This is a genomic window from Streptomyces sp. NPDC127097, from assembly GCF_042724075.1.
Taxonomy (GTDB): Bacteria; Actinomycetota; Actinomycetes; order Streptomycetales; family Streptomycetaceae; genus Streptomyces.
Genome location: NZ_JBHXFI010000013.1, coordinates 1 through 56871, shown reverse-complemented (window position 1 = coordinate 56871; position 56871 = coordinate 1). Strand labels below are relative to the sequence as shown.

Sequence of the window (56871 nt, the reverse complement as noted above, 5' to 3'; positions counted from 1 at the left end):
CAGATGTCCCGGGCCCGCCGCCCCGCTTCGGTACGGCTCCTGGCCACCAGCTCCTGGGCCTCCTCCCCGCTCTCGACCATCGGGCCGGAGCCGCGCAGTGGCTTGCCGGCCGTCTCATGGAGGAAGAAGGTGGCGATGAGCCCGATGAGGCCGGCGACCATCAGGTAGTAGGCGGGGATCATGTCGTCGCCGGTCGCCTGGACCAGCCCCGAGGCGATGAGCGGGGTCGTGCCGCCGAAGAGCGAGACCGAGATGTTGAAGGAGATCGACAGCGCGCCGTAGCGCAGCCGGGTCGGGAGCAGTGCGGGCAGTGTCGATGCGGAGGTGCCCGCGAAGCACATCAGCAACAGCCCCAGGATCAGGCATCCGAAGGCCGGCAGCAGGATGCCGCCGGCGCGGATGAGGAGCACCGCGGGCGCGGCGAGGACGATCATGGCGGCGCTGCCCGCCATGAAGACGGGCCGGCGGCCCCAACGGTCGGAGGTGCGGCCCACGGTGGTGATGGTGAGCACCACGACGATCACGGTGCCGAGCACGAGCAGCTGGGCGGTGAGGGCGTCCTGGCCGAGGGTCTCGGTCATGAACGTCGGCAGATACGAGGTCACCATGTAGTTGGTGACGTTGTAGAGCAGTACCAGGCCCATGCAGATCAGCACCGCCTCCCAGTGCCGTGTGAAGATCTCCTTGAGCCGGCCCTGACCGGACTGCCGGGCCTCCTCCACCGGGTCCGCGCCGCCCGCGGCACGGGCCTCCTCCGCGTCGCGATGCGCCTGTTCGGCCTCGCGCTGGAAGGCCGGGGTCTCCTCCAGCCGTAGTCGCATGTACAGACCGATCAGCCCCAACGGGCCGGCGACGAGGAACGGCAGCCGCCACCCCCAGTCCACCAGCCCCTCGTCCCCGAGCGCGGCAGTGAGCAGGGTGACCAGGCCGGAGCCGAGCGCGTAGCCGACGAAGGTGCCGAAGTCGAGCCAGCTGCCGAGGAATCCGCGCCGGGTGTCCGGTGCGTATTCGGCGATGTATGTGGTCGCTCCCGCGTATTCCCCGCCCGTGGAGAACCCCTGTACCAGGCGGCAGATCAGCAGCAGGACCGGTGCGGCGAAGCCGATGGAGTTGTAGGTGGGCAGGAATCCGACCGCGAAGGTACTGACCGCCATCATGATCATGGTGGCGGCCAGCACCCGTTTACGGCCGATACGGTCGCCGAGCGGACCGAATACCAGGCCGCCCAGCGGCCGGACGAGAAACGCCGCAGCAAATGTGGCGAAGGTCCAGACCACCTGGGCGCCGGGGGAACTCGACGGAAAGAAGACCTTTCCCAAGGCGCCGGCCAGGTAGGCAAAGACCCCGAAGTCGAACCACTCCATGGTGTTGCCCAGGGCGGCCGCCGACACGGCCTTGTGCACGGCGGGCCGGTCGGTGACCGTCACATCCTCGGTGCTCAGCGACCGTTTGCGGCGACGCAGCAGAATGCGGAGCATACGGTCGGTCGCCGCGGTGCCGCCGCGGGCCGGCTTCGGGCCCCGGCGCGGACCCGATGGCTTTTGACATCCAGCGCTCATTCTCATCCCGTCAACAGGGCGGAATTGGGTGCCTCGTGAAAACTCATCGGCCGGGCAATGGCGGGCCGGTGGTGTGATCGGTGGCTCATTATTCCCCGGGAATTCCCTGTCGGGAGAAGGGGGCGGGGCACCGCGTGTCGCACTACCGGGCGGGCGAAATGAAGGGTCGGCGTCGAGGGGCGGAGGGGAGCACGGCATCGGCCCCGGCGCACGGCGCGAGGCGCACGGTCCACGGCGCACGGCCCCCGGCCATGACAAAGCCCAGGCCGGTCGGTGGAGCGGCGGCCTGGGCTTGTCCTGAGATGCCGGTGCGGGTCTCTGCGATGCGCAGGGAGCCCACTCAGGCGTTTCTGAACGAGGCGAGGTGGGCGAACACCACGATATTGTCGACGTAGTCCTTGACCTTCCGGTCGTATGCGCCGCCACAGGTGATCACGCGAAGCTGCGCGGTGGGGGTGTCGGCGTAGACCCGCTCATTGGGGAAGCGCGCCTTGTTGAAGGTCTCGACGGAGTCGACCTTGAAGCTGGCGATGATGCCGTCTTCACGGGTGATGTTGATCGTGGCGCCGGGCTTGAGCGATTCGAGTTGCAGGAACACCGCCGGTCCGGTCTTGGTGTCCACGTGACCGGCGATGATCGCCGATCCGCGCTCGCCCGGCGCGGCACCGTCCTTGTACCAGCCGACGAGATTCTTGTCGTTCCCGGGCGGCGCGTTGAGCTGCCCGGTCGGGCCGATGGTCAGCTGGGTGAAGGGCGCGTCTACGGCGATCTGCGGAATCGTCACCCGCTTCGGTGCGGAGCGGGGCAGGGCCAGGTCGGGGACCGCCGGGGAGGCGGAGCTGCGCGGGTTGGCGGACTCGGCCACGGCGGAGTGGGACTGCGGCTTGGGGTCCGCAGAGGTGTCCACGGAGTTGTAGACGAGGAGTGAGCCCAGCAGAAACGCTCCCGCAGACCACAGCAGACCGCGGCCGATGGGGCGCGACGTGGAGGCGGTCCGGGAGGGATTCGATTTCGGCTGAGGCGACTGCGGGGCGGTCATGTCAGGGTGCCTTTCGTGAACGAGGCGGTGGGGCGTTGAGGGGGGCATCGGTACGCAATCGCCGCGGCCACCGTCCACGTGGAACGGTGGCCGCGACAGCGCATCGGTCTCCGTGCGGCGCCTGATCAGGCAGCCGCGGTACCCGACGCATTGCGACGGCGCAGCATGTACGCACCGGCGCCGAGACCGCCGAGCATCAGCACGGAACCCGCGGCCATCCCGCCGCCGGTCGCCAGGCCGCCACCACCGGTGTGGATGCCGCCGTGCGGCCTGCGGTGGTCGCCGTAGCCGCCGTGGTCACGGTCGCCGTAGCCGCCGTGGTCACGGCCGTGGTCACGGTCGCCGCCACGGCCGTGGTCGCGGTCGCCGCCGCGGCCATGGTCACGGTCGCCGTGGCCGCCGCGCCTGTCGTGGTCGTCGCCGTAACCGCTGCCCTGGTCCCAGTCAGCGAGCACGGCCTTGGCCATGGCACCGCCACCGGTGTGCATGCCACCGCTCGGCCTGCGGTTGTCACGGCAGTGGTCATGTCCGCGGCCATCGCGGCCGTCACGGCCGTCGCGACCGAAGTCACGCCCGCCGCGGCCGTCGCGGCCGTCACGACCGTCACGGCCATCGCGGCCATCGCGACCGTTGCCCCGGCCATCGCGGCCATCGCGGCCGTCGCGGCCGTTGCCCCGGCCGTCACGGCCGTCGCGGCCATCGCGGCCATCGCGGCCGTCACGGCAGTGGTCACGCCGGCGGTCACGGTCACGGTCACGGTCCCGACCGTGGTCACGGTCACGGTCACGGTCACCGTTCGTGACCTGGTTGCTGGAGGAAGCGCTGTCCGACGCAATGTCCTCCGTGATCATGGCGTTCGCAGCCGGAGCAGAGATTGCAAGCACCGCCGTGATGGCGGCTGAAGCGAACAGGGTGCGAGCAGTGCGCATGGGGACATGTTCCTTTCGGCGCAACTGCGAAGGCTGACTCTTTGTCGGCTCATCGGATCGCAGTGGCGACGTGATCACCGTCAGCCGGATTGCGGCCGCGCACCACCGGAGAACGTCGCATTCGAGGTACGCCGTGGGCTCTTCGGGTGGCGGAAGGCAGCGGATTCACCCATTGGACGGCGCGCGTCGTCGGCGTGTCGCGTAACGAGTGGGCTAGAGGGCTCCGGCGGGCCCTCCGAGGCGCGCCATTCCTCGCGCAACGAGCACCGCGAACGGGGTCCCACGGCGACACGCCGAAGGTTCCTGACGGTCTGAACATCTCCGCTGTGTGGGGCTCCGCCGCCGGGAGTCCACGCCCCGGGACGGTCGGGCGGCCGGCAGCCCACGGCCGGCTCGACGGGGGTACGGCCCTGGGCGCGCAGGGCTCTGGCGGGCGCCGGAAACGGCTCCGGCTGCGCCTGACAACGGCGGGGTGCGGGGAGCACAGTGAAATCGTCAACTCACCTTTTGCGGGCGCCAATTCGAGGAGACGACCAGTAGATCGCCATCGAAGGCACCTCAAAGGTCTCGGGTGGCGCAGCGCCGTCACGGATCCAGCTCGGCTCCGACCGCCCCGATGCCGCATCGCCTTGCTGTCAGGGCGAGTTGGGAAGCAGCCCTTCGCCACCTGGTCGCCGGTCCACTCGGCCCGCGGGATGCGGCCGGACCGTCACGGGGAGCGGCGCCCGGCCACGACTCGGACGAAGCGACCGGACCCCGGAATGTCGGCCTGACGGACGGCGTCACCCTCTCCGCGAGCCCGCTGGTGCTCAACGGCTCCCCCGCCGTATCCGCCGTATCCCGTCCGTACGCAATGACCAGCCCCGCACGCCCCTGAGCGAGAGCCCCTCACCCGGATTGTGGAATGCATACGGCCGACAGGGTCAGCCGGAAGGCCGTCCGATGTTTCATGTGAAACATCGCAAAGCGACCTGCCCCGCCCTTCAGGTGGCGCTTTCCCGGAGCGCCTGTTCGACGATCGCCTCCAGCCGGGAGTGGTGCGCCCCTCGCCAGTAGACGCGACCGCATGCCGTGCACTGCGCGAAGACGTCATACGTCCGCTGCGTGCCGTGCTCAAGGTGCTCACGGACGGAGTCCTTGTCGGCGTCCATGAGGCGGCCGTTGCACGCGGTGCAGCGTGTCCACGGCGCGAGGGTGGGGGCGAAGCGCCCCAGCACGTCGCGGAGTTGCTCATCGGGCCGGTCGCTGTAGATGAACGCGCCCGCCCAGATCTCCCGCCGTCTCAGCAGCCCGCGGTCCCGGGAGAGGAGCACCCGTTGTTCCTTCGCCGAGAGCGCGGCCAGCGCCGCGTCGCCGGGGTCCTCATTCGTGTACGCGGCGTCCACGCCGAGCAGCCGCAACCTGCGCGCCAGGGTGCCGAGGTGTACGTCGAGCAGGAACCTCAGCGGCGCGCCGGGAAGCCGTTGCGGGCGCTCAATGGCGTGCACCTCGATGCTCTCGCCTTCCTGCGGCACATGGGAGACGGGGACCTCGGCACCGTCCACGACCAGCCGGCCGACCTCGGTGAGCGGGACGCCGAGCGACTCGACGACATGGCCGAGCGTCGATGACCCATCGGTTGCCACGGGCGTACCGGCGGTGCTGTGGGCTGAAGCGACGAAAAGGTGCAGCGCGGGGTCGAAGCTGAAGTGGATCTCGGGTCCGTTCACGCCGGACAGCATGCCATCGGGCGAACCACGACAGCGAGCGGATTCCTGCCGGTCAGAGGCATGGGGCGAGCCCTCCGGCACATGGCGGCGCCGCGGCTCGACCGTGGCGGTGGCGCATCTGGCTACATACGGACCGTAGCGGTCGGCATCCCGGATTGTTCACGATGGAGCAGGCCCCGCTCCCCCGCCGCCCCTAGCCTCACTGCCACCACATCACCACCATCACCAATGAGGGGCGGTACCGGTGAACTGGCACATCCACGACTACCGCGAGAACGATCTCGCCGAGGTGGTCCACCTGATCGACTCCACGGCAGAACTGGGGCAGGAGTCCGTCTTCTCGCTCGCCGAGTGCATCAGTGCGCTGACTTCTCGGCAGCCTGCCGTGGTGGCCGTCCACCAGGGCGCTCCCATCGGGGCGGCGCTCGCCTGTGTGGCGGGTGAGCGGGGCTGGGTGATGCGGATCGCGATCTCTTCGGCCTGGCGTGGCCGGGGCCTGGCGAGTGCGCTGCTGATGGAACTGGAGCGGCGCCTGGTCGCGGCCCGGGTGAGCCGGATCGCCTATGTGCTTCCCGAGGAAGAACTGCTTGGGGAGGGCCTGCTCAACGCGGGCTATACGCGGCAGCCCGCGGTGGCCTACTTCGAGAAGGTCGAACCGCACCACGGCCCCGCGGCCAGCCTCCTGGAAGACCTCGGCGGACGCTTCCTGCCCGCTGATCTGTGGGCCAAGGTCGCCGGTATGGAAGCGGAGAAGGACCTCATCGAGCGGCGGGTCGTGCTGCCGTTGGCGGAGCCCGAGCGAGCCGCCCGGCACGGGGTACGGCCGCCGCGGGCCATCGCCCTGTTCGGCCCGCCGGGGACCGGGAAGACCACCTTCGCCAGGGGTATCGCCGCCAGGCTCGGCTGGCCGTTCGTCGAGCTGCTTCCTTCCCGGCTGGCCGATGAGGGCAATCTGGCGGCGGCACTGCGCAGCGCGTTCGCCCGGATCGCGGAACTGGAGCGGGTCCTCGTCTTCATCGACGAGGTCGAGGAGATCGCTCCGGTCCGCCATGAGCCGGCCCAGCCGGGCGGGCTCCACGGGGTGACGAATGAGCTGCTCAAGCTCATACCGGGGTTCCGTGAGCGGGACGAGCGGCTGTTGGTGTGCGCGACCAACTCCATCCGCTCGCTCGATCCGGCCTTCCTGCGGCCGGGGCGGTTCGACTACCTGATCCCGATCGGTACGCCGGACGCGGCGGCCCGGTCGGCGATCTGGTCCCGGTACACGGACGGCCGTCCCGAGGTGGAGGTGGCGGCACTGGTGGCGGCCAGCGAGCTGTTCACCCCGGCCGATATCGAGCACGCCGCCCGGATGGCCGCCCAGACGTCTTTCGAGCGGGACCTGGAGGCGATCGGCGGCGGCGGCGCGGGCGCGCACGGGCGGCTCGGGGCGAGCACCGACGACTATCTCGCCGCCATCGACCGGTGCCGGCCGACCGTCACCCCTGCCATGGTCGACGAATTCAGCGCGGACATCACCGCTCACGCCCGCTGCTGACGGCCGGCGCGGCCCCCACACACCCGCAGGCGGGACCGATCGGCCCGGAGCCGCGCCCCCACCGCGGGCCGGCTCGGGCTCGTCCCACGAAGCCGCGGTCGGACGACAGAACTACAGCCGGAGCACTGCAACGGGAGGACATGGACCGCTACGACTCCTCCGTGGGACCGATGTTGACTCCCGGTTCGCGTACATACGGTCTGACGGGTGCCGGAACTCGTGCACCATCGGGGAACATCGAGAGGGGCGGATCACGCATGGCGGAGATTGTCGATCTGGGGGCGTACGGCAAGGACTTCACCAGGGATCCTTACCCGTACTACGCCAAGCTGCGTGCCCAAGGGCCCGTCCACCGGGTGCGCCTCCCCTACGGCAACGACGCGTGGCTGGTCGTCGGGCACCAGGCGGTCAGAGCCGCGCTCAGCGACTCCCGCCTCAACAAGGACTGGCGCATCGCCATGCCGCAGAACGACGAGGGTGAGGAGTCGGCCCTGTTCACGAACATGCTGGACGCGGACCCGCCTCAGCACACCCGGCTGCGGAAGCTGGTGGCCAAGGAGTTCACGTCTCGCCGCGTCGAGGCACTAAGGCCACGGGTCCAGCAGATCACCGACGAGCTGCTGGACGCGATGCTCGCCGTCCCGGAGGGCCGCGCCGACCTGGTGGAGGCCCTCGCCTTCCCCCTGCCCATGACCGTCATCTGCGAGCTGCTCGGCGTTCCCGCCATGGACCGGGATGCCTTCCGCTCCTGGTCGAACGAGATCGTCGCGCCGACCAGTGACGAGGCGGCACAAGAGGCGGTGGCGGCGATGTCCGGCTACCTCTCCGACCTCATCGAGACCAAGCGCAAGGCTCCCGGCGACGGCCTGCTCAGCGCCCTGATCCGCACCAGTGACGAGGGCGGCGACCAGCTCTCCCGGGACGAGCTGATCGGCACCGCCTTCCTGCTGCTGGTTGCGGGCCATGAGACCACCGTCAGCCTCCTGGCCAATGGCGTACGCGCCCTGCTCCAGCATCCGGACCAACTGGCCGCCCTGCGCGCCGACTTCTCCCTCCTCGACAACGCCGTGGAGGAGATGCTGCGCTACGACGGCCCGGTGGAGACGGCCACCTGGCGCTTCACCGGCGAGCCGGTCGAGATCGGCGGCACCCTGATCCCCACCGGCGAGACCGTAGTGATCGCCCTCGCCTCCGCCTCCCGGGACCCGGAACTCTTCGCCGTCGCCGACGACTTCGACATCACCCGCGACGCACGCGGACACACCGCCTTCGGCCACGGCATCCACTTCTGCCTCGGCGCCCCACTGGCCCGATTGGAGGCCCGTGTCGCCCTCCGCTCCCTCCTGGAACGCTGCCCCGACCTCTCCATGGACGCCGATTTCGACGACCTCACCTGGCGCGTCGGGATGCTCCGCGGACCGGCGCAACTACCGGTGCGCTGGAAGAGCTGAGCGTCTCAAGGGCGGGCGTCAGGGCGACTGAAGGTCTCTGGCCGTCACGGCCGGAAGCCGCCTGCCCACCTGCTCTGATAGAGGTCAACAGGCTTCGCCGCGCACCGTGTCAGCAGCTCAAATTGTCGCCGGGTGTAGTTCCCAGGATCTCAACGAAGCTCTTGTAGTTGTTGATCCGGCTCTGCACCTGGCCGGGGTTGCCGCCGTTGCACTCGAGGGAGCCGTTGATGCTGCGGATGGTCTCGCCGAAACCGGCGCCGCTGACCATCGCCTGGTGCGGGGTCATGGTGCCCGGCCCGGTCTGTGTGTTCCAGTACCAGAGGGCGGTCTTCCAGGCGACGGCGGCATCCTGCTCCACCAAGTAGGGGTTGTTCAGCAGATCGATGCCGAGCGCATCGCCCGCCGCCTTGTAGTTGAAGTTCCAGCTGAGCTGGATCGGCCCGCGTCCGTAGTAGGCAGCCTGTCCGGCCGGGCACCCGTACGGCTGGGTGGCGTCGCAGTAGTGGGGATAGTTCTCGGTGTTCTGCTCGACCACATGGACCAGGCCACCGGTCTCGTGGCCGACGTTCGCGAGGAAGGCCGCGGCCTCCTGACGTTTCACGGTGTCGCTTCCGGTGTTGGCGAACTCCGGATAGGCACTGAGGGCCGCGGTCAGCCCGCTGTAGGTGTAGAAGGCATTCCGGTTCGGGAACATCTGGTTGAACTGCGCCTCGCTGACGACGAATCCCTCGGCTCGCGCGTCAGCGCCGGCCGGGGCCGGGGCGCAGTGGGAACAGCCCGTCGTGGCAGCCGCCGGCATCGTCGGCACGACGAGTGCTACGCCCACGGCTACGGTCGCGGCACCCAGCAGCGCGGCAATACGTGACCTCATTGCGTGACTCCTTCTCGCGGCCGGCCTCCGGGCATGGAGGGGCCACCATGTGGGGGGATCGCCCTATCGGGAACGCCGTTGAAGCAGTCGCCTGGATGGATCAACTGGCGTACTGGAAGCGGATGTTGGCGCACGGGTGGATCGGACGGCGCAGGCCGGCCACCAGCAAACGCGGCACGAAGACGGCAACAACGGCTGCGACGACGACTGTGGCCACAACCACAAGAAGCGCTGCGGTCTAGACCAACGCCAGGTTATGGGCGCCACGTTGAGCATGTCCATACCAATGCGGTGATTCATCGACAGGCCGCTCAGCATCCGGGCCGGGGGTGGTGACACAACGGTCCGCCCTCTGTGCAAAAGTGGCCCGATGAAGACAATCGGGCTGCTCGGAGGCATGAGCTGGGAGTCCACCGCGGAGTACTACCGGCTGCTCAACGAGTTGACGCGCGAGCGTCTGGGCGGCCTGCACTCCGCGCGGTGCGTGCTCTACTCCGTGGACTTCGCGGAGATTGAACGCCTACAGGTCGAAGCGCGCTGGGAAGAGGCCGGGGAAGTTCTCGCCGACGCCGCCAGGGCGCTGGAGTCCGCCGGCGCGGACATGGTGCTGATCTGCACCAACACCATGCACAAGGTCGCCGGCCAAGTGGCGGCCGCCGTCACCGTCCCGCTGCTGCACCTCGCCGACACCACGGCCGACGCCGTCCGCGCGCGCGGCCTGCGACGTATCGGACTGCTGGGCACCGCGTTCACCATGGAGCAGGACTTCTACCGAGGCCGGCTGGAAAGCCACGGACTGGAAGTACTCGTTCCGGAGGCCGCAGGCCGCAGCACGGTCCATCGCGTGATCTACGAGGAGCTGTGCCTCGGCATCGCCCAAGAGGAATCCCGGCAGGCATTCATGGCCGTCATCAGGGACCTCGTCGCCGCCGGGGCCGAGGGCATTGTGCTGGGCTGCACCGAGATCGAGCTGCTCATCGGGCCGGAACACAGCCCGGTCCCGGTCTTCCCGACCACCCGACTGCACGCCGAAGCGGCCGTCACCCGCGCCCTCTCCGACGCCCCGTAGCAGCACAGCCGGGGAAATCCAGCAGCCCTCCGAGCCCGGGGTTGGAGAAATGGTCATCACCAACTCCACGCTCTCCACGGATTCTTGTGTCGTACCGAGGTTTGAACTGACGGCAGGTACCCTGACGTGGTGTCGCGTACCGAGTTAGAACGACTGGCCAGGATCCGGATGCAGGTCACCGGTGAGACGCTCGAACGCGCCATGGCGGTGCTCGAAGGCCATACCACCGCCCCCACGTCGCAATCCGAACCCGACGCCGACCCTGACGTCGCCGGAAACAACGATCTCGACAACGGTGAGGACGACGAATCCGGCGCGGCCGGCGAAAGCAATGAGGACACCGAGAAAGCGTCAAAGCCCGACGTCCGGCGAACGCCTCAGAAGCGCGGCCATCTGCGCGGCCTCTGATATCCCCTCCTCGACGAGGAAAATTACCCGGCGCCGACGCACGGGCCGCATCATGCCGATCAGCACACGCCGCAATGGATGAAGCACAGAAGGTTACCGAGGGCGAAATTCAACGCACCATGAGCGGGTGATTACAGAGTGTGTGCGATCGCGTGCAGGCCCAGCTGCCAGATGGGCTCCTGAAGCTCACGGGGTCAGGGGACGTGCCAGCAGCGGCGTGCGGAGCATCTGATGCCCGCCGCTGGCCAGCATCCGGACCTCGCCCCGGTCGCTGATCTCTGCGCGTACGATCCCCGACTCGTCCTCGTAGACCGGATACCCGCCCGCTCCCGCACGCTCGGTGCGGTGGACGATCACTACGTCGTCCTCCACTGCGGGGGCTTGAAATACCAGCTCATAGCATTCCGGGTAATCCATCAGGGCCTCCCGATAAAACTGGGCAGGTGCTTCCGCCGACGCTCCCCGCCGCCGCTCTCAGCGCGCCGCTGCACCTCGGCCATTCCATCGTCACCCACTCCCGCCCACGGCGCCTGAGGAGGACACCGAGGCGCGATTCCCGGGCCGGAGGAGCCCTTGCCTCCGAGGCATTGCCAAGGCGTCCGATGGGCAGCCGTCGCGCCGCCCACCCCTCGACATGAAGCGCGGAACCCACCCTCCGTAAACCTGACATTTGTCATGCGAGCTTGTGATCAAGGTCGTTCCGAGGGTTGACGTCTGGCCGCTGTCCCACCGCGAGAATCGGGACCGCGAAGGTCGAATGCTGACTCAGATGTTGAACTCCCGGAGAATCCATGCCTGTTACCACCCCTCGCCGGCACCTGCGGCTGGCCGGCACGGCTACCGCCGCCTTACTCACACTGGCGATTCCCACCACCGCCTCAGCCGCCACGGCGCCGATCACGAGCCAAAGCAACGCCACCGCCGCCTCGACCGCCCACCGGTCCGGCATCGACCGGGCGGCCCTGAAGGCGACACTCAATGCCTTCCATGACGCAGGGATGTACGGCGCTTACTCTGCGGTGCGGGACGGCGCCGCGGAATGGCAGGGTGCTTCGGGGGTCGCCGACGTCGACACCGGGCGCCCCACCACTCCACAGATGCGACACCGGATCGGCAGCATCACCAAGACCTTCACCGCGGTCGCCGTCCTCCAGGAAGTCAGTAAGGGACACATCGAGCTCGACGCTCCTATAGGCCGCTATCTGCCCGGCCTCGTCCCCGGGGAGCGCGGGCAGGCGATCACCGTCCGGATGCTGCTGAACCACACCAGCGGCATCGGCGACTATGCCGGGGCGATCTTCCCCACGGCGGACAGCATCGAAGCCAACCGCTTCCACCAGTTCGATCCCCGGGAATTGGCCCGGCTGGGGCTGAAGGCAGAGCCGCTGGGTAAACCGGGCCAGGCTCATCACTACTCCAACACCAACTTCGTCCTCGCGGGTCTCCTGCTCCAGAAGAGCACCGGCAAGTCTCCGGAGGCGTACATCACCGAGCACGTCATCCGGAAGGCAGGACTGCGGCACACCTACTTTCCGCGATCGGCCCACCTCACCGGGCCGCACGCCAAGATGTACGAGGCCGCGTATGGCGGGTACAACCCCCCGCGGGACTTCAGCGTCTACAACGCGTCCTGGGCCGGAACGGCGGGAGCACTCGTCTCGACCATGACCGATCTGAACCGCTTCTACCGTGCGCTGCTGGGTGGTGAACTGCTCGCCCCGGCCCAGCTGCGGCAGATGAAGACCACGGTGCCCATCGAGGGCAGCCCGTTCCGCTACGGCCTGGGCCTGTTCACCAGGCACCTGCCCTGCGGAGAGTTCTGGGGACACAACGGCCTGGTGCTGGGGGCCATGACCTGGTCCATGTCCAGTGCGGACGGCCAACGACAAATGTCGCTCGGTTTCAACTTGACGCGCTATCAGAAGCTCGATGGAAACGGCGCTCCCCAGACGGGCCCGATAGACATCGCCATGAACGCTCATGTCGCGCAGGCGTTGTGCGGGTCCAGTGCCGGCCGGCCCCCGGGGGCGACCAACACGGACCCCTTCCACTCACTCCTGGTCGCTCCGCAGGAGCCTCCCCTCCCGGTACGCCACCAATGAGCTTGCCCGGCCACTGGGATGGTGCTCCGCTCCCGTGCGCTGTCACGGGAGCGGAGCGGGTCCGAGGAGCGCCAGCAGCTCGGATAGTTACGGAAACCACGGTACGGGGCACCACTGACAACGCGGGTCGGAGGAATGCGACGGGGTACGGTCACGGGCCGGCCCCCCGGAGCGCCGCCGCCCGAGTGCGACGTGGGGATAGCGGCTCTCCCAAGGGGCATTCCTTGAGGTGACGCCGGCGGTGCGGCCCCTCCGCACCGCTGCCAACGGGGGATGCGGGACGTCACCCGATCGGGATCTCATCCTGGACCGCGGCAGCCCGGCCTTCGCCCGCTTTCGCGGGCCCGATGGCAGGAATGGTGAACGGCGGGAGTGATGGGAGGCGTGGAGCCGATGATGCCTGAACGACCTCGGGTGTCGCTTGCGACGGTGGTCCTGGACTGCCCGGATGCTCATGCGCTTGCGGACTTCTACCGGCAACTGCTCGGCTGGGAGGTGAAATGCAGTGAACCGGACTGGGTCCTGCTCCGCTGCCCGGACGGCGGTACCGGGCTCTCGTTCCAGTCCGAGCCCGGGTATCAGGCCCCCGTGTGGCCCGAACGAGCCGAGGAGCAGCAGAAGATGCTCCATCTCGATCTCCGGGTCGACGATCTTGACCAGGCCGAGGCGTTCGCGGTCGCGGCGGGGGCACGGCGCGCCACATTCCAACCGCAGGACGATGTCCGGGTGTTCCTTGATCCGGCGGGGCACCCGTTCTGCCTCTTCCTGCACTGAGGGGCAGCGGTGACGCGGGCTTCGGTTCGTACTCCGGGTGACCGCGGAGCGTGTGGGAATGGACACATGCAGGCAGCGGTAGTGGATCGGAGGGCCGACGGTCTGTCCTGGTCAGGAAGTTGAGGGACCGTCGGCGTGGCAGCGTGGGCAGCAGCTGCCGACCGCGGGCCGGTGCGCGCGGGGCCGCGTTGTCAGTGTCTGCCCCTAGCATTGCTCATATGTCCCCAACTCCTTCTGCCCCTACAGGTGTGCCCGTTCCTGCTTCCGAGGCGAACGAATCGATCCGGCGCTTTGTGCGCGCCCGGCGCGGGATGGCGTGGTCGGCTCAGGACATGGCGGAGTATGCGGTGCTGCTGGAGATATGGACGTTGGCGGTGCGCTCTGAGGTAGCGGAGGTTGTCGAGGCTGCCTAAGGACTGTCCCGTGGGCGGCCAGGTCACAGCGGCAGGGCAGCCCGTACACAAGGGGGATCTGTGTCCTGAAACAAGGCCGCCACAGCCGATGTCGATGCCGTCAGCGCCACGTCGGCTACCAGGGGCGGTCTCGCCACCACAGACCACCAGCCAGCCGCAGCAAGCAAGCAAGCAAGCAACCGTGACGTCCGATTTCCGCCAGCCGACGCGGCCCCGGCCCCGCAGACTCGAAGAGTGAAAGCAGCGGATACGAACGAGGACGCGTCATGATCTCCCCCGAGACGACCACGGACACCACCACGGCCACCACCAGCTACACCACCTTCGACAGCCCGCTCGGTGAGCTGCTGCTCGTCGGAGAGGAGTCGGCCACCGCACCCGGCGGCACCGCCCTGACCGCCCTCTCCCTGCCGCAGCAGCGGGGCGTCACCGTACAGCCGCACTGGCGGCGCGACCCTGCCCCCTTCGCCGAGGCCGTCCGCCGGCTCCGCGCCTACTTCGCCGGCGAGCTCACCCGCTTCGAGCTGGAGTTCCGCACTGCCGGTACGGACTTCCAGGAGCGGGTCTGGCGAGCCCTGGAGGCGATTCCGTACGGCACCACGACCTCCTACGGGCGACTCGCCGACGTTCTCGGAGTGCCGCGGGGCGAGGTACGTGCCCTGGGCGCCGCGATCGGCGCGAACCCTCTGCTGATCGTGCGCCCGTGCCACCGCGTGATCGGCGCGGACGGCACGATGCGCGGCTACGCGGCAGGCGTCGAAGCCAAAATTGCGCTCCTCACGCACGAGGGCGCTCTCCAGCCCACCCTCATCTGAGGCCGGCGCGCCGGTACCCCTCCTGATGACCTCACCGCTCATTCCCCCAGCCGAGGTGGCCGCCTATGGCGGCCTCCCCTCCCCCGCCCCGCACACCGAGGCAGAACTCGCCGCGCTGCTCGCCCTGTTGACCGCGCCCCGTATGCGCATCGCGACGGTGGTCGTCGGGCACAGCAGGGACGCGGCGTCGCGCGCGTCCACGGCGGCGTTCGCCGAAGCATGGCGCGCGGCCGGCCGGCAGCCGGTCCTCGCCGTGGTCGACTGGCCGGAATCCGCCGCATCCTGGCTCCGTGCGGCCCACCGCTTCACCGCCGGGCAACCGGACGCCTGGGTGGTGGCCGCCGCGCCCGTCGGCTGGGCCCAGATGAGCCGCCGGCTGCGGCACAGCACCGACTGGGACCCCGCCCGCACCTTCGGCTTTGCGGCACTGGGTGACTCCCGGGTCCCCGCCCTGGCGGGCCCGGCAACGCTGCACGGCATGCGCGGTGCCACGGCGGACGGTGGCACATGGGCCATCGACCGTGGTTGGGTCACCCAGCAGCTACCGGCCCGTAGGACGCCGGTTGATCCCCGTGGCACGCTGTAGGCAGGTAGCGATGAGGCAGGAGCAGATGAGCACGCCACTTCCCGGCTTCGAGGGATTCGGGGGCTTCGAGGCGCCCGCGGGCGCCAAAGGGCCTGGTCGGCCGGGTGTCTCCGGAGGCCAGGGAGGTGCGGACGGCTCTGGTGGGGCGGGAGATTCCGGCGAATCCGGAGGACGCCACTCCGCCCTGGCCGACCAGAGCCCTGCCCGTCACGACAGCCGACGGGAAATCGCCCCCGGCGCCGTACATGTCCCCGGCTGGCTGACGATGGCCCAGCAGCGCGAGCTGGTCACCGCGTGCCGTGGCTGGGCGCGCGGCCCGGCCCCGATCCGGCACACCAAGCTTCCGCGCGGCGGGGTGATGTCCGTCCAGACGGTGTGCATCGGCTGGCACTGGCAGCCGTACGCGTACACCCGGACCGCCGACGATGTGAACGGCGCCCGGGTGGCCGAATTCCCCCGGTGGATGGTCGAGTTGGGCCGCCGCGCGCTGGTCGAGGCGTATCAGGACGCCACTGCGGGTGACGGCTACACACCGGACACCGCACTGATCAACTTCTACGACGACCAGGCGAAACTCGGCATGCATCAGGACAAGGAAGAGCGCTCCGGCGCGCCGGTCGTCTCCCTCAGCATCGGGGACACCTGTGTCTTCCGGTTCGGCAACACCGAGACGCGGACCAAGCCGTACACCGATGTCGAGCTGGCCTCCGGCGACCTCTTCGTCTTCGGTGGACCGTCCCGCTTCGCCTATCACGGCGTTCCCAAGGTCCGGCCGGGCACCGGCGACCCGGCGTCCGGTCTGGCTGGCGGCCGCCTCAACATCACCATGCGGGTGACCGGACTCGACGGCTGACGCCGGCACCGCGAGGCACGCTGGGTACCGCGAGGCACACTGGACTCATGTGCCGCAGCATCAAGACGCTCCGTCCGCCCACCACCCCCGAGGTCTCCGACGAGGACATCCGGGCCGCGGCCTTGCAGTACGTCCGCAAGGTCTCCGGATTCCGCGCCCCGGCCGCCCACAATCGCGAGGTGTTCGACCAGGCCGTGGAGGCCGTGGCCGCCGCGACCCAGGACCTTCTCGACGGCCTCCAGATCCGCGGCTCCGCCGCCCGCCGGCCCACACACACCTGAGCAGCGGCCGCGTCCTCGCCACCGGCTCGCGATCACCAATCGAGCAGCGCCTGCACCGGTAGGTGATCGCTCGGAAACTGCCCGTGCGCGGAGTACGTATTGATCGTGGCGCGGCGCGTACGCACCCCCGGTGACGTGAGGATCCAATCGACGCGGTCCCCGTCCGGCACCAGCGGCCGGTAGCCATGAAAGGTGGCGTACTGCCGGCTGCGCTCGTCGGCCGTGTCCCAGCTGTCGACGAGCGAACCGCCGTCGAGCAGCATCTCGTACACGGAATTCTTGTGCGCCGCGACATTGAAGTCGCCCGTGACTATTCGGGGCAGCGAAGGGTCCAGCCCACCCAGTCGTTCGTTGATCAGACCGGCCGAACGCTCACGCGAGTACTGATGCGCATGATCGAGATGCGTATTCAGGACATAGCACTCGCCGCCGGCTCGCAGATCCCGGAACCGGACCCAGGTCACCATCCGGATGACGGTGTTTCCCCAGGTCGCCGAGCCGATCAGATACGGCGTATCGGACAGCCAGAAATGGTCGTACTCGACCGGTGCGAGCCGCCGGGCATCATAGAAAACGGCCGCGAACTCATCCTTGCTCCCGCCGCCCCGCCCGGTCCCCACCCAGGCGTAATGCGGTCCGAGATCCTCGGCGATATCGCGCAGCTGCCCGTACAGCCCTTCCTGCGTCCCGAGCAGATGCGGGGCCTCCTGCCGCAGCAAGTCCCGCATCACGGGCCGGCGCTCGGCCCAGGAGTGCGGCCGGACATCCGAGGCGTACCGCAGGTTGAAGGTCATCACCCGCAGTCCCCGCCGGCCGTCGGCGGCGTACGCGGTCCCCGGCCCGCACACCGCCGCCACCGGCCCGGCGACCGCCGCCGCGGCCACCACCCGAAAGGAAAACCGCCGACTGACCGACGCCATCGCGCCACCGGAACCAGATCCCGGCAAACCGGTCCCCGGGGAACCAGAGGAATCAGTCGAATCAGCGGAAGTCAGGGATGCCGGGGAAGCAGCGGCATCAGTGAGTTCATAGGGACTGTCGAAAGGAGAGGGACCAGAGAATTCAACGGAATCGGATGAAGCTTTCCACCCGGGAACGAGAGCAGTCACAGCAACTCCAGTCATCCGTCGTACAGGCAGACACCGGCCCAGAGACAGACACGGGTGCCGGCACCCGAACCGGAACCGGCACCGGAACCCGCACCACCGTCGCCACAACAACCATCATGCGGAAGTCTCGAACCCCGGCATAGGCGATAAGTTGCCTACGGATAAATCGACGTGGAACGCTCACGGAACCCGGGGGTGATCCCTTCCCCCGGCCCCCGTGCCCTCTCCCTCCCCGTCTCCCTCTCCCCTACCGGTCGCCCGCCGGCCCCTGCCAGTCCGCGTGACGGATACGGGAGATCTCCCGGACCTCGCCGACCGTCCCCCACTCGTCCTTTCCGAGCCGTGACAGAGGCTTCATCCGGGTGATTTCCGGGTGCCCGTCGACCAGCACCTCCTGCGACACCACCGCGTGCACGACGCGCCCGAACACCACGGTCGCGTCCCCGATTCCCAGCGTGGTGTGCACCTCGCACTCCAACGCCACCGGCGAGCCCGCCACCCGCGGCGGCTTGACCCGCAGACTGGGCTCGGACCCGATCCCGGCCGCCTCGAACTCACTCACCCCGTGCGGGAAATCCGTACCCGTGTCATTGATCTGCTCGAAGAGCCCCTCCGGCGCGAGGTTCACCACGAATTGTCCGGTCGCCTCCACGTTCCGCAGGGTGTCCTTGCGCCCGACGGAACTGAACTGCACCACGGGCGGCGCGACGCTGGCGATCGTGAAGAAGGAGTGCGGCGCCAGGTTGTGTGTTCCGTCCGCCGAGGTGGTCGACACCCAGGCGATGGGCCGCGGCACCACGGTGGCGGTCAGCAGCCGGTAGAACTCGTTGCGGGACATGGCAGCGGGATCGAAGTCAATGCGCATGGGGATCAGTATCCACACCGGCAGCCGCGGAACGTACAGCGGATCTACGGCACCACCAAACCCCTGAGCTCGGCGGCAAGTGCCCGGTATCGGAGCCACCGGCGGCCGCATGAACCTCATCAACGACAGCGACCGCCACATGGCTCGCATGATGTGCGTGATGGCGCTCAAGTCCTCCGAGGACACCGCCCGCCGCGTAGCCCGCCAACACCTCTCCGCCGCCCAGAACGGACTCGCCCAGGCCGCATCGCATATGGCTGGGTCCGTAAAGGCGCGCGCCAGGGCAGCTTGTCCCAGGGGAGGCCGATGTGGTCGTCGAGATCTTCCAGGGTTTCATTTCGTCGAAACGAGGAACTCCGCGCCCCTGTACCGCGCGTCGGCTTCGCCGACAGTTCGGCGCTGATGCGTATGACGCGTCTCGATGGATCCGGGCCACAGCGAGCTGGACAGCAGCGGGCGTAGCTCTCACGGTCGAAAGCGGGGACGCTCAAGCGAGGCATCACCGTGTGAAAGCCGGTGCGGCGCCGTCCTGCCCGGCGCTCACGACGGGAGCGGACCGACTCAACTACGGCGATCCGGGAGGGTGTCGGCCCACCCGAGGGGATGTGCTTCCAAGGCATCCACAGGCGGCTCGCCGCCCGCGTCGTTGAAAGCGGTGAGCGCTTCGATGAGCGCGGAGCGCTGCGCGGGGGCGAGACGTTCAGGCCCTCGTCGGTCAGCAGTGCGCGTACCTGCGCCAGGCCGATGTCGCCTTCGGGCAGTAGGGTGGCGTCCTCCAGCGCGCGGAGGCGATCAGCTCGTCCAGTGCGCCGGCGCGGGCCTCCAACTGCTCGGCCTTGTCCTGGGCGCGCTGCATGGCCATGCCGACATCGCCATCTCCTCGGAGATGCCGGTGACGGCCTCCCGATGTGGGTCTCGGCCTCAGCAGCGGTGTAGTTGGCCTTGATCGTCTCCTTGCGGGTACGGAACGCGTCCACCTTCGCCTGTAGCCGTTGCGAGGCCGGTGTGAGCTTCTCCTCTTCGGCCCACAGCGACGCTTCCTGTGCCTTCAGGTCGGCGAGCTGCGAGGCTATCGCCGTGCGCTGCTCGGGCGGCTGCTGGAGGCGAAAGCCAAAGCGGGCACCGGCGAGGCCGTTCGCGCACTACTGGGCCTGCAGGCCCGTACCGCCCGGGTGGTGCACGACGATGCCGAGACCGAGATCCCGGTGCAGGACGTGATCGTCGACGACGAGGTCGTGATCCGCCCGGGCGAGAAGGTTCCGGCGGACGCGGAGGTGCGGTCCGGAGCGTCGGCGGTGGACGAGTCGATGGTCACCGGCGAGGCGATGTTGCCACTGCTGCGCGACCTGGGAGTGGTGGCCGACTGGAAGACGATCACGGCGGGGGGCGGCTTCCTCCCACCACCGCACCACCGGCCTGTACACCTGTGCCGAAGGCACCGGCAGCCACGAAGTCGTCATCGAATCCCCCGACCATGACTGGGACCTGCCCGACGGCGACGACACCGCCGCCGCCGGTGTGCTGCGCGCCTACCGCGCCCGCTCCCTCGCGCTGCGCACACGCCGCCCCGGCCTGGTCCTGCCCTTCCGCAACCACGGCCCGGCGGCCGGCACCTCCCTGCCGCACCCGCACTCCCAAATCGTGGCCACCCCGATCGTGCCGCTGCGCCACCACCAGGCTTCCTTCGCCGACGCTCCCGACGACGTCCTCGACGGGACCGCCGCACTGCTGCGGCGTCTGCTCGCCGCTCTGCGCAGCCTGCTCGGCGACATCCCCTACAACTACGTCCTCATCAGCGCCCCCAACGGTGAGGAGGCCACCGCCTACTCCGCCTGGCACCTCCAACTGGTGCCCCGACTGTCCGCCACCGCCGGCTTCGAACTCGGCAGCGGCATCGCCGTCAACCCCGTCCCGCCCGAACAGGCCGCCGTCCAGCTACGCCAGGCGGTGCCGTCGGCATGTACGAGGGAGGTGCGCTCCCGTGACACCCGTCTCCGGCAACCCCGGCGCCCACCATCCGGTGCCGCCCGGCTATGCCGAACGCAAGTCCGACCACCTGGACCGGCTGCACAAGGTGGAGGGCCAGGTGCGCGGGGTGCCGCGCATGGTCGACGACGACCGGTGCTGCGTCGATGCGCTCACCCAGATCAGCGCCGTCACCCGGGCGCTGCAGGAGGTCGCGCTGGGTCTGCTCGACGACCACGTGCGGCATGCGCAATCCTGCCGGGAAGGTGCGTGCCCCCGACCGCCGCGGACCCAGGACGTCCGGCGCGCGCCCGGACTCCGGCCGGCAAGGCGCAGCGGCGGCCATATCGGCACCGGCCGTGCTGCGACCGGGTCCACAGGGCGCAATCGCCGACGAGATCTTTGGGCTCGTGGACCAAGTGTGGCGGGTGGGAACTGCGATTGGCTCGGGGTGTGGGCGGCCGACGCCGTCCCGCGGCCCGGCCCGCCGGGTGCCGCTCCGAGGCGCCCTGTGCGCCCGGTCCGGTCGGGCCCTCCCGGACGAGAGCTGTGAGGCGTGGGTGGATGAGGACGAGATCGTCGGTGGCTGGAGCCTGGTGCACTGTTCGGTGGAGCGGGCCGGGGAAGAGACCCGGCCGCTGGGGGACCGGCCCGGCGGGATGCTGTTGTACACCCCCGACGGCTGGATGAGCGCGCTGCTGACGACCGACCCGGCCATGGCCGGCGCGGAAGTGGCTGCCGAGGCGGGGGTGTCCGGCGGGACCGTGGCGTATGCCGGGCGCTGGGAGCGGACGCCGGACGGGTCGCTGTGCCATCACGTCGCCGCGAGCCACTACGGGCCCTGGGTGGGGGTCACCCTGGAGCGCGCCGTCCACAGCGGTCCGGACGAATTGCTGCTGACGGCCACCACGGATGAGGGAGCCCGTCAGCGCCTGCGGTGGCGCAGAGCCCGGGTGTGAGCTCCACGGGCGCGCACCCGTGGCCCCCTTCCCTCGTGTGGTGCGCGCGCGGCCGGCACACGTCCCTCCCCCCTTTCCCCGTCCCCCTCCCCTCTTTCCCCTTTTCTTCCCCTCCGGAGGTGGTGCGCCATGCGCACAGCAAATCTCGGTAACCGTCTAGTACTTGTTCACGAGGACGGGGTGGTGGACGTCGAGAGGGCCAGCGACGGCCGCTTCTCGTCCGACCCGCAGGCGGTCTTCGACCGCTGGGCGGAGTTCACCGCCTGGGCGCGGACGCCCGCCGCCCGGGAAGCCGAGCGCTCCCCGCTGGAGGAGCACCGGCTGGGCGCCCCCGTGCCGCGGCCGCGTCAGGTGTTCGCGGTCGGGCTGAACTACGCCGACCACATCGCGGAGTCGGGCCTGGACACCCCGGCTGAGCCGGCCGTCTTCACCAAGTACCCGACGTCGCTGGCCGGTCCGTACGACACCGTGGAGCTGCCCAGCACGATGGTGGACTGGGAGGTCGAGCTGGTGGCGGTGATCGGCGCACGGGCCCACCGGGTGGCCGCCGAGGACGCCTGGCGGCACGTCGCCGGTCTCACCGTGGGCCAGGACCTTTCCGAGCGCCGCGTCCAACTCCAGGGCCCCGCACCGCAGTTCGCGCTCGGCAAGTCGTTCCCGGGATTCAGCCCGACCGGCCCGGTCCTGGTCACGCCCGATGAGTTCGCCGACCCCGACGACCTGGTACTCGGCTGCGCCGTCGACGGCGAAACAGTGCAGGACTCCCGCACCGGCCGGATGGTCTTCCCCGTCGCCGAGCAGATCGCCCGGCTCTCCGCCGTCTGCCCCCTGCTGCCGGGCGACCTGGTCTTCACCGGAACCCCGGCCGGTGTCGGCGGCGCCCGTGACCCGCGCCGCTTCCTCGCCCCCGGCGAGGAACTGCACAGCTGGATCGACAGCATCGGCGCACTGCGCAACCAGCTGGCCGCCGGCCCCGGACACCCCGACGCCCCCGGCGCCTGACCGCGATCTCCCCGCCTCCCCCTTCTTTCGAGGAGCTGCCATGCCCTTGCACCGTCTCGCCCGGATCACCATGGGTGTGCCCGACGTCGACGCCACACACGACTACTACGCCGACTTCGGGCTCGCCACCCTGGGCCGCGGCCGGTTCGCCTCCGCCGACGGCGGCGAGCAGTTGCGGATCGTGCACGCCCCCCGCCGCCGACTGGACGAATTGGTCGTGGGCGTCGACGACGCCGACGACCTCGGCCGGATGGGCGCTGCCCTGGACCGCCTGGAGGTGCCGCATGTCCTGGACGGTCACTGTCTGCGGGCGGTCGATCCAGGGACGGAGGTCACCGTCACCGCCGAGGTCCAACCCCGTCGGGTGCAGCCGGCCGCCGCGCCGGTGCCGTACAACGGGCCCGGCCGAGCCGAGCGGCCCGACGGCCGGGCACCGGCGGTGGTGCGCGAGGCCCCGGTCCGGCCGCGCCGCCTGGGGCATGTGGTGCTCGGCTCGACCGATCAGCCCGCCTCGCAGCGGTTCTTCACCGAGGGCCTGGGCTTCAAGGTCAGCGACCTGGTCCCGGGGGCAGCCTTCCTGCGGTGCTCCACCGACCACCACAACGTCCTGGTGCAGCAGGCCCCGATCCCGTTCCTGCACCACTCCTCCTGGCAGGTCGACGACGTCGACGAGGTCGGTCGCGCGGCGACGCGGATGCTGGAGGGCCACCCCGAACGGCATGTCTGGGGCCTGGGCCGCCACCACGTGGGCTCGAACTTCTTCTGGTACCTCAAGGACCCGGCGGGCAACTTCTCCGAGTACTTCGCTGACATGGACTGCATCGTCGACGACCAGCTGTGGACCCCTCGCATATGGGAGGACGCCCGCTCGCTCTACAACTGGGGCCCGCCGGTGCCTCCTTCCTTCCTCCGGCCCGAGGACCTCGCCGCGCTGATGACCGGCGCCCACGACGCGAGCTGACCACCACTACGGCAGGAGGACCGCATGAACAACAACCGCAGGGACACCGGAGCGGACCGCTCCACGGCCACCGCCGGGGACCCCGTCCCGGCCGCCGGAGCCACCGACGAGGACGTGTACGACGTCCTTGTCGTCGGCGCCGGGCCGGTCGGGCTGACCACGGCGATCCAGCTCGGCGCACGGGGCCGGCGAGTCGGCCTCGTCGAGCGCTGGCCGCATCCCTACCCGCTGCCCCGGGCGGTGGTCTTCGACCACGAGGTCGCCCGCATCCTGGCCTCCCTGGGCCTCGCGGACGACCTGGCCGCCTTCAGCGAACCGGCCGCGGACTACGAATGGCGCAACGGCCAGGGCGAGACCCTGCTGCGGCTGGCGTTCGAGGACACCGGCCACTCCGGCTGGCCGGCCATGAACATCTTCACCCAGCCGCAGCTGGAGGCCGCCCTGGAGGCGCGGGCCCGGCGCACCCCGGGGGTCGAGGTGCTGCGCGGCTGGGAGGCCGTGGACCTCATCGAGGACACGGACGGGGTCCGGCTGACCGTCGCGGAGAGCGCCGGGGACGAGCCGGTGATCCGCGACGGGATGCGCGGGCGCCGCACCCTGCGCGCGCACTACGCCGTCGGCTGCGACGGCGCCAACAGCTTCGTCCGCTCCCGGATGACGACGGGGGTGACCGACCGCGGCTTCCAGCACGACTGGCTGGTCCTGGACGTGATCCCGCACGACCGGGACCGGGTCTTCGCCCCGCGCAACCTCCAGGTCTGCGACCCGTCCCGACCCACCACCGCGGTCTCCGGCGGACCCGGCCGCCGCCGCTGGGAGTTCATGCTGCTGCCCGGCAAATCGGCCGCGGAGTTCGGCAGTGAGCAGCACGCCTGGCGGCTGCTGGCCGACTGGGACCTGCACCCGGGCAACGCGACCCTGGAGCGGCACACCGTCTACACCTTCCGGGCCCGCTGGGCCGAGAACTGGCGCGAGGGCCGGCTGCTGCTGGCCGGTGACGCCGCCCACCAGATGCCGCCGTTCGCCGGGCAGGGCATGTGTTCGGGCATCCGGGACGCCGCCAACCTCACCTGGAAGCTGGATCTCGTGCTCTCCGGCGACGCCGACGAGACCCTGCTGGACACCTACACCACGGAACGCTCCCAGCATCTGCGGCACGCTCTTGAACTCTCCGTCTTCCTGGGCGGCATCATCTGCGAACCCGACCCCGCCGCGGCCGCGGTACGCGATGCGCGGATGCTCGCCGACCGGCGGGCCGGCCGGGACCCACTGGCAGACCTGCCCCCGCAGACCCTCACCGGAGGGCTGCTGCGGCAGGGGGCGGACGGCGCGCCACAGGCCCCGGCCGGACAGCTCGGCTGCCAGGGCCGGGTGCGCTTCCGCGGCCGCACCGGACTCTTCGACCAGATCGTCGGCGTCGGCTCGTTCACCCTGCTCGCCACCGAGGACCCGCGCACCCTGCTCCACGACGGGACCTCCGGCTGGTGCGAGCGGCTCGGCATCCGCCTCGTGCGGGTCACCGGCGACACCACGGCGGACGGGCCGGACGACGTCATCGACCTCGACGGCACCTACCGCGCCCACCTGGAGCGCTGCGGCCAACAAGCCCTGCTGCTGCGTCCGGACCACTACGTTTTCGGCGGCACGCCGCGCACGGAGGAGGTATCCGGCCTGCTTTCGGCACTGCGACGGGGGCTCGGCACGTCGTCCGGCGCTGCGGTGCCCGCCCGGTGAGGTGACGCCCTCCCTCCCGTCCGTACCGGGAGGGAGGGCCTGCACCGCGGACAGCAGGTACCGGTGATAGGGGTGGGGCAGGCGCGAGGACACGGTGCGGTCACCGGGCTCCCGCCCCACGCACCCGAAGGGCGACACCCATGACACATCAGTGGCTCCGGCAGCTCCGCCCGGACCCGGACCTCCCGTCCCAGGATCCGGCGATTCCCCCGGCCGTCGTGAGCGCCGCGGCCGAGGTCCTCGGGCCCGAGCCGGTCCGGTGGGCGCTGCAAACCGCCGATGCCATGGCCGCGGAGGTCCTGGAACAGGTCCCCGAACACGGCGGCGGCCCGGCGCCCCTGGCCACCCTGCGGCGCTCGACCGAATCAACGGTGCTGGCCGCCCTGCGCCTCCTGCTCACCGAAAGCTCCGGCGACGGCGACCACCTGCCCGGGGAAGCCCTGGAAAGCTGCCGCGAGTTCGCGCGCCGGGGCATCCGGCTCGACCGGGTCCTGCGCGGGGTGCGGCTCGGCCACGCCAGACTCACCCAGGAACTCGCCTCGGCCGTCGAACAGTACGTCCCGGCCGGCGAACGCGTCACCGAGCTGCGCGGGATCACCGAGGAACTCTTCACCCACGCCGACGCCCACGCCGGCCTGATCGCCGAGTCCTATATCGCCGAGCGGGACCGCTGGCGCGGCAGCGACGAAGCAGCCCGCCGCGCGACGGTCGACGACCTGCTGGCCGCCCGCCCGGTGGACCCGGAAGCCGCGAACCGACGGCTGCGCTACGACGTCACCCGTACCCATCTGGCCGCCGTGCTGTGGTGCGACCGCACCGAGGACCCGGTGCCCGCAGCGGAACGGCTCCAGCACACAGCGACCGCGCTGGCCCGCACGCTCGGCACCGGCCACCCGCTGACGATCCCCGCCACGACGGACACCGCCTGGCTGTGGCTGCACGCACCCGACAACCTCACCGGCCTGACCGACCGCCTGCGGACCGGAACCGACCGCGCCCCGGGTGTCCGCCTCGCCCTCGGCCCGCCCGCCCATGGCACGGCCGGGATGCGCCGCAGCCACCACGGCGCACGCGAGGCAGAGCGCATCGCCCGGCTCGCTCCCGGCGACTGGCTGACCGACTACCGCGAGGTGCGCCTCGCCGCCCTGGCCACCGCCGACCCCGAACACGCCCGCTGGTTCGTCCACGACCTCCTCGGCCCGCTGGCCTCCGACGGCGCCCGGGTATGCGAACTGCGCGAGACGCTGCGCGTATACCTCGCCGAGGAACACAGCCTGCGAGCCGCCGCCAGCGCCCTGCATGTGGCCCGCAACACCGTCACCTACCGGGTCAAACGCGCCGAGGAACTCCTGCCCCCGTCCACCGCCGCAGGCAGCACACTGGAACTGCGCCTCGCCCTGGAGATCGCCCGAGCCGTACTCGGCTTGAAGCACACCGGCCTCGCGGAACAACGGCTGGCGCCAGGTTGAGCGCGGCGCCGGTTGCCGGCCCCGGCCCGTCACACCATGGCCGTACCCACCGGTCGGCATCGACGGCGCGGCGCTCACCCTGCCGACCCCTATATGCAGCTCGATGCGGCCTGAACTCTCGAGTACTGACACGACGTGGCTGACGGGAGCTCATCGTGCTGCGGACGGCTGTCAGATCAGGCTGGCCTGTCGCAGTGTGATGTCGAGTGCGGTGGTGTCGGCGGCGGCGCCGCGGCGGTGCCGGACGGCAGTATCGCTGGTCACCTCGGCGAGTGCCCGGGAGCGGGCAAGGGCCTCGTTGTGGTGCGAGAGGCTGTAGACGAATATCTGGAAGCCGCGGGTTCCGTCGGGGGCGACCGTGGGGATGTGGACCTCCCACCTGGTCATGATGCTCACCTGATTTCCGTGGGGGCGGGCCGGGCTCCTCACCTGTCGGGCGACCGGCGAGAACGGTCCATGGATCGGGACGCCGTTCAACGGCTGCTTTCAGACTGGAGCAGTGGTGCACGCCGGGCGCGAAAACAGGGGATTCCGGTCACAATGTGCGGCTGCAATCAGGATTCGTTCAGGAGCGGCGAGCCGTGGTGTCGTGCTCCCCCTCGGTAGCCCCGGCGAGGATTTCCGGGCGGAGCAGCCGGTCGAGTTCGGCGCGGGTCAGGAGTTTGCGCGCCAGGACCACGTCGGCGACGGAGCTGTGGGTGGCGAGTGCTTCTTGCGCGGCGGCGCTGGCCTGGGCGTAGCCGATGCGTGGGGTGAGGGCGGTGATGATGCCGATGGAGCGGTGGGCCACGGCTCGCAAGTGGTCGCGGTTGGCGGTGATCCCCGCGACACAACGCTCCGCCAGCGTCAGACATCCGGCGCGCAGCTGGCCGATGCTTTCGAACAGGCAGTGGGCGAGGACCGGCTCGAAGGCGTTGAGCTGGAGCTGTCCGGCCTCCGCGGCCAGGGTGATGGTCAGGTCGTTGCCGATGACCCGGAACGCGATCTGGTTGACCACTTCGGGGATGACCGGGTTCACCTTGCCCGGCATGATGCTGGAACCGGCCTGTACCGGCGGCAGATTTATCTCGCCGAAGCCGGCACGGGGCCCGGAGGACAGCAGACGCAGGTCGTTGCAGGTCTTGGAGAGCTTGACGGCGATACGCTTGAGGACTCCGGAGAGCTGTACGAACGCGCCCGCGTCCTGGGTAGCCTCGACCAAGTCGGGGGCGGTGGACAGCGGCAGACCGGTGATCGCACCGAGGTGTTCACAGGCCAGTGCGGCATAGCGGGGGTGGGAGTTGAGGCGGGTGCCGATCGCGGTGCCACCCAGGTTGATTTCGCAGATGAGACCGCAGGCCTCCGCCAGTCGCTGCTCGTCTTCTCCGAGCATCACCGCATAGGCCCGGAACTCCTGACCGAGCGTCATCGGCACCGCGTCCTGGAGCTGCGTGCGGCCCGTCTTGACGACGTCGGCGAACTCATCCGCCTTCTCCTCGAAGGCACGGCGCAGCACGGACATGGCCTCGGCGAGCCGTCGAGCGGCCGCATGGAGGGCCACTTTGACGGCGGTGGGGTAAGCGTCGTTGGTGCTCTGGCCGGCGTTCACATCGTCCAAAGGGTGCAGATGGTGGTAGTCGCCGCGCCGGTTACCGAGGTGCTCCAGCGCGCGATTGGCGATGACCTCATTGGCGTTCATGTTGGTGGAGGTACCCGCGCCGCCCTGGATGACGTCGACGACGAACTGGTCATGCAGCTCCCCCCGGCGGATCTCCGTGCACGCGGCGACGATGGCACCTGCCTTGCGGTCATCGAGGAGCCCAAGATCGCGGTTGGCAAGCGCGGCCGCCTGCTTGACGGCGGCCAGTCCGCGGATCAGGTCGGGGTAGACGGAGATGCCGGTGCCGGTGACGGGAAAGTTGTGCACCGCCCTGAGCGTGTGAATGCCGAAGTAGGCGTCCTGGGGTACAGGTTGGTCGCCGAGAAGGTCGTGCTCGATACGGAATCGGTCATCCGCCATCGGTAAGGCTCCAGTCTGTGGTGGTGGCGTGGGCAGTGGTGCGGCAGGGCACGGCCAGCAGGCCGGACGTCGGTGGTCCGGCCTGCGGGCCATACGGAAGAGCGTGCGGAGGAGGGCGGCTCAGGGGCCGGCGCGGCTCAGTCGAGGGACTTGCCGCGCGTCTCGGGCGTGGTGAGCACCACCAGCACGCCGAGCAGGAGGAGGGCGATGGCGTAGCCGGTGAAGTAACCCTGGGCGTGGTGACCGGCGAGCCATGTCGTGAGGTACGGCGCGGTGCCGCCGCACAGGGCCACGGCGATGGCGTATGGCACGCCGGTGCCGGTGGCACGTACCCGGGTGGGGAACAGCTCGGCGAAGAGCGCGGGCAGGATGGACACAGCCAGCGCAATGAAGATCAGAGCGACCGTCATGGCGAGGCCGAGCTGCCAGGCCGAGCCCCCTCGGGCCAGGTACGTCAGCGGATAGGAGAGCACCGCCATGCTCAGCCCGAAGATCAGCATGTTGGGCCGGCGCCCGATGCGGTCCGACAGCGCGCCGCACAGCGGCAGGACGGCGATGAAGACGACGATCGCGACGACTTCTGCGGCCAGCACGGCGGTGGCGTCGAGCCCCTGCACACCGATGGCGTAGGCGGGCGCGGCGACGGTCCAGGACTGGTAGACGACGGTGACGCCGACGGTCAGGCCGATCACTCGCGCGGCCGCCGCACGGTTCTGCCAGATGCCGCGCAGTACGGAGGGACGAGGTCCGGTCGTGTCGTCGGCCCGCTCCTTTTCGAAGGCATGAGTTTCCGTCAGCCGACGACGCAGGAACAGGGCGTACACGCCGAGGAGCCCACCGACGAGGAAGGGCACGCGCCAGGCCCACGCCGCCATTCCGTGCGCTCCATAGAGAGCGGCCAGGCCGGCGCCGAGCAGTGTGGCGAGGAGAATTCCGCAGGCCCCGGAAACGTAGATGGCGCTGGTCCAGCGGCCGCGGCGGGCGGGTGGGGCGGTCTCGGCGAGATAGGTCTGTGCGGAGGGTAGTTCCCCGCCGTGTGCCAGGCCCTGGGCGAGCCGGGCGAGCAGGAGGAAGAGCGACGCGCCCACGCCGGCGCTTGCGTATGTGGGCGCTACGCCGATCGCCAGACTTCCGGCCGCGGCCAGACCGATCGAGGTCAGCATCGAGAAGCGGCGGCCCTTGCGGTCGGCGAGCCAGCCGAACAGGAATCCGCCCACCGGCCGCATCAGGAAGCCGACGGCGAAGATGGCCAGTGCCGACAGGAGCGCGGAGAGCTCGTTGCCCGGATCGAAGAACTGCTGGGCGAAGAACGGCGCGAAGATGCCGTAGATGTGCCAGTCGTACCACTCGAGGGCGTTGCCGATCCCGGTACCGAGGAAGGCACGTCGTCTCTCCCGGAAGGACGGGCTGGCGGGCTGCGCGGGCATCGGCGGCTCTGACGGGTCCGGGGACGGCTCGGGCGCCGGGCGGGACGAGGTCGGGATGGGCATCGTAACTCCAGGACGGGAGGGAAGGCGTACTACGGCCGGGGCGGGGCGGGGGCGTCGATGGGCTCGGCGGCGAGACGGCGGGTGGCGAGCGCGGCATAGAGTGCGGCACCCTCGGGCAGCACCGCCTCGTCGAAGACGACATGCGGCGAGTGGTTGTTGGCGACCGTGGCGGGGTCCGCGCCCGGGAGCGAGGCGCCCAGCATGACCAGACTCCCGGGCACCTCCTCGAGAATCCGGGAGAAGTCCTCCCCGCCGGTGAGGGGATGCGGCAGCGGCCGGAAGCGGTGCCCGCCGAATTCCTCCTGCACGGTCGACTCGACGAAGGCGGTCTCGTGTGTGTCGTTGACCGTCACCGGGTACCGGGGGGTGAACTCCACCTCGGCCCGTAGTCCGTGGGCGGCCGCGATCGAGCGGATGAGGGTGACCGAGGCGTCCTGGATGCGGTTCCGCGCCGCCGCGGAGAACGTCCGCACGGTGGCCTCGAAGCGGGCGGCATCGGGGATGACATTGCGGCGGGTGCCGGCGTGGAACGATCCGACGGTGATCACCACCGGGTCGAACGGATCGGAGACCCGGCTGACCATGGTCTGCAGCGCGGTCACCATTTCGCATGCCGCGGGCACCGGATCCTTGGCCCGGTACGGGGCCGAGCCATGGCCGCCGGCACCGACGACGCGCACGTCCAGGTCGCTGGTGGCCGCCATGGTCGGGCCGCTCCGGGCCGCGAACACGCCGTTCTCGAAGCCGGTGGTGAACACATGCAGCGCGTAGGCGGCGGTGGGCAAACGGCCCGCGGCATCGAGTACGCCCTCGGCGAGCATCGCGCCGGCGCCGTCGCACCCCTCTTCCCCCGGCTGGAACATGAAGACCACGTCCCCGGCGAGCGAGGCGCGCCGGGCGGCGAGCAGCTGCGCCGCGCCGACCAGCATCGCCGTATGCAGATCGTGCCCGCAGGCATGCATGGCGTCGTCCGTGCGGGAAGCGAAGACGAGGCCGGTGCGCTCCGTCAGCGGCAGTGCGTCCATGTCGGCCCGCAGCAGCACGGCCGGGCCCGGGCGGCCGCCGCGCAGCACAGCCGTCACCGAGGACAGCCGGGCGCCCGTGGCGATCTCCAGCGGCAGGCCGTCCAGCGCCGCCAGGACCTTGTCCTGGGTGCGCGGGAGGTCCAGTCCGACCTCGGGTTCGGCGTGCAGGCTGCGTCGCAGCCGCACCAGGTCATCGCGCAAGGTAGTTGTGTCTACGCAGATCGTCATTGCGGGGGAGATACCTCCAGCTCTCACGCATCCGCCGGGTCGGCGGCTGTCCTCAGGCTGGACGCACCCGCAACGCCGGTGCTGGAATGAGAAGAAAACACCAGGTGGTGAGGTCCCATGCAGGATTCGTTCAACCTCGATGAGGCGGATCTGGCCCTCATCCACGTGCTGCAGATCGCTCCCCGCGCCACCTGGACCGAGATCGGCAAGGTGCTCGACATCAATCCGGTCACGGCCGCCAGGCGCTGGGAACGAATCCGCGCCGAGGGACTCGCCTGGGTGACCGCCTACCCCAAGCTGTCGGTGTGGGCCGAGCACCACTGCCTGGCATTCGTCGAGGTGGACTGCGAACCAAGCGCGCGCCACCACGTGGTGAACGCTCTGATGCGCGTCCCCCAGGTCGCTTCGGTGTCCCAGGTCGGCAGCGGACGCGACCTTTTCCTCATCGTCGTGTTCACCGATCTGCAGGCGCTGTCCCGCTTCGTCCTGGACCACCTCAGCCGGCTGTCCGGAGTCCGCGGTACGCGCACCCACACCGCCACGCACTTCTACAGCGAAGCCAGCAAATGGCGCCTCCAGGCGCTCAGTGCCGACCAGCGCACCCACCTCGCCCGGCACGCCCCGCCCCGTACCGTCGGTGACGGCCTGCTGCCCGACTCCTGCCGCGATTTGGTGCTCGCCCTCGGCGACGACGGCCGCCGAACGGCCACCGAGCTCGCCGACCTCACCTCCATGAGCGTGTCCACCGCCCGGCGCCGTCTGGAAAGGATCATCCAGAACGGCCTGGTGTCCTTCCGGTGTGAAGTGGCCGAGATCATCAGCGGCTGGCCGGTCATCGCCCACTTCTGGGCGAGCGTCCCGCCCGGCGAACTGGAAATGACGGCACGGACGCTGGTCACCCTGCCGGAGATCCGCATGTGCGCGGCGATGACCGGCACCGACAATCTCCTCGTGATCGTCTGGCTGCGCTCCCTCGGCGACAGCCACCGCCTGGAGGAAAAGCTCGCCGAACGCTTCCCGGCCCTCAAGCTGACGGAGCGGGCCGTCGTGCTGCGCATGACGAAGCGCATGGGCTGGCTGCTGGACGACTTCGGCCGCGGCGTCGGCACGGTGCCCATCAACCCGTGGGCCGGGATGCCGGACGCACTGCGTCAGTGACCGCTCTCCCGGCGTCGCAAGAAGTCGGACCTCGGGGTGCCGCGTACGCCCCTCGACAGCGGCAGCCCGGCCTCCACCGGCCGTCCGCCGGCTCGTGCCTGTCCGATCCTCTCCGACGCTAGACGGACGAGCAGCCGGAAGACGCAGACGGAAACAGGTACGGCCGGGACGGCTGGTGACGGCGACCTCGCCTTGGTGTGCGGCGACGACGCCTTCGACGATGGCCAGCCCCAGGCCGGTGCTGCCGGCGGTGCGGCTGCGGCTGTGGTCTCCGCGGGTGAAGCGCTGGGACGATCCGGTCAGCGCCTGCGCACTGGGGGGTGGCCGTGGCCGCCGCGTCGGTGCTCACCCCCGGCACCGAGCCCTTCGACCGTGGGGTGTCCGAGTCTCTCTGCCCCGACGTGGGGATCACGTTCCGAACCAGCTCGTGATGTCGAGGCGGGTTTGCTCGTACAGACGGGCGTCATCGATGAGATGTCATCGACGCGCAGTGCTCCAGGATGGGTTCTCGTGGCCTCGCGGTCCTCAAACACCTTGCCGCGGGCCGACTGGTACGGACTGGGTGGATCACGAAGGGCACCGGGCGTGGGAGAAGAACGCCGCACGATTGGTTCGTTACGCTCCGAGCGCGTCCGAGGAACACAGACCGCCAAAACGGGGACAGCAGAGGTCAGCGTCGTGATGAACGAACCACCCTCCAACGGTCCCGTCGTTGCGCACCGGTGGGTTTCGCTGACCGCGATTTGCACGGCTGCGGGGATGGTCTGGCTCGCTTTCGGCGATCTCGGTGTGGCGATTCCCCAGATCGCGAACGAATTCAACACCAGCCTGTCGAACCTGCAGTGGGTGAACAACGCCTTCAGCCTCGTCACCGGTGCGTTCGTGATCGCCCTGGGCAAGTTCGGCGATCTCTTCGGCCGCCGCCGGATGCTGCAGCTGGGCATCGTGCTGCTGGCCGTGTTCTCCCTGCCGGCCGCGCTCGCGTCGGACGTCAAATGGCTGGTCATCGGCCGTGCGCTCATGGGTATCGGTGCCGCGCTGATCCTGCCCGCCTCGCTCGCCCTCATCCCTCCCGAGTTCTCCGGGAAGGCTGAGACAGCGGCGTTCGGAATCTGGCAGGCGGTGGCCTGGGGCGGGCTGTCCATCGGGCCCGCACTCAGCGGCGTGATCACCGTCGGCCTCGGCTGGCGCTGGCTGTTCTGGATCAACCTGCCGCTGGCCGCGCTCACGTTCGTGGTCGTCCAGGCCACGACGCCGGAGTCCCGCGATGAGAAGGCCGCACGCACGATCGACTGGCTGGGGCTGGTGGCCATCGTCCTGGCGGCCTTCGCCCTCCTGTACGCGCTCACCGAAGGGCCGAGCGTGGGCTGGGGAGACCCGCTGATCGTGGCGTTGTTCGTGGCGACGGCGGTGCTCTCGGTCGGGTGGTGGTTCATCGAACGGCGGGCGCGGACGCCGCTCGTGGACCTGCGGCTGTTCCGGATCCGGGCCTACAACGGTGCCCTCACAGCCAACCTCACGATGAACTTCACCTTCGCCGGGCTCAGCTTCCTGCTCGTGCTCTGGCTGGAGAACGCCCGCGGCTACAGCCCGGTGGAGGCCGGAGTGCTCATGCTGCCCGCCACTGTCGGGGTCTTCCTGTGCATTCCTCTTGGAGGCAGGCTCGACAACCGATGGGGTGGGCGGCTGCCCTCGGTGGTGGGGCTCGTGGTCGCCAGCGCGGGCCTGGGCCTCCTGGGTTCTCTCGGTACGCGCAGCTCGACGGAGTACCTCGCCGTCGCCCTCATCGTCATCGGGCTCGGCCTGGGCCTGGTGAGCACTCCCGTCGCCAACACGGCCGTCGGTGAGGTCCCCATCGAGCTCGCGGGCGCCGCCGCAGGTGTGTTCAAGATGTCCAGCATGCTCGGCGGCGCGCTCGGAGTTGCCGTCCTCACCGCGATCGCCAGGGCATTCACCACACAGGAAGCCGCCGGCGTCGTCGAGGCGTCGGGTCTGACACAGGCGCAGATCTCTCAGGTCCGGCGGGCGCTGGTGAACTCCTCGTCCTTCCGGGATGCGATCGCGTCGCTCCCGCCCGATCTCCGGCACACCGTCGTACAGGCTGCCACCGAGGCGTTCTCGTCCGGCGTCGCCGACACCATGGCCATCACAGCCTTCTTGGCTCTCGCCTCGACGGTGGTCGTCTTCTTCCTGTGGCCGCGGCGCAGGAAGGCCACACCTGCCACGCCTGAATGACGTTCAGAGTCGGGAAGAGGGATTCGTCGCCGCCTCGGACGCGGACGGTGGTGAACAGCCGTTGAGTGTCGAGGGGCAGCCTCTCCGGTCCTGGGTGACTGCGAACGCCGCCTGGTCCCATTCGGTCCGTCCCACCGCCCCGCTGTCGTCGGTCTTGCCTGCCGTGAGGACCAGACCGGTTCCGGTGATCGTGATTTCCAGGCGCCCGCCGAGCTGGAGCGCGGCGAGCCGGCCCGCGGTTTCCCACGCCATCGCCATACGGTTCTGCTTCCAGGGTCATGGACACCGGGCCTGCGCGCATGCGCCGAAGGGCCTGAGGCCGAGGGCGGGTGGGCCGTACCGTCAGTGTGAGCCGTCGTAATGGACGAAGAGGCGCGGCACCGCGAGCCCTGGCAGCGAGCCGGGGGCGGTCACGGCCAGCCTGCTGTCCGGGAATCCCCGAGTGCAGGGCCACGAACACCCCCACACGCTGGCCGCCCGAAACGGCCTCGCCCGGTGGCAGGGGAAGGCGGGGGATGGCCGTTGATGAAAACGATGTCAGAAAGTCGGCGTGCTCGCGCCCTGATCAGGGAAGACACCCGGGTCAGGGCCATCGGTCACCCCCTCGGACTTCCTCCCGCACCCGAGCTTTCCGCGCCAGGGACAGAGCTCGATCTCGTGGCAGCTCAGCAGCAGGCCGTACGCCGACGCCGGGCGCGCCGTCGGGGAAGGTGGGACGATCGCGAGAGGGGCACGAGCGCGCCCGGCGCAGACGTGTGGGGCCGCGGGGCCCGGCACGATGCCGCCGGACGAGCGGAGATCTCATTGCGCGTGCTGATTGTCGGTGACCGCTTCATCCCTGCCGAGTACTACATCGACGCCCTGGCAGCGGGCTGCGGTCCGCGCTTCGGGCCTGTCCACAGCGTCGATTGGTCAGGAAGCAAGGCGGAACAGCACGCGGCTCAGCAGGCCATGGAGCGGATGGGGCCCGAGGCCGTGGCGGTGCCCCACGAGATCGTGGCGGCGGTGGGCGGGGCCGAGGTGCTGGCCGTGCACTTCGCCCCGGTTCCCCCTGCGGTGCTCCGGGCCGCCCCGGAGCTGCGGGCGGTCTGCGTGGCGCGTACGGGGCTGGAGAACGTCGATGTCGCCGCTGCCTCCGCCCGCGGCGTGGCCGTCATACCGGTCTTCGGCCGCAATGCCTCGGCTGTGGCCGAGCTCGCCGTCGGTCTGATGCTTGCGGAAGCGCGGGACATCGTCCGTGCGGATGCCTCAGTGAAGGCCGGTGGGTGGCGGAAGGACTTCGGTGGTCCCGGCCGCGAGATCGGCGAAAGCACCGTCGGCATGGTCGGTTTCGGTCACGTGGGGCGGGCGTTCGCTGCACGGTTGCGTGGTTTCGGTTCCCGTCTGCTCGCCTACGACCCGTACGTGCCCGACGACGTTCTGGCGCAGCTCTCGGTCGAGCGCGTCGACAGTCTGGACACGGTCTTCCGCGAGTCCGACTTCGTCCAGCTCTTCGCCCGGCTGACGGCCGAGACCGAACGATTCATCGGCGTGCGGCACTTCGCCCTGATGAGACCGACCGCCTGCTTCGTCAACACCGCGCGCAGCCGTCTGGTCGACACCCGTGCCCTGTACGACGCCCTGGTGACCCACCGCATCGCCGGCGCCGGGCTCGATGTGCACGACCAGGAACCGCTGCCGGCGGACAGCCCCTGGCGCCGGCTGGACAACGTCACGCTCACCACCCACTACGCCGGTGACACGACGACCACGACGGTGCGCTCGGCACGGCTCGTCGCCGAGGCCGTCGCCGAACTGGCGGCGACCGGCCGTTGCGCGGCCGCGGTCAACGCCCGTGAGCTGGGGTGGGTGTGAGCGTTGCCCCGTGATCTGGTGCTCGGCGTCGACGCGGGACACACCGCGACGAAGGCGGTGCTGTTCGACGCCGCCGGGCGGCAGGTGGCGCGGGGCATCGGGACGGTGCCGCTGAGCACCCCGCATCCCCGCTGGGTCGAGCGGGACATGGACGACGTGTGGCGGACCGCGCACAGGGCCATCAGGTCCTGCCTCGCCGCGGCGGGCCCGGAGGGGCGGGCCGTCGCCTCGGTGGGGCTGACCGGACACGGCGACGGCCTCTACGCCGTCGATGAGCGGGGCCGACCGGTGCGGCCCGCGATCGTCGCGATGGACACCCGTGCCGAGCCGGTACTGGCCGCCTGGCGGGAGACACCGGTCTGGCCACGTGCCCTCGCGCTGTCGGGCACCGTTCCCTTCGCGGGTTCCCCGGCCGCCCTGCTGGCCTGGCTGGCGCGCCACGAGCCGGGCGTGCTGGAGCGTGCCCGCTGGCTGCTGTCCTGCAAGGACTGGCTGCGGCTGAATCTGACGGGCGTGGTGGCCACTGACCCCACGGACTCCAGTGCTTCGTTCACAGACCTGCATCCGGGCACCTACTCGCAGGAGCTTCTCGACCTGTATGGGCTCGGCGGGCTCGCTGCCAAGCTGCCGCCCGTACGGGCCTGCGACGCGGTGTGCGGAACGATCACCCCCGAGGCAGCGGTAGCCACCGGGCTCCCTGCCGGTACACCCGTGGTCACGGGCGCACACGACGTCGACGCGGCCGCGCTCGGGATCGGCGGCACGGGCCCCGGTGAACTCTGCCTGATCGCCGGGTCGTTCAGCATCAACCAGCTGATCAGTGACCTCCCCGTCGTCGATCCCCGGTGGCAGGTCCGCAGATTCGTCCGCCAGGGACGGTGGATGATCATGTCCACCTCTCCCGCGTCCGTGGCCAATCTGGAATGGTTCCTGCGGGTCATGGGCGCACCGGCTGAGCACCGTGACGACCTCTACGACCGGATCGGCCAGGAAGCCGCGGCGCATCTGGAGGGCCGGTCGGAGGTGTTGTTCCACCCGTTTGTCTACGGATCCCCGTATCGGCAGCCCGCGTCCGGGACGTTCCTCGGCCTGCGCGGCTGGCATGATCGTGGTGATCTGCTGCGGGCCCTGATGGAAGGCGTCGTCCTCAACCACCGATGGCACGTCGACGCGCTCTGTTCGAGGCTGCGCGTCACCGGGCCGGCCCGGCTGACCGGCGGTGCAGCGCGCAGCGAGGTCTGGAGCCAGATGTTCGCCGATGCGCTGCAGCGGCCGGTCGTGGTGACGGATGTCGAGGAGAGCGCCGCCCGGGGAGCGGCCCTGCTCGCCGCCACCGCCGTCGGGCTGCTCGACGGTGTGGAGGATCCGCGCGCCGGCACTTCCGTTCTCAGGCGCCATGAACCGGGCACCGATCGGGTCGCGGTGCTGGAGGAGGCGTACCAGGCGTACCAGGAGGCGCTTCAGGCTCTCCAACCGCTCTGGGCCCGCATGGATGCGGCCGGGACGGCGGAGTGAGCACACAGTCAGCCAGCGCCGAAACCTCAAGAAATACGATGGCACCTGATCACTTATCGCATTTTCTGAGATTTCCTCCGCAAATCTATTGCAAATAGCGGTGTGGGGGCGTAGACAAGCCTCAAGGCAAACCCTGCGGCCTCCCGCTCTCTGCGGCTCGGTCACCCGCCACGCGATGTGGCATCGACTCCGCCCGCAAGCTCGAAAGCTACTGCCATGCCTCCCGACACCGCCCCCTCGAACCTCCCCGGACCTTCGCGCGTCGCGCCGTGGACCGATGCCGCTTTCCCGGCCCCGCGGACCCGGACCCCGCCCCGTTCCGCAAAGGCCCAGTTCACGCTTCCGGCGCAGGAGGTGCTGGTCGGCTGCCTTCGTCGTATCGCAGCCGATCTGCTCAGCCGCTGGCACCTGTCGGACGCCGAGCGTGACGCGGCTGTCCTGATCGTGGGAGAGCTCGCCGCGAACGCGGCCCTACACGGGCGGAGCGAGATGTCGCTGTGCTTGACCCTCGGCCCGGGTGCGCTGCGCATCGCGGTGGGCGATCACGGTGACCCCGCCCCGCCCCGCGAGCCCTGCGCGACGGATGATCCGGACGAGCACGGCCGTGGCCTCACTCTCGTTCACGCCCTCTCCACCAGGGTTGACCTGCACCACGACGACCACGGGACCTGGATCCTGGCCTGCCTGGCCGTCGCGGCCGCGCGTCCGTGGGCGGACTGACACCGGCAGCCTTCCCAGCGACCCCTCAGGGGTCGAGGTGAGGGGTTCCCCGTGTTTTGGTCCGGCGCCCGTGCGGGATTCCTTGGGGATGACGGTGGCAGGGGCCGGGGCCGTCCGGCACTCCGCCCGGAGGTCTTGCCGTTCAGTGGTGCCGGAGGTGGGCGGAGGTGTCCGACCCCTGAGCGGAGACAGTTGGGTGAGAGATCCAAAGAGAATTTCTCGCAAGATGTGTTAACAGCAGAGCATTAGCCTGATACTAATTCCGCCATAGATGCCGTGCCCACCACCCCAGGGAGGCATCCACATGCCCCTCCTCAGCCCTGCCTCAGCCGGGCTGCCCGCGCGACTCCACCCCGCTGAGCCGCTGTACCCACGAGCGGCGCCGCCGTGAGAGTCCCCCAGGCCGTTTCCCCGCCCACCCGCACGAGAGGTCCCCCGTCATGCGATCGACCGGATCGACCAGATATATCCTCCTCGCCGGCGCCACCGCCATCGCCCTGCTCGCCACCGCCTGTTCCGGAGCCGGAACCGGCGCGTCCCCGGAGGGCGGGAAGAGCATCAATGTGCTGATGGTTGGCAACCCTCAGATGGAGGACATCGCCAAGCTGACGAAGAGCACCTTCACGAAGGACACCGGCATCAAGGTGAACTTCACCGTCCTCCCCGAGAATGAGCTGCGCGACAAGGCCACCCAGGACATCGCGACCGGCGCCGGCCAGTACGACGTCGCCACCATCGGCGCCTACGAGGTGCCCATCTGGCACAAGAACGGGTGGCTGCACGACCTGAACGGCTACGTCGACAAGGCCAGGGACTTCGACAAGAGCGACCTCCTCACGCCGATGGTGCAGTCGCTGTCCGGCGATGACGGCAGGCTCTACGCGCTGCCGTTCTACGGCGAGTCGTCCTTCCTCATGTACCGCAAGGACGTCTTCGCCGAGAAGGGCCTGAAGATGCCCAAGCATCCGAGCTGGCAGCAGGTGGCCGACCTCGCCGCGAAGGCCGACGGCGCCGAACCGGGGATGAAGGGCATCTGCCTGCGCGGCCTGCCCGGCTGGGGCGAGCTCGGGGCCCCGCTGACCAGCGTGGTCAACACCTTCGGCGGCACCTGGTTCACCAAGGACTGGAAGGCACAGGTCAACGGCGAGGGCTTCAAGAAGGCCACCCAGTTCTACGTCGACCTGGTCCGCAAACACGGTCAGGCGGGCGCGGCACAGTCCGGGTTCACCGAGTGCCTGAACGCCATGAGCCAGGGCAAGGTCGCCATGTGGTACGACGCCACCAGCGCGGCCGGCTCGCTGGAGGACCCCCGCACCAGCAAGGCGGCCGGCAAGATCGGCTACGCGTACGCCCCCGTGGAGCGGACCAAGAACAGCGGCTGGCTGTGGGCCTGGGCGTGGGCGATGCCGAAGACCACCAAGAACGCCGACGCCGCCTCGAAGTTCATGCTCTGGGCGTCCAGCAAGAAGTACGAGAAGCTCGTCGGCGCGAAGCTCGGCTGGGCACGGGTGCCCGCCGGGAAGCGGGCCAGCACCTACGCGATCCCCCAGTACAAGAAGGCGGCCGCCTCGTTCGGCGACATCACCCTGCGGTCCATCCAGCAGGCCGACCCGGTCAACCCAGGCGTCCAGCCGCGGCCCACGGTGGGCATCCAGTTCGTCGCCATCCCCGAGTTCCAGGACCTCGGGACCAAGGTGACGCAGGAGATCTCCGCCGCCATCGCCGGCAAGAACAGCGTGGACAAGGCGCTCAACGACGGCCAGAAGCAGGCGGAAGACGTTGCCGAGAAGCACCGGTAGCCCGCTTCGCCCCGGCCGGCACCGCGTCCGGCCGGGGCACCAGTCCACCGATCCCCGGCCGCCGACGGCGGAAGAAAGTCAGCCCATGAGCACGCACACCCGTCCATCCGAGAAGACCGGGCGGCCACCTGCCCGCCGCGTCAAGCCCGCGGGCAATCGCAGGTGGCGGCGGCGCTTCCCGCTGCTGCCGGCGCTGATCTTCACGATCATCGTCACACAGCTGCCGTTCGTGGCCACACTCGTCATCTCCACCTTCCAGTGGAACATCCTGCAGCCTGGCGACCGGCACTTCACCGGCCTGTCCAACTACACCGTCGTCTTCACCGACGAGAGGCTGCGCTCCGCGGTCGTCAACACCGTCGTGCTCACCGCGTCCGTGGTCATCATCAGTGTGATCCTCGGGCTGGGCCTGGCCCTGCTGCTCGACCGCCGCTTCCTCGGCCGGGGCCTCGCGCGGACCCTGCTCATCGCCCCGTTCCTGGTCATGCCGGTCGCCGCCGCACTGCTGTGGAAGCACGCCATATACAACCCCGACTATGGTCTCCTCAACGGCACCCTGAACGCCGTCTACCGGCTCTTCGGCGCGGACAACGGCCCCACCGTCGACTGGGTGTCGTCCTTCCCCATGCCGGCCCTGGTGATCGCGCTGGTGTGGCAGTGGACCCCGTTCATGATGCTCATCCTGCTGGCCGGTCTCCAGGCCCAGCCCGGTGACGTACTGGAGGCTGCCAGGGTCGACGGGGCCTCGGCGCTCCAGACCTTCCGCCTCATCACGCTGCCGCACCTGCGGCAGTACATCGAGCTGGGCACTGTGCTCGGCAGCATCTTCGTCGTGCAGACCTTCGACGCGGTCTACACCATCACCCAGGGCGGGCCCGGCTCCCGAACCACCAACCTGCCCTACGAGATCTACCTGACCATGTTCCGCAAGTTCGAGTACGGCCAGGCCGCGGCCGCAGGCGTCGTCGTGGTGATCGGCTCGATCGTCATCGCGACGTTCGCCCTGCGGGTCGTCGCCTCCCTTTTCCGTGAGGAGGTGTCCCGATGACCGCCACGACGACCCCGGCAGCGTCCGGCACCGTCGTCCAGAGACTCCGCCGTCGGCGCCGTGACGACCACGGGCAGACGACGCGTCTGTCACCGCTGTGGACCTTCGTCGCCTGGCTGGCCACCCTGGCCTTCTTCGTGCCGGTGGCCTGGCTGGTGCTCACATCCTTCCACCAGGAGTCCGACGCGGCGACCAACCCGCCCAGCCCGTTCGCGCCGCTCACCTTCGACCAGTACGCGCTGCTGCTGGACCGGGACATCACCCCGTACCTGCTCAACTCGGCCATGGCCAGCGTCTTCTCGACCCTGCTGGTCCTCGTCCTGGCGGTGCCGGCGGCCTACGCGCTGTCCATCAAGCCGGTCGAGAAGTGGACCGATGTGATGTTCTTCTTCCTGTCCACGAAGTTCCTTCCGCTCATCGCGGCCCTGCTGCCTGTCTACATGATCGTCAAGAACACCGGGATGCTGGACAACATCTGGACCCTCGTCATCCTCTACACCTCGATGAACCTGCCGATCGCGGTATGGATGATGCGGTCGTTCCTCGCCGAGGTGCCCAAAGAGATCCTTGAGGCAGCCGAGGTCGACGGCGCCGGACTGCCCACCGTGCTGCTGCGGATCGTCGCACCGGTCGCCATGCCGGGACTCGCCGCCACCTCGCTGATCTGTTTCATCTTCAGCTGGAACGAGTTCATGTTCGCCGTGAACCTCACCGCGACGAAGGCGTCCACCGCACCCGTGTTCCTGGTGGGCTTCATCACCAACGAGGGCCTGTTCCTGGCCCGGCTGTGCGCGGCGGCCACGCTGGTGTCGCTGCCGGTCCTCATCGCCGGTTTCGCCGCCCAGGACAAGCTGGTGCGCGGCCTGTCCCTGGGAGCGGTCAAATGAGGGCCGCCGCCCTCGCCTCGCCGGGCAGGGGGGAGCCCACCACAGTGGGTGCCCCGGTGCCCGGCGGCGGCTCCCTGCCGTTCGGCCGCAAGATCCAGATCCAGCCAGACCTCGCCACCGGCGTGAACGCCCGAACCGAACGGAACCCCTCACCATGACCGAGCAGATCCGCCGCGTCCTCGTCCGCTCCCTCGCCGACATCACCATCGAGCAGGTGCCCGCCCCCGTCCCCGGGGACGACGAACTCCTGGTGCGCACCACGGTCGTCGGCGTGTGCGGCTCCGACACCCATGCCGCAGCCGGCCACCACCCGTTCATCGACCTGCCCTACCACCCCGGCCACGAGGCGGTGGGCACGGTGGCCGCCACGGGGAGCGGAGCCAACGACTTCGCGCCCGGCGACCGGGTGATCGTCGAACCCAACCTGCACTGCGGCCAGTGCGCCCAGTGCCGCTCCGGCCGCTACAACATCTGCCAGGAACTGAAGGTCTTCGGCTGCCAGACGCCCGGCGCCATGGCCGACCTGTTCACCATCCCCGCCGCCCGCGTTCACCGCGTACCCGACGGCATGACCGACTTCCAGGCCGCCCTCGTGGAGCCGCTGGCCACCCCCGTGCACGCGGTGGCCAAGGCCGGCGACCTCACCGGCCGCACCGTCGCCATCCTCGGCGCCGGCCCCATCGGTCTGCTCACCCTGATCTCCGCCCGGCACGCCGGCGCCGCACGGATCGCTGTCACGGACCTGCTGCCGGGCAAGCGGGAGCGGGCGCTGCGGCTCGGCGCCGACGCGGCGCTGCCTGCCGGCGCCCCCGATCTGGTCACTCAGGCCCACACGGCCGTCGGCGGGCCCTTCGACGTCGTCTTCGACTGCGTGGCGCGCGAGCAGTCCATGGCCCAGGCCACCGGCCTGGTGGCCAAGGGCGGCCACGTCGTCGTCGTGGGCGTGGGGGCCGCTGGCGCCACACCGATCCGCCTGGATCTGGTCCAGGACCGGGAGATCCGCATCGAGGGCACCCTGATGTACACCACCGAGGACTACCGCGCGGCCCTGTCCCTCCTCGCGTCCGGAGCCGTCCGCACCGACGATTTCGTCACCGCCACCTACCCGTTGGAGGACGCCGCCAAGGCATTCACCGCATCCCTCGACCCCGAGCAGGTCAAGGTGCTGGTCATGGTGCACGGACCGTAGCGACCCGTGTGCGAGACTGCGAAACTGGAGGCACCGGACCACCGCCCTTCGACCTCCAGAAGCGTCGGCGGCGCCAGGACCGCAGTGCTAGGTGTGAGGTTCGGTCCGTCCCGCACCGTGGGACGGCCCGGGACACGAAGGGGAAGGAGAGGTGCTGTGCCCGCCCGTACGCGACCGTCGCATGCCGTTGTCGAGGAGCGGCGGCAGGCCATCTTGCGCTACGTCGCCGAACACGGTGAGACCCGCATCGACGCCCTCGCCCGGCACTTCGGTGTGAGCCTCATGACGATGCACCGGGACCTGGACCACCTCGCAGGGCGCCATCTGCTGCGCAAGGAGCGCGGACGGGCCGTCGCCTTCCCCGCCCTCACCATGGAGACCGCCACCCGCTTCCGGGAGAACAGCAGTCTCGCGGCCAAGAACGCGCTGTGTGCGGCCGTCGCCGACCGGATCAAGCCGGGCAGCACGGTACTCATGGACGACTCGACCACCCTGTTCCCTCTGGTCCCTGCCCTGGCCGAGCTGGACCAGATCCACGTCGTCACCAACTCGGTCGGCCTGGCACAGCGCCTGGGATCCGCGCCCCGAGCGGCCGTCACCCTGCTGGGCGGCCGCTACCGCGGTGACTTCAACTCCTGCACCGGTCCCGCCGTCACCCGCGCCCTGTCCCGGATCCATGCCGACCTGGCCCTGATGTCCGCCACCGCCATCCTGGAGGGCCGGCTCTTCCACCCCCTGAACGACTACGTCGAGGTGAAGCTGGCCATGCTCGCGTCCGCGGAGCAGGCCCTGCTCCTGGTGGACCATGCGAAATTCGGCAAGACCGCCACGTACGCCTACGGCACCGTGGCCGACTATGACGCGGTCATCGCCGACACCGGCACCCCCGCAGCGGAACTCGCGGCCATTCGCGACCTCGGAGTCCTCGTGGAGACGGTCGCGCCCGAAGAGCCCTCCTCGTGATACGGACCCTGTTCGAAACACCGAGCACCTATCGCCTCACCGACACCGAAATGGCCGCACCCGTGCCACGGGTGGAGGCCGTGCTGTTCGACTTCAGCAACACGATCTTCCAGATGATCTCCCTGCCCGCCTGGCTGCGCCGGGTGGGCGCCGCCTCCGGCCGGCTCGCCCTGCTCGACGAGCCCGGTGCCGAGGCCGAGGTGTCGCACCAGCTGCGAACTGCGTTCCAGATGCCCGCCGTTGTCGCTCTCCAAGAGAGTCGGGACCTCTCCCCCGAACGGCATCGCCGGGCCATGCGCGGGTGGTGGAGCCATGTGGACTTCCTACGCGGCGCGGAGGACGCGGCCTACCGGGAACTCGCCGCCCCGGACGCCTGGATCCCTTATCCCGACACCGAGCCCGTCCTGCGCGCACTCCGCGCCCATGGACTGCGCATCGGCATCGTGAGCGACTTCCCGTGGGACCTGCGCAGCCACCTTGCCCACCACGGCCTGGACGCCCTGATAGACAGCTGTGTCATCTCCTACGAGCAGGGCCGCGAGAAGCCCGATCCCCAGCTGTTCCTCCAGGCGTGTGCCAGTCTCGGCGCCGAGCCGCGCGCAACACTCATGGTCGGCGACAACCCGGTCCGCGACGGCGGAGCAAGCGCCTGCGGCCTGCGAACCTACATCCTGCCGGCCGAAAACCGCACCGGAGAACGCGGCTTGGCGGATGTCCTGCGCCTCGTGACCTGACGCGTGCGGCGTCCGCCCCGGCAATCCCCGCGACGACGTCCAGGTCATCAGCGGTCACCTTTCCTCGAAACTTCGCAGGCGCCAGGTTGTGTGTTCCGTCCGCCGACGTGGTCGGCACCCAGGCGATGGGCCGCGGCACCACGGTGGCGGTCAGCAGCCGGTAGAACTCGTTGCGGGACATGGCAGCGGGATCGAATTCAGTGCGCATGGGGATCAGTATCCAGCAGGGCGACCGCAGACCTACAGCCGATCCACGACGGCACCCAACCCCTGGTCGGCAAGGCCAAAAGAGGAGGGCCAGCGGTGCCCGAGGACGGGACCGAAGCCGGAGCACACCACCCGCGAAGAGGCCCGCGCCCGCGGCGGCCTCGCGAGGTCCGGCCGGTGCCGCCTGGACGGATTCCAGCTCGTCCGGGCGGCGCCGGCCGCACTCATCATCAACCAGTCGTGCGGCGGCCTGCCGGCCCGGCTCGACCGGGCCGACGCCGACCAGGGCGTCGGCACCGCTCATGCCGTAGCGGGAGGCGATTCACGCGATGTCGACGAGGAGGTCGCCTCCCTCCACCTGCTGGATCTGGTTGATCGCCAGCCTGGCCACCCGCCCGGCCTTCGGGGCGGTGATCGCGGCTTCCATCTTCATCGCCTCGATGGTGGCCACGGTGGTGCCGGCCGCCACCTCGTCGCCCTCGGCCACCGCGAGCGTCACCACTCCGGCGAACGGCGCGGCGACATGGCCCGGGTTGGTCCGGTCGGCCTTCTCCGTCACCGGTACGTCGGCGGCCGCTGCGGCATCGCGTACCTGGATCGGCCGCAGCTGGCCGTTCAGGGTGGACACCACGGTGCGCATACCGCGTTCGTCGGCCTCTCCGACGGCTTCCAGCTCGATCAGGAGCCGTACCCCCGGTTCGAGATCGACCGCGTACTCCGTCCCGGAACGCAGTCCGTAGAAGAAGTCCTTGCTGTCCAGCACGCTGGTGTCGCCGTATGCCTGACGGTGTGTCTCGAAGTCGCGGGCCGGCCCGGGGAACAGCAGCCGGTTGAGCGTCGCGCGCCGGTCCTGCTCCAGTCCGCTACGGTCGTCCGCGGTCAGTTCCTGCACGGGCCTGGGTTCGGCGCGGCCCTCCAGCGCCTTGGCGCGGAACGGCTCCGGCCACCCGCCGGGCGGGTTGCCCAACTCGCCGCGGAGGAAGCCGATGACGGAATCGGGGATGTCGAACTCGTTGGGCGCCGCCTCGAAGTCCGCCGGCTTCACCCCGGCGCCCACCAGGTGCAGGGCCAGGTCGCCGACCACCTTGGACGACGGGGTCACCTTCACCAGGCGACCGAGAATCCGGTCGGCGGCGGCGTACATCGCCTCGATGTCCTCGAAGCGGTCGCCCAGGCCGAGCGCGACTGCCTGCGTGCGCAGGTTGGACAGCTGCCCGCCGGGGATCTCGTGGTGGTACACGCGGCCGGTCGGCGAGGCCAGGCCCGCCTCGAACGGCGCGTAGATCCTGCGGACGCTCTCCCAGTACGGCTCCAGGTCCCCGATCGCCTTCAGATCCAGCCCGGAGGGCCGTGCGGAGTGGTCGGTCGCGGCCACGATCGCCGACAGCGAAGGCTGCGAGGTGGTGCCGGCCATGGACGCGACCGCGCCGTCCACGGCGTCCGCGCCGGCCCGGATCGCGGCGAGGTAGGTGGCCAGCTGACCGCCCGCGGTGTCATGGGTGTGGAGGTGCACCGGCAGATCGAACTCCCGGCGCAGGGCGGAGACGAGTGTCTCGGCGGCCGGGGCCCGGAGCAGCCCCGCCATGTCCTTGATGGCCAGGACATGGGCGCCGGCTGCCACGATCTGCTCGGCCAGCCGGAGGTAGTAGTCCAGGGTGTAGAGCCGCTCGGACGGATCGGACAGGTCGGAGGTGTAGCACAGGGCGACCTCGGCCACGGCCGTTCCGGTCTCCCGTACGGCGTCGATGGCGGGCCGCATCTGGCCGACGTCGTTGAGCGCGTCGAAGATCCGGAAGATGTCGATACCGGTGGCCGCGGCCTCCTGGACGAAGGCGTCGGTCACCTCGGTCGGGTACGGCGTGTAGCCCACGGTGTTGCGGCCACGGAGCAGCATCTGGAGGCAGATGTTCGGCACGGCTTCACGGAGTGCGGCCAGGCGCTCCCAGGGGTCCTCGGCGAGGAAGCGGAGGGCGACGTCGTAGGTGGCGCCGCCCCAGCACTCCAGGGACAGCAGTTGCGGCACGGTCCGCGCCACCACCGGGGCGACGGCGAGCATGTCCTTGGTACGGACCCGGGTGGCGAGCAGTGACTGGTGGGCGTCCCGGAAGGTGGTGTCGGTGACTCCGATGGCCGGTGACTCGCGCAGCCACCGGGCGAACCCTTCCGGGCCGAGCTCGGCGAGCCGCTGCCGGGAGCCGGCGGGCGGTTCGGTGGCCGGCAGGGGTGGCAGTTTGGTGCTCGGATCGATCAGCTGGGGCCGTGCGCCGTGCGGCTTGTTCACCGTGACGTCCGCGAGGTAGGTGAGCAGCTTTGTGCCGCGGTCGGCGGAGTGGCGCGCGGTGAGCAGGTGCGGGCGCTCTTCGATGAAGGAGGTGGTGACCCGGCCGGCCCGGAAGTCCGGGTCGTCGAGCACGGCTTGCAGGAACGGGATGTTGGTGGCCACGCCGCGGATGCGGAACTCGGCCACCGCGCGCCGGGCCCGGCCGATGGCGGTGCTGAAGTCCCGGCCGCGGCAGCTGAGCTTGACCAGCATCGAGTCGAAGTGCGCGCTGATCTCCGTACCGGCGTGTGTGGTGCCGCCGTCCAGGCGGATTCCCGAGCCGCCCGGCGACCGGTAGGCGCTGATCCGGCCGGTGTCCGGGCGGAAGCCGTTGGCGGGGTCCTCGGTGGTGATGCGGCATTGCAGCGCGGCGCCGTGCAGGACGACCGTGTCCTGTGTGAGGCCGAGATCGGCGAGTGTCTCCCCCGCGGCGATACGCAGCTGCGCCTGCACCAGGTCGACGTCGGTGACCTCCTCGGTCACCGTGTGCTCGACCTGGATGCGCGGGTTCATCTCGATGAAGACGTGGTTCCCGTCGCGGTCGAGCAGGAACTCCACGGTGCCCGCGTTGCGGTAGCCGATCTCCCGGGCGAACCGCACGGCGTCGGCGCAGATCCGCTCGCGCAGCTCGGGGTCGAGGTTCGGCGCGGGCGCGAGTTCGATCACCTTCTGGTGCCGGCGCTGGAGCGAGCAGTCACGCTCGAAGAGGTGGATGACCTCGCCGTTCCCGTCGGCGAGGATCTGCACCTCGATGTGGCGGGGGTCGACGACGGCCTTCTCCAGGAAGACGGTGGGGTCGCCGAACGCGGACGCGGCCTCGCGGGCCGCCGCCTCGATGGCCTCGCGCAGCGCGCCGGGGTCCTCGACGCGGCGCATACCGCGGCCTCCGCCGCCGGCGACCGCCTTGACGAACACCGGGAAACCGATGTCCTCGGCGGCCCGGACCAGTTCGTCCACGTCGCTGGAGGGCTCCGAGGAACCGAGCACCGGTACGCCGGCGGCACGCGCGGCAGCCACTGCGCGCGCCTTGTTCCCGGTCAGTTCGAGCGTGCCCGCGCTCGGCCCGACGAACGTGATGCCCGCCTCCTCGCAGGCCCGCGCGAGGTCGGGGTTCTCGGACAGGAACCCGTAGCCCGGGTACACCGCGTCCGCGCCCGCCCGGCGCGCGGCACGGACGATCTCCTCCACGGAGAGGTAGGCACGCACCGGGTGCCCCGGCTCGCCGATCTCATGCGCCTCGTCGGCCTTCAGCCGGTGCAGTGAGTTGCGGTCCTCGTACGGGAAGACGGCAACGGTTTTCGCGCCCAGCTCATAGCCGGCGCGGAAGGCGCGAATCGCGATCTCACCGCGATTGGCGACCAGTACCTTGCGGAACATTCTTGATCCCTTCAGGCTGCCATGAGGGACACCATGGTGTACGCCACGGGCAGATTGGACTCCGGACCCGCAGTGACTTGTTTCCGGACCACGCCTGATCATTCAGTTGGCCGACGTCAAGATCCGGATCCTCGCTCCGAACCCTTGAGCCCCTGGTGAGATGAGCGCGCCAGACGCGAACAGGACAGCAAGCGGAACGGCAGACCCTGCGGCAGACTGTGCCGCGCGGCCCCAGCCGGCGGGTCGGCCAGGGAAGGGGCGTATCTCTTGCGTGTCGTAGGTGTGGACATCGGCTCGGTGAAAGCACCGTCCAAGTTCGCCTGGGCCGCCGTCGACTCCTTGGAGCCTGCCGCGGTCACCTACGGCGACGACCCGGAAGGCGCCGTGCAGGCTCTGTCGCAGTCTCTGGCCCACGAGGGACGCGCGGTCCTGGCCGTGGAAGCACCCATGGCCATCCCTGTCCCCGCTCCGAACAGCGACGCGTGGCGTGTGCTGGGCCGTGCCCGCAGCGGGGAGGGCAACCGGCCGTGGTCGGCCGCTGCCGGCGCCGGAGCGCTGGCCACCGGGGTCGCCCAGACCGCATGGCTGCTCTCCCGCCTGCATGCCCTCGCGCCGGAATCGAGCGCGACCACCCAGCCCGCGCGGTTCGCCACCGGGCAGGCCCGCCTCCTGCTCGCCGAAGCCTTCGTCTCCGGCACCGGCAAACCTGTCCCGGTGGCGGCCGGTCAGCATGCCGCCGACGCCGAAGCCGCCGCCCGCGCGACGCTGACCTACCTGACCGCCGGCCCAGACAGCTTTCCGCACGTCACGTGCGCACCGCAGCGCGCTCTCAATCTCCTCGCCGTACTCGCCTCTTGGGCCGGCATGCCGGTGCCCGGTGATGAACTGCACCTGGACGTGACGGTCGTTCGTACGAAGCCGGTCGTCTGAACCGCCGTAGTGCGGCTTCGCCTTGGTACAAGGCCAAGGACCCTCCGTCACACGTCGACGTACTGACTGACACCCCCGGCCGTCGGCCCGCTATCTGCCGTCGCCGGATGGCCGGGGCGGCGATGCGGGTACCCGGGTGAGGTGGAAGAAGAAGTCCGTGGGGGAATCCTTCTTGTCCATCACGCACAGCAGGGCGTTGTCGGTCAGCCGGCGGAAATGGTCGATGATGGGCAGCTGGTCATAGACCATCGCCGTGGACTGCTTGCCGCGGTGGACGACCTCACGCAACGTGGCGAGGCCCATCTCCTCGTACGAGAAGACCGTCCCGTTCTCGTCGCGGCACAGCAGCGGCTCCACGTGATCGGCGTCGACGAACCGCTTGCCGTACCACCGCATCTTCGTCAGCAGCGCGGCGTTCTCGCTGGTGTGCTCGAACCCGCCGCCCTGCCAGGTGCCGAGGAGGAGGTCGGTGTCGACCGGATCGAGGCGGTCGAACAGCTCCGCCAGCTTCGCGTTGTCGCACTGCCCTCCGGACGCGATGACGTCCAGAACCTCCTGCTCGATGGTCATGGCCGGGGCCTCCCTCGGTTGGGGGACGACCGGTGTGTGCCGGAAGTGCGCGGCGCTGCCCGGCCCGCCCGGCAGGGTTGAGGTGGCCGCCCGGCCGGGGCGTACGGGGTCGAAGCGGTGGTACATCCGCGCATGCCAGAGCGCCACCCGCTCCAGCGCCACCGCGGAACCGTACCCGGCCGCGGTGAGCGGAGCCAGTGCCCGCCGGCAGTTTTCGAGCCCTGCCTCGGCGCGTTGGTACACCTCCTGCTCGGTCAGGCCGAGGGCGAGTGCGTCGGTCTTCCCCTCGGACTGTTCCCGTTGGTGGCCGCGCAGGTCGTTGAGCAGACGGATGGCCGTTGCGGCCTCGCGCAGCGCGCCGAGCAGCACGGGAAGGCGCCGGGGCAGACCTGGCTCGTCCATGAGGGTCCACAGGGCGGTGACCTGTTGTTCGACGCCGATGGTCCAGGCGCCGTGCCGAAGATAGTCCGTCAGCCCGGTTACGCCGCCACCCGCGACCGCTGTCCGGGCCGCCTCCCGTTCCCACTGCATGCCGATGAGCGTCTGATGCATGCTTTTCCGCCAGACGGCGGTGAGTTCGGGTCGGCCCTCGCGGTCCAGGTCCCGGGCGACCTCCGCCAGAGCGTGCGCTATGGGGTCGTCGTTGCCGTCATCGTTGTCACCGTCGCGGCCGGCGTCGCCGTCGGCGTCGTTGTCGTGCCCCGCGAGGACCCGGCGCCAGGCCCGGACGCGGGTCGGGATCCCGTCCGGGTCCGGGCAAGTCGCTGCGTCCGCTGCGCCCGGTGCGTCCAGGACGTTGTCGATCGCCATCAGCCAGACCGTGAGCCGGGCCATCTGGTAGCAGGTCTCCGCAGGCAGCCAAGGGGTGAAGAACGCCGTCTGGAGGCACATGAGGGGAACCAGCGCGGGATCCACGGGCAGCCCGAGCTCTTTGAGCCAGATCTCCAGTCGCGGCATGCTCCGCAACGCGGTGGAGCATGTGTCCGCTATGGAGACGATCTCCCGGGGTGGGTGGCCGTGCGGCCGCGAAGTGTCCACGGCGTCAGGCTACGGCCCGCGCTCGTGCGGGTTCCGGCGCTGCGAGCCTTTTCGGCCCGCACCCGGGCCGGTGCGCCTGCCCGCGGCCGCGGCTCCTCGCCGGCCCGGTGGGCCGGCCGCACCTCAGGCCGTCCTCCACGCGGTGCCTCACAGCTCCGCATGAGTCACGCCCACGCATGAGTTACGTCCATGCATGAGTCACGTCCACGAAGCGGAAGCGGAACCAGGGAAGACAGGGGTCAGATGTCAACAGGACCTGCGTTACCGTCCACCCCGGACGCGCGTCTCTCGCCCACTCTCGCCACACGGGTGAGCCGGGCGCTTACCCTCGCCACCCGGCACACCCTCTCCACCCGGCAGGACAACGGCTCATGGCTGGCCACCCCCGCCCCTCGCATCACTGAGACCGCACTATGCACGCTGGCCCTGGCGCGCTCTCCGCACCCTGACGCCGACCGGGCCGCCGAGCGGGGCAGGGCGTGGCTCGCCCACGGCGCCGCCCCGCAGAACCACCATCCGGTGGCCCACGCCGTGGAGACCGCGCTGCTGTCCCTGGCCCTGGACACCGGCGGCCCCATCGACGTGAGCCACCCCTCCTTCGCCGACCGGGCCCTGTCGGCCCGCGCCCGGCTCCTCCAGGCCGTCGCCCTCTACACCGGCCGAGCGACCAACAGCGGTACCAGTCCCGCCGCACTGCGCACCCTGCTCGCCACCGCGGTCGCCGCTCAGGGGCCGCTCAAGCGCTGGACCCGGGTGGAACTCTGGTCCGCGCACGCACTGGTGGAGACCCACTTCGGCGACCGGGTATCCGCCCGGCACGCCGCCCGAATGATCGCCGACCAGCAATCCCCCTCGGGCGACTTCTTCGCCAATCCGGTCACCACCGCTCTCGCGGCGCTCGCGCTCCAGGCCGCCGCCCCCGGCACGGCTGCCGCCCGCCGCTGCGCGGAGTACCTTCTCACCAGCCAACTCGCCGACGGGACCTGGCGCTTTTCCCACAGCGACGTCTGGGACACCGCGCTGACCGTGCGCGCCTTCCACGGCGCAGCGGCCTTCGACCGCCACGGACTGCCGGCCGCCGTCGCGTTCCTGGTCGCGGCACAGAACCCGGACGGCGGCTGGCCGTACCGCTTGGGCGTCGAGTCCGACAACGACACCACCGCGGCCGTCCTGATCGCTCTGGGCGGCGCGAGCGGTGCGCCCGGCGCTACGATCCGGGCCGGGCTGCGTCACCTGGTCCGGCAGCAGAGGGCCGATGGTCTCTGGCGGACCTGGCAGTCCGCCGGGGACCCTCCGGTGGACGACGTGGTGGCGCATGTCGTCACCGCACTGGACCGCCACTCCGGCCGCCATCGCGTGCAACTGGCCGCGGCGCGTGGCTGGCTTGCCGAGCGCTTCGACGAACAGGGACGCTGGCACGCCGGGTGGTACCGGGGGCTCCCGTACGCCGTCGCCGAGGTGCTTCCCGCCCTCGACGCGGCAGTACCTGAGGGAGGCCACCCCGCCGCCCGGGCCCTGGCCGAATGCCGTAATCCCGATGGCGGCTGGCCCGTCGAAGGGGCCGGCCCCAGCACTCCTGCCGCCACCGGACTGGCGCTCGCGGCCCTGGAACACGGCGGCCTGCTCAACGAGGAGTACTGGGCACCGGGACTCGGCTACCTTGTGGAGACCCAGCGCGACGACGGCACCTGGCCGGGCGTACCGCTCATGTACGGTCCGCGACCGCTCCTCACGCACTACCCCACCCACACCCAGGCGTTCGCCGTCGGCGGCCTCATTGCCGGGCAGCGCCGTCTGCGAACCGCTGTGGCGGCCACCGACGCCGCTCACGAGGAGGGCTGACATGCGGCCGGGCACGAGAAGGACCGGCAGGAGCGGAAGGGGTGCACGGCTGACCGGCGGACCAGAACACACCGTCGCCGATGCCCCCACCGGAGCCCCCGTCGCCCCCGGCCGCGTGCCGCTGGCCGGGCACGCCCCCTGGATCCACCGTGACGCGCTGCGCTTCGTCCGGGAACTGCGGCACCACGGGCCGGTGACGAAGATCTACATCGGCCCACGGCAGGTGCACACCGTCAACTCCCCTGAGGTCGTCCGGGAGTTGTTGACCGTGCAGGCCCGCGCCTTCGACAAGGGCGCGATGTTCGACGCGCTGCGCGAGCCTCTCGGCGACGGGCTGATCACCGCCGCCGGCGACCGCCACCTCCGCCACCGCCGGCTGATGCAACCAGCCTTCCACCACGACCGGATCGCCGGCTACGCCCACATCATGTCCGAACGGTCCCTGGCACGGGCCGCCGTCTGGGAACCCGGTACCACTCTCGACCTGGTGCCGGAGATCCACCGCCTGACGCTCGACATCCTGCTGCGCACCCTCTTCGCGGATCCCCAGGACCCTGAGCTGCGCACCGCTGTCCGGGACTGGCTGTCCGTCAAGTACCACTCCATGCGCCTTGCCCTCTCCCCGCTGCACGCCTGGGCGGAACGCCTCCGGCTGCCGGTCGGCTGGCGGCCACCGCACGCCGGCCCGCTGCGCCGGCTGGTGGCCGTCCAGCACCGCGTCATCGAGAGCTACCGTGCCGACGGCCGGGACCGCGGCGATCTGCTCTCGATGCTCCTGGCCACGGGCTGCCCGGACGGTGCCCTGACCGACGCCGAGGTGACCGACGAACTGATCACCCTGTTCCTGGCCGGTACCGGCACCGTCAGCGCGTCCCTGGCCTGGGCGCTGCACGAGATCTCCCGCCGTCCCGACGTCCAACGGCGGATCCACGACGAACTCGACACCGTTCTCGCCGGACGGCCCCCCGGCATCGAGGACCTTCCCGCACTGGTCCACACACGAAGGGTGCTGACCGAAGTGCTGCGGCTGCATCCACCGTCGTGGCTGCTGATGCGCCGCGCGGTGCGGCCGGTCACCCTCGGCGGCGTACGGCTCTCCCCGGGCGCCGAGGTGTTCTTCAGCCCGTACGCCCTGCATCGCGATCCGCAGCTGTACGAGAACCCGGACGACTTCGACCCCGAGCGCTGGTCGCACGACGCCGCCGCGAAGGCGCCGCGTCATACCTATCTGCCCTTCGGAGCAGGCAGCCGGCTGTGCATCGGGGAAGACTTCGCCTGGACCGAGCTGATGCTGGCGCTGGCCGCGTTCACCGCTCACCGGCGCCTGACACCTGCCGGCTCCACCCCCCTACGGACCCTGGTCGGCACCGTCCTGCGCCCGGACCGGCTGCCGCTCACCGCGCATGCCCGCCCGGCCTGATCCGCACGGCACGGCGTCTCCCGCCTGCCCTTCCCCTTGCCAGGAGTCACCCATGCCGGTGCCCGCACGGATGTCAGAACGCGGACCGCGGCCCGGCCGGCTGCGGGACCGGGTCGCCCTGGTCACGGGCGGCGCCTCCGGGATCGGCGCCTCGTGTGCCCGGCGACTGGCCACGGACGGCGCTGTGGTGGTGGTCGCGGACCTCGACGAGGACGGGGCCACCCGCGTGGCCCGGCAGATCACCGCGGCCGGTGGCACCGCCCTGGCCCGCCGCATCGACGTCACCGACCCGGACAGCGTCACCCGCGTCGTCACGGAGGCCGCCACCTTGCGCGACGGCCTGCGGATCGCGGTCAACAGCGCCGGAGTCAACGGGCCCCTGAGCCCCCTGGCCGAACTCCCGCCCGCCGACTTCGACACCGTGCTGAGGGTGAACCTGTACGGCGTCTTCCACGCGATGCGCAGCCAGCTTCCCGCGATGGCCGCCACGGGTGGCGTCATCGTCAACCTTGCCTCCATCGCAGCACATTCGGGCTTTCGAGGGCACGCCGCCTACGCGGCCGCCAAACAGGGTGTCCTCGCCCTGACCCGGACCGCGGCGCGCGAATACGCCGGCCACGGCATCCGGGTCGTGTCGGTGTCACCAGGCATCGTCGACACCCCTATGGTCACGTCGCTGCCGCCCGGAGCCACCGACGGTCTCCTCACCGCCGTCCCCCTGCGGCGCACCGCGCAGCCGGCCGAAGTCGCCGCACTCATCGCGTTCCTGGTGTCCGACGACGCCTCGTACATGACGGGCAGCGACCATGTGGTCGACGGCGGTTACCTGGCCAAGTAGCCGACGGAAACCGCGCCTGGCCATTGCCGGCTGCTCCGGTGGCCTGCACCGACGGGCTGGGGAGAGCAGAGGGCCGGCCGTTACGGTGCGGCTGTCCCGCAATCCGACGGCTCAGCATGCCAAGGTGTTCGACGAGACCTGCATCCGTCACCTGCTGCCCGTCCCCGCCCGCGCCACGAACCGGGAGATCCCACCGTGACCACACCCGAAGAGCTCGCCGGCGTCCGCTACATCGTCGATGATGTGGCCGCCGCGGTCCACTTCTACACCACCCACCTCGGCTTCACTCTGCGCACCAACCCCGCGCCCGCCTTCGCCGACGTGGTCCGCGGCCCGTTGCGGCTGCTGCTGTCCGGGCCGGAAAGCTCCGGCGCCAGGGCCACGCCCGATGACGCCACCGCGCCGGGCCGCAACCGCATCCATCTCCTCGTCGACGACCTCGACACCGAGATCGACCAGCTGCGTGCCGCCGGGCTGTCCTTCCGCAGCGACGTCATCGCGGGCCCTGGTGGACGCCAGATCCTGCTCACCGACCCGGCCGGCAACCTCATCGAACTGTTCGAACCTGCCCCGCGCTGAGCTGTTTCCCAGAACCGCGGCTGCGGCCCGCCACCGGCCCAGATCCCTCCTCAGGGAGCGAGCCGCTTGTCGCCCGGACGCGTGAATTCTTGCGTTTTCCCGGTCCCAGACAGGTGGCGACGAGGGAGGCGCAGGCGACTGCGGCGATGCCGAGCCACTGGGACCGGTCGAGGCGCCGGCCGAGGACGAGCAGGCCGAACAGGGCGCCCGCGGCCGGCTCCAGGCTTGTCAGTACGCCGAAGACGCGCGGCGGAACCCGGCGCAAGGCGGCCAGGTTGAGCGAGTACGGCAGCACGCTGGATACCACTGCCACGACGGCCGCCACCCACTGGACGTGGGGGGGGGGGCGGGCGGGGGCGGCGGGGGGGGGGGGCCCGGCCCCCCCCCCCCCCCCCGCGCCCCCCCCCCCCCCCCCGCCCGACACCGCGGAGTAGAGAAAAAAAAAA

The 56871-nt window shown here is 70.2% G+C and carries 50 protein-coding genes and 4 pseudogenes (1 of these 54 only partly in view); 35 read left to right on the top strand and 19 right to left on the bottom strand.

The genetic code is table 11. The features are described from left to right. The 3 genes from proP to ACFWJW_RS13270 all read right to left on the bottom strand — a co-directional run. On the bottom strand, positions 1-1478 hold the 5' portion of the coding sequence (gene proP / locus ACFWJW_RS13280) for a glycine betaine/L-proline transporter ProP (protein WP_387239143.1). Its footprint begins 34 nt before the window's first position; 1478 of the gene's 1512 nt are visible here — the first part of the coding sequence; its start codon is at positions 1476-1478; its stop codon lies beyond the left edge, outside the window. Between the two features lie 421 nt (positions 1479-1899). Continuing rightward, complete coding sequence (locus ACFWJW_RS13275; protein ID WP_387239140.1) at positions 1900-2598, bottom strand: class F sortase; 699 nt, start codon at positions 2596-2598, stop codon at positions 1900-1902. Between the two features lie 125 nt (positions 2599-2723). Next, positions 2724-3086: a hypothetical protein gene (locus ACFWJW_RS13270; RefSeq protein ID WP_387239137.1), complete on the bottom strand. Its 363-nt coding sequence runs from the start codon at positions 3084-3086 to the stop codon at positions 2724-2726. Positions 3087-3122: 36 nt separating this feature from the next. Between ACFWJW_RS13270 and ACFWJW_RS13265 the strand changes: the two genes are divergently transcribed. Further along, positions 3123-3500, top strand: coding sequence for a hypothetical protein (locus tag ACFWJW_RS13265; protein ID WP_387239134.1), 378 nt, complete (start codon positions 3123-3125; stop codon positions 3498-3500). A gap of 1010 nt (positions 3501-4510) precedes the next feature. On the opposite strand, the gene ACFWJW_RS13260 is transcribed toward ACFWJW_RS13265, so the two are convergent. Then, positions 4511-5236: a Mut7-C RNAse domain-containing protein gene (locus ACFWJW_RS13260; RefSeq protein ID WP_387239131.1), complete on the bottom strand. Its 726-nt coding sequence runs from the start codon at positions 5234-5236 to the stop codon at positions 4511-4513. Positions 5237-5480: 244 nt separating this feature from the next. On the opposite strand from ACFWJW_RS13260, the gene ACFWJW_RS13255 reads away from it, so the two are divergent. After that, complete coding sequence (locus tag ACFWJW_RS13255; protein ID WP_387239128.1) at positions 5481-6773, top strand: ATP-binding protein; 1293 nt, start codon at positions 5481-5483, stop codon at positions 6771-6773. A 257-nt stretch (positions 6774-7030) separates the two neighbouring features. Beyond that, positions 7031-8224, top strand: coding sequence for a cytochrome P450 (locus ACFWJW_RS13250; protein ID WP_387239125.1), 1194 nt, complete (start codon positions 7031-7033; stop codon positions 8222-8224). Positions 8225-8333: 109 nt separating this feature from the next. Here ACFWJW_RS13250 and ACFWJW_RS13245 read toward each other — a convergent pair whose 3' ends face one another. Next, positions 8334-9095: a chitinase gene (locus ACFWJW_RS13245; RefSeq protein WP_387239122.1), complete on the bottom strand. Its 762-nt coding sequence runs from the start codon at positions 9093-9095 to the stop codon at positions 8334-8336. 370 nt (positions 9096-9465) lie between these two features. Here ACFWJW_RS13245 and ACFWJW_RS13240 point away from each other — a divergent pair, with 370 nt between their 5' ends. Next, positions 9466-10164: an aspartate/glutamate racemase family protein gene (locus tag ACFWJW_RS13240; protein WP_387239119.1), complete on the top strand. Its 699-nt coding sequence runs from the start codon at positions 9466-9468 to the stop codon at positions 10162-10164. A 129-nt stretch (positions 10165-10293) separates the two neighbouring features. Continuing rightward, on the top strand, positions 10294-10572 hold the full coding sequence (locus tag ACFWJW_RS13235) for a hypothetical protein (protein ID WP_387239116.1): 279 nt from the start codon (positions 10294-10296) through the stop codon (positions 10570-10572). Between the two features lie 186 nt (positions 10573-10758). On the opposite strand, the gene ACFWJW_RS13230 is transcribed toward ACFWJW_RS13235, so the two are convergent. Then, positions 10759-10989, bottom strand: a complete 231-nt coding sequence (locus ACFWJW_RS13230) for a DUF6296 family protein (RefSeq protein ID WP_042153157.1) — start codon at positions 10987-10989, stop codon at positions 10759-10761. Positions 10990-11363: 374 nt separating this feature from the next. Between ACFWJW_RS13230 and ACFWJW_RS13225 the strand changes: the two genes are divergently transcribed. From ACFWJW_RS13225 to ACFWJW_RS13200, 6 genes are all read left to right on the top strand, one after another. After that, the gene (locus ACFWJW_RS13225) at positions 11364-12674 is read left to right on the top strand and encodes a serine hydrolase domain-containing protein (RefSeq protein ID WP_387239113.1); all 1311 of its coding nucleotides are present in this window, start codon (positions 11364-11366) and stop codon (positions 12672-12674) included. Positions 12675-13070: 396 nt separating this feature from the next. Further along, positions 13071-13448, top strand: a complete 378-nt coding sequence (locus ACFWJW_RS13220; protein ID WP_387239110.1) for a VOC family protein — start codon at positions 13071-13073, stop codon at positions 13446-13448. Between the two features lie 679 nt (positions 13449-14127). Further along, positions 14128-14676, top strand: a complete 549-nt coding sequence (locus ACFWJW_RS13215) for a methylated-DNA--[protein]-cysteine S-methyltransferase (protein ID WP_387239107.1) — start codon at positions 14128-14130, stop codon at positions 14674-14676. Positions 14677-14701: 25 nt separating this feature from the next. Then, entirely contained in the window at positions 14702-15262 is a 561-nt protein-coding gene (locus tag ACFWJW_RS13210) for a hypothetical protein (RefSeq protein WP_387239104.1), read from the top strand. 25 nt (positions 15263-15287) lie between these two features. Beyond that, entirely contained in the window at positions 15288-16115 is an 828-nt protein-coding gene (locus ACFWJW_RS13205) for an alpha-ketoglutarate-dependent dioxygenase AlkB family protein (protein ID WP_387239100.1), read from the top strand. 47 nt (positions 16116-16162) lie between these two features. Beyond that, positions 16163-16396 (top strand): DUF2277 domain-containing protein, encoded by a 234-nt coding sequence (locus ACFWJW_RS13200; RefSeq protein WP_387239097.1) that lies wholly within the window; start codon positions 16163-16165, stop codon positions 16394-16396. 32 nt (positions 16397-16428) lie between these two features. Here ACFWJW_RS13200 and ACFWJW_RS13195 read toward each other — a convergent pair whose 3' ends face one another. The 3 genes and pseudogenes from ACFWJW_RS13195 to ACFWJW_RS13185 form a co-directional block, all read right to left on the bottom strand. Beyond that, complete coding sequence (locus ACFWJW_RS13195) at positions 16429-17316, bottom strand: endonuclease/exonuclease/phosphatase family protein (RefSeq protein ID WP_387239094.1); 888 nt, start codon at positions 17314-17316, stop codon at positions 16429-16431. 436 nt (positions 17317-17752) lie between these two features. Beyond that, positions 17753-18370, bottom strand: a complete 618-nt coding sequence (locus ACFWJW_RS13190; RefSeq protein ID WP_387239091.1) for a flavin reductase family protein — start codon at positions 18368-18370, stop codon at positions 17753-17755. Positions 18371-19136: 766 nt separating this feature from the next. Next, positions 19137-19434, bottom strand: a pseudogene (locus tag ACFWJW_RS13185) (PspA/IM30 family protein); the annotation flags it as partial. On the opposite strand from ACFWJW_RS13185, the gene ACFWJW_RS13180 reads away from it, so the two are divergent. The 8 genes and pseudogenes from ACFWJW_RS13180 (at position 19363) to ACFWJW_RS13145 (ending at position 26460) form a co-directional block, all read left to right on the top strand. After that, the gene (locus ACFWJW_RS13180; RefSeq protein ID WP_387239088.1) at positions 19363-19848 is read left to right on the top strand and encodes a hypothetical protein; all 486 of its coding nucleotides are present in this window, start codon (positions 19363-19365) and stop codon (positions 19846-19848) included. The pseudogene ACFWJW_RS13185 and the gene ACFWJW_RS13180 sit on opposite strands and share 72 nt — an antisense overlap. Next, positions 19787-19972, top strand: a pseudogene (locus ACFWJW_RS13175) (hypothetical protein); the annotation flags it as partial. The gene ACFWJW_RS13180 and the pseudogene ACFWJW_RS13175, both read left to right, overlap by 62 nt. Beyond that, positions 19887-20888 (top strand): metal-sensing transcriptional repressor, encoded by a 1002-nt coding sequence (locus ACFWJW_RS13170; RefSeq protein ID WP_387239383.1) that lies wholly within the window; start codon positions 19887-19889, stop codon positions 20886-20888. The pseudogene ACFWJW_RS13175 and the gene ACFWJW_RS13170, both read left to right, overlap by 86 nt. A gap of 7 nt (positions 20889-20895) precedes the next feature. Then, the gene (locus tag ACFWJW_RS13165; RefSeq protein WP_387239085.1) at positions 20896-21294 is read left to right on the top strand and encodes a lipocalin-like domain-containing protein; all 399 of its coding nucleotides are present in this window, start codon (positions 20896-20898) and stop codon (positions 21292-21294) included. A 129-nt stretch (positions 21295-21423) separates the two neighbouring features. After that, complete coding sequence (locus tag ACFWJW_RS13160) at positions 21424-22296, top strand: fumarylacetoacetate hydrolase family protein (protein ID WP_387239082.1); 873 nt, start codon at positions 21424-21426, stop codon at positions 22294-22296. A gap of 40 nt (positions 22297-22336) precedes the next feature. Then, a complete protein-coding gene (locus ACFWJW_RS13155; protein ID WP_387239079.1) occupies positions 22337-23257 on the top strand; it encodes a VOC family protein in 921 nt (306 codons plus the stop codon). A 24-nt stretch (positions 23258-23281) separates the two neighbouring features. Next, entirely contained in the window at positions 23282-24991 is a 1710-nt protein-coding gene (locus ACFWJW_RS13150; RefSeq protein ID WP_387239076.1) for a bifunctional 3-(3-hydroxy-phenyl)propionate/3-hydroxycinnamic acid hydroxylase, read from the top strand. A 140-nt stretch (positions 24992-25131) separates the two neighbouring features. After that, positions 25132-26460 carry a PucR family transcriptional regulator gene (locus ACFWJW_RS13145; RefSeq protein WP_387239073.1) on the top strand — a complete coding sequence of 443 codons (1329 nt, stop codon included), beginning with the start codon at positions 25132-25134 and terminating at the stop codon, positions 26458-26460. Between the two features lie 171 nt (positions 26461-26631). On the opposite strand, the gene ACFWJW_RS13140 is transcribed toward ACFWJW_RS13145, so the two are convergent. From ACFWJW_RS13140 to ACFWJW_RS13125, 4 genes are all read right to left on the bottom strand, one after another. After that, positions 26632-26847 (bottom strand): hypothetical protein, encoded by a 216-nt coding sequence (locus ACFWJW_RS13140; RefSeq protein WP_387239070.1) that lies wholly within the window; start codon positions 26845-26847, stop codon positions 26632-26634. A gap of 178 nt (positions 26848-27025) precedes the next feature. Further along, complete coding sequence (locus ACFWJW_RS13135; protein ID WP_387239067.1) at positions 27026-28459, bottom strand: aspartate ammonia-lyase; 1434 nt, start codon at positions 28457-28459, stop codon at positions 27026-27028. A gap of 137 nt (positions 28460-28596) precedes the next feature. Then, positions 28597-29949, bottom strand: coding sequence for an MFS transporter (locus tag ACFWJW_RS13130; protein ID WP_387239064.1), 1353 nt, complete (start codon positions 29947-29949; stop codon positions 28597-28599). A 29-nt stretch (positions 29950-29978) separates the two neighbouring features. Then, positions 29979-31202, bottom strand: a complete 1224-nt coding sequence (locus ACFWJW_RS13125; protein WP_387239061.1) for a M20 family metallopeptidase — start codon at positions 31200-31202, stop codon at positions 29979-29981. 117 nt (positions 31203-31319) lie between these two features. Here ACFWJW_RS13125 and ACFWJW_RS13120 point away from each other — a divergent pair, with 117 nt between their 5' ends. Next, positions 31320-32360: an Lrp/AsnC family transcriptional regulator gene (locus ACFWJW_RS13120; RefSeq protein ID WP_387239057.1), complete on the top strand. Its 1041-nt coding sequence runs from the start codon at positions 31320-31322 to the stop codon at positions 32358-32360. A 141-nt stretch (positions 32361-32501) separates the two neighbouring features. On the opposite strand, the pseudogene ACFWJW_RS13115 reads toward ACFWJW_RS13120, so the two are convergent. Next, positions 32502-32663: pseudogene (locus ACFWJW_RS13115) on the bottom strand (ATP-binding protein); the annotation flags it as partial. Positions 32664-32945: 282 nt separating this feature from the next. Here ACFWJW_RS13115 and ACFWJW_RS13110 point away from each other — a divergent pair. Next, the gene (locus ACFWJW_RS13110; protein ID WP_387239054.1) at positions 32946-34595 is read left to right on the top strand and encodes an MFS transporter; all 1650 of its coding nucleotides are present in this window, start codon (positions 32946-32948) and stop codon (positions 34593-34595) included. Between the two features lie 3 nt (positions 34596-34598). Here the strand turns inward: ACFWJW_RS13110 and ACFWJW_RS13105 are convergent, their stop codons facing one another. Next, complete coding sequence (locus ACFWJW_RS13105) at positions 34599-34847, bottom strand: hypothetical protein (RefSeq protein WP_387239052.1); 249 nt, start codon at positions 34845-34847, stop codon at positions 34599-34601. Between the two features lie 558 nt (positions 34848-35405). On the opposite strand from ACFWJW_RS13105, the gene ACFWJW_RS13100 reads away from it, so the two are divergent. The 9 genes from ACFWJW_RS13100 to ACFWJW_RS13060 all read left to right on the top strand — a co-directional run bounded on the left by ACFWJW_RS13100 (position 35406) and on the right by ACFWJW_RS13060 (position 45304). After that, positions 35406-36449, top strand: a complete 1044-nt coding sequence (locus ACFWJW_RS13100) for a 2-hydroxyacid dehydrogenase (protein WP_387239380.1) — start codon at positions 35406-35408, stop codon at positions 36447-36449. A 3-nt stretch (positions 36450-36452) separates the two neighbouring features. Further along, on the top strand, positions 36453-37964 hold the full coding sequence (locus tag ACFWJW_RS13095; protein ID WP_387239049.1) for an FGGY-family carbohydrate kinase: 1512 nt from the start codon (positions 36453-36455) through the stop codon (positions 37962-37964). Positions 37965-38180: 216 nt separating this feature from the next. Continuing rightward, positions 38181-38684, top strand: a complete 504-nt coding sequence (locus ACFWJW_RS13090) for an ATP-binding protein (RefSeq protein WP_387239046.1) — start codon at positions 38181-38183, stop codon at positions 38682-38684. Positions 38685-39124: 440 nt separating this feature from the next. Next, positions 39125-40483 (top strand): ABC transporter substrate-binding protein, encoded by a 1359-nt coding sequence (locus tag ACFWJW_RS13085; RefSeq protein ID WP_387239043.1) that lies wholly within the window; start codon positions 39125-39127, stop codon positions 40481-40483. Between the two features lie 85 nt (positions 40484-40568). Continuing rightward, positions 40569-41531, top strand: a complete 963-nt coding sequence (locus ACFWJW_RS13080; RefSeq protein ID WP_387239040.1) for a carbohydrate ABC transporter permease — start codon at positions 40569-40571, stop codon at positions 41529-41531. Then, positions 41528-42418 (top strand): carbohydrate ABC transporter permease, encoded by an 891-nt coding sequence (locus ACFWJW_RS13075; RefSeq protein WP_387239037.1) that lies wholly within the window; start codon positions 41528-41530, stop codon positions 42416-42418. Before ACFWJW_RS13080 ends, ACFWJW_RS13075 begins: the two co-directional genes overlap by 4 nt. 154 nt (positions 42419-42572) lie before the next feature. Continuing rightward, positions 42573-43607 carry a zinc-binding dehydrogenase gene (locus ACFWJW_RS13070; RefSeq protein ID WP_387239034.1) on the top strand — a complete coding sequence of 345 codons (1035 nt, stop codon included), beginning with the start codon at positions 42573-42575 and terminating at the stop codon, positions 43605-43607. 156 nt (positions 43608-43763) lie between these two features. Next, the gene (locus ACFWJW_RS13065; protein ID WP_387239031.1) at positions 43764-44570 is read left to right on the top strand and encodes a DeoR/GlpR family DNA-binding transcription regulator; all 807 of its coding nucleotides are present in this window, start codon (positions 43764-43766) and stop codon (positions 44568-44570) included. Next, the gene (locus ACFWJW_RS13060; RefSeq protein WP_387239028.1) at positions 44567-45304 is read left to right on the top strand and encodes an HAD family hydrolase; all 738 of its coding nucleotides are present in this window, start codon (positions 44567-44569) and stop codon (positions 45302-45304) included. The genes ACFWJW_RS13065 and ACFWJW_RS13060 overlap by 4 nt, the downstream gene beginning before the upstream one ends. A 67-nt stretch (positions 45305-45371) precedes the next feature. Here the strand turns inward: ACFWJW_RS13060 and ACFWJW_RS13055 are convergent. Together ACFWJW_RS13055 and ACFWJW_RS13050 are read right to left on the bottom strand one after the other, a co-directional pair. Then, positions 45372-45512, bottom strand: a pseudogene (locus tag ACFWJW_RS13055) (flavin reductase family protein); the annotation flags it as partial. Between the two features lie 321 nt (positions 45513-45833). Further along, complete coding sequence (locus ACFWJW_RS13050) at positions 45834-49208, bottom strand: pyruvate carboxylase (protein ID WP_387239025.1); 3375 nt, start codon at positions 49206-49208, stop codon at positions 45834-45836. A gap of 267 nt (positions 49209-49475) precedes the next feature. Between ACFWJW_RS13050 and ACFWJW_RS13045 the strand changes: the two genes are divergently transcribed. Further along, positions 49476-50138 (top strand): hypothetical protein, encoded by a 663-nt coding sequence (locus tag ACFWJW_RS13045; protein WP_387239022.1) that lies wholly within the window; start codon positions 49476-49478, stop codon positions 50136-50138. Positions 50139-50228: 90 nt separating this feature from the next. Here the strand turns inward: ACFWJW_RS13045 and ACFWJW_RS13040 are convergent, their stop codons facing one another. Beyond that, a complete protein-coding gene (locus tag ACFWJW_RS13040; RefSeq protein WP_387239019.1) occupies positions 50229-51746 on the bottom strand; it encodes a DUF4334 domain-containing protein in 1518 nt (505 codons plus the stop codon). A gap of 309 nt (positions 51747-52055) precedes the next feature. Here ACFWJW_RS13040 and ACFWJW_RS13035 point away from each other — a divergent pair, with 309 nt between their 5' ends. The 4 genes from ACFWJW_RS13035 to ACFWJW_RS13020 all read left to right on the top strand — a co-directional run bounded on the left by ACFWJW_RS13035 (position 52056) and on the right by ACFWJW_RS13020 (position 56425). Continuing rightward, positions 52056-53588, top strand: coding sequence for a prenyltransferase/squalene oxidase repeat-containing protein (locus ACFWJW_RS13035; protein WP_387239016.1), 1533 nt, complete (start codon positions 52056-52058; stop codon positions 53586-53588). 1 nt (position 53589) lies between these two features. Further along, a complete protein-coding gene (locus ACFWJW_RS13030; protein ID WP_387239013.1) occupies positions 53590-55008 on the top strand; it encodes a cytochrome P450 in 1419 nt (472 codons plus the stop codon). 70 nt (positions 55009-55078) lie between these two features. Then, positions 55079-55846: an SDR family NAD(P)-dependent oxidoreductase gene (locus ACFWJW_RS13025; protein WP_387239376.1), complete on the top strand. Its 768-nt coding sequence runs from the start codon at positions 55079-55081 to the stop codon at positions 55844-55846. A gap of 195 nt (positions 55847-56041) precedes the next feature. Continuing rightward, complete coding sequence (locus ACFWJW_RS13020; protein WP_387239011.1) at positions 56042-56425, top strand: VOC family protein; 384 nt, start codon at positions 56042-56044, stop codon at positions 56423-56425. Here ACFWJW_RS13020 and ACFWJW_RS13015 read toward each other — a convergent pair. Then, entirely contained in the window at positions 56394-56849 is a 456-nt protein-coding gene (locus ACFWJW_RS13015; RefSeq protein ID WP_387239373.1) for an EamA family transporter, read from the bottom strand. The two genes, ACFWJW_RS13020 and ACFWJW_RS13015, sit on opposite strands and share 32 nt — an antisense overlap. Positions 56850-56871: the final 22 nt, after the last annotated feature.

Bases quoted from the DNA above. Each gene is read 5' to 3' on its own strand.
- ACFWJW_RS13145 (WP_387239073.1), top strand. From the start codon at position 25,132: ATGACACATCAGTGGCTCCGGCAGCTCCGCCCGGACCCGGACCTCCCG.
- ACFWJW_RS13225 (WP_387239113.1), top strand. From the start codon at position 11,364: ATGCCTGTTACCACCCCTCGCCGGCACCTGCGGCTGGCCGGCACGGCT.
- ACFWJW_RS13125 (WP_387239061.1), bottom strand. From the start codon at position 31,202: ATGACGATCTGCGTAGACACAACTACCTTGCGCGATGACCTGGTGCGG.
- ACFWJW_RS13160 (WP_387239082.1), top strand. From the start codon at position 21,424: ATGCGCACAGCAAATCTCGGTAACCGTCTAGTACTTGTTCACGAGGAC.
- ACFWJW_RS13030 (WP_387239013.1), top strand. From the start codon at position 53,590: ATGCGGCCGGGCACGAGAAGGACCGGCAGGAGCGGAAGGGGTGCACGG.
- ACFWJW_RS13150 (WP_387239076.1), top strand. From the start codon at position 23,282: ATGAACAACAACCGCAGGGACACCGGAGCGGACCGCTCCACGGCCACC.
- ACFWJW_RS13270 (WP_387239137.1), bottom strand. From the start codon at position 3,086: ATGCACACCGGTGGCGGTGCCATGGCCAAGGCCGTGCTCGCTGACTGG.
- ACFWJW_RS13070 (WP_387239034.1), top strand. From the start codon at position 42,573: ATGACCGAGCAGATCCGCCGCGTCCTCGTCCGCTCCCTCGCCGACATC.
- ACFWJW_RS13210 (WP_387239104.1), top strand. From the start codon at position 14,702: ATGACCTCACCGCTCATTCCCCCAGCCGAGGTGGCCGCCTATGGCGGC.
- ACFWJW_RS13195 (WP_387239094.1), bottom strand. From the start codon at position 17,316: ATGGCGTCGGTCAGTCGGCGGTTTTCCTTTCGGGTGGTGGCCGCGGCG.
- ACFWJW_RS13215 (WP_387239107.1), top strand. From the start codon at position 14,128: ATGATCTCCCCCGAGACGACCACGGACACCACCACGGCCACCACCAGC.
- ACFWJW_RS13265 (WP_387239134.1), top strand. From the start codon at position 3,123: ATGTCCGCGGCCATCGCGGCCGTCACGGCCGTCGCGACCGAAGTCACG.
- ACFWJW_RS13205 (WP_387239100.1), top strand. From the start codon at position 15,288: ATGAGCACGCCACTTCCCGGCTTCGAGGGATTCGGGGGCTTCGAGGCG.
- ACFWJW_RS13090 (WP_387239046.1), top strand. From the start codon at position 38,181: ATGCCTCCCGACACCGCCCCCTCGAACCTCCCCGGACCTTCGCGCGTC.
- ACFWJW_RS13135 (WP_387239067.1), bottom strand. From the start codon at position 28,459: ATGGCGGATGACCGATTCCGTATCGAGCACGACCTTCTCGGCGACCAA.
- ACFWJW_RS13075 (WP_387239037.1), top strand. From the start codon at position 41,528: ATGACCGCCACGACGACCCCGGCAGCGTCCGGCACCGTCGTCCAGAGA.
- ACFWJW_RS13245 (WP_387239122.1), bottom strand. From the start codon at position 9,095: ATGAGGTCACGTATTGCCGCGCTGCTGGGTGCCGCGACCGTAGCCGTG.
- ACFWJW_RS13250 (WP_387239125.1), top strand. From the start codon at position 7,031: ATGGCGGAGATTGTCGATCTGGGGGCGTACGGCAAGGACTTCACCAGG.
- ACFWJW_RS13275 (WP_387239140.1), bottom strand. From the start codon at position 2,598: ATGACCGCCCCGCAGTCGCCTCAGCCGAAATCGAATCCCTCCCGGACC.
- ACFWJW_RS13025 (WP_387239376.1), top strand. From the start codon at position 55,079: ATGTCAGAACGCGGACCGCGGCCCGGCCGGCTGCGGGACCGGGTCGCC.
- ACFWJW_RS13220 (WP_387239110.1), top strand. From the start codon at position 13,071: ATGCCTGAACGACCTCGGGTGTCGCTTGCGACGGTGGTCCTGGACTGC.
- ACFWJW_RS13190 (WP_387239091.1), bottom strand. From the start codon at position 18,370: ATGCGCATTGACTTCGATCCCGCTGCCATGTCCCGCAACGAGTTCTAC.
- ACFWJW_RS13240 (WP_387239119.1), top strand. From the start codon at position 9,466: ATGAAGACAATCGGGCTGCTCGGAGGCATGAGCTGGGAGTCCACCGCG.
- ACFWJW_RS13230 (WP_042153157.1), bottom strand. From the start codon at position 10,989: ATGGATTACCCGGAATGCTATGAGCTGGTATTTCAAGCCCCCGCAGTG.
- ACFWJW_RS13085 (WP_387239043.1), top strand. From the start codon at position 39,125: ATGCGATCGACCGGATCGACCAGATATATCCTCCTCGCCGGCGCCACC.
- ACFWJW_RS13080 (WP_387239040.1), top strand. From the start codon at position 40,569: ATGAGCACGCACACCCGTCCATCCGAGAAGACCGGGCGGCCACCTGCC.
- ACFWJW_RS13200 (WP_387239097.1), top strand. From the start codon at position 16,163: ATGTGCCGCAGCATCAAGACGCTCCGTCCGCCCACCACCCCCGAGGTC.
- ACFWJW_RS13105 (WP_387239052.1), bottom strand. From the start codon at position 34,847: ATGGCGTGGGAAACCGCGGGCCGGCTCGCCGCGCTCCAGCTCGGCGGG.
- ACFWJW_RS13120 (WP_387239057.1), top strand. From the start codon at position 31,320: ATGCAGGATTCGTTCAACCTCGATGAGGCGGATCTGGCCCTCATCCAC.
- ACFWJW_RS13155 (WP_387239079.1), top strand. From the start codon at position 22,337: ATGCCCTTGCACCGTCTCGCCCGGATCACCATGGGTGTGCCCGACGTC.
- ACFWJW_RS13050 (WP_387239025.1), bottom strand. From the start codon at position 49,208: ATGTTCCGCAAGGTACTGGTCGCCAATCGCGGTGAGATCGCGATTCGC.
- ACFWJW_RS13130 (WP_387239064.1), bottom strand. From the start codon at position 29,949: ATGCCCATCCCGACCTCGTCCCGCCCGGCGCCCGAGCCGTCCCCGGAC.
- ACFWJW_RS13140 (WP_387239070.1), bottom strand. From the start codon at position 26,847: ATGACCAGGTGGGAGGTCCACATCCCCACGGTCGCCCCCGACGGAACC.